This is a genomic window from Methanorbis rubei, from assembly GCF_032714495.1.
Classification (GTDB): Archaea; Halobacteriota; Methanomicrobia; order Methanomicrobiales; family Methanocorpusculaceae; genus Methanocorpusculum; species Methanocorpusculum rubei.
In genome coordinates this window covers 1-57,671 of the sequence record NZ_JAWDKB010000006.1, presented here as the reverse complement: position 1 = coordinate 57,671, position 57,671 = coordinate 1, and the positions used below count along the sequence as shown (strand labels likewise).

At 51.8% G+C, this 57,671-nt stretch carries 53 protein-coding genes (1 of these 53 running past the window's edge); 28 read left to right on the top strand and 25 right to left on the bottom strand.

Translation table 11 applies throughout. The annotated features are described in order from the left end of the window. Both McpCs1_RS07455 and tes read right to left on the bottom strand, forming a co-directional pair. Positions 1-1,604 carry the 5' portion of a Tex family protein gene (locus tag McpCs1_RS07455; RefSeq protein ID WP_338096632.1) on the bottom strand. The gene continues 544 nt to the left of window position 1, outside the view, so the window shows 1,604 of its 2,148 coding nt (coding positions 1-1,604); the start codon lies at positions 1,602-1,604; its stop codon lies off the left edge, out of view. A 357-nt stretch (positions 1,605-1,961) separates the two neighbouring features. Further along, the gene (gene tes / locus McpCs1_RS07450; protein ID WP_338096631.1) at positions 1,962-3,446 is read right to left on the bottom strand and encodes a tetraether lipid synthase Tes; all 1,485 of its coding nucleotides are present in this window, start codon (positions 3,444-3,446) and stop codon (positions 1,962-1,964) included. Between the two features lie 100 nt (positions 3,447-3,546). On the opposite strand from tes, the gene McpCs1_RS07445 reads away from it, so the two are divergent. The 4 genes from McpCs1_RS07445 to argF all read left to right on the top strand — a co-directional run bounded on the left by McpCs1_RS07445 (position 3,547) and on the right by argF (position 7,394). Beyond that, complete coding sequence (locus McpCs1_RS07445) at positions 3,547-4,104, top strand: CDP-2,3-bis-(O-geranylgeranyl)-sn-glycerol synthase (RefSeq protein ID WP_338096630.1); 558 nt, start codon at positions 3,547-3,549, stop codon at positions 4,102-4,104. Between the two features lie 524 nt (positions 4,105-4,628). Continuing rightward, complete coding sequence (gene pyrE, locus McpCs1_RS07440) at positions 4,629-5,141, top strand: orotate phosphoribosyltransferase (RefSeq protein WP_338096629.1); 513 nt, start codon at positions 4,629-4,631, stop codon at positions 5,139-5,141. Between the two features lie 46 nt (positions 5,142-5,187). Beyond that, on the top strand, positions 5,188-6,480 hold the full coding sequence (gene purD / locus McpCs1_RS07435) for a phosphoribosylamine--glycine ligase (RefSeq protein ID WP_338096628.1): 1,293 nt from the start codon (positions 5,188-5,190) through the stop codon (positions 6,478-6,480). Then, positions 6,477-7,394: an ornithine carbamoyltransferase gene (gene argF, locus McpCs1_RS07430; RefSeq protein WP_338096627.1), complete on the top strand. Its 918-nt coding sequence runs from the start codon at positions 6,477-6,479 to the stop codon at positions 7,392-7,394. The genes purD and argF overlap by 4 nt, the downstream gene beginning before the upstream one ends. A 531-nt stretch (positions 7,395-7,925) precedes the next feature. Here argF and McpCs1_RS07425 read toward each other — a convergent pair. Continuing rightward, positions 7,926-9,074, bottom strand: coding sequence for an energy-coupling factor ABC transporter ATP-binding protein (locus McpCs1_RS07425; RefSeq protein ID WP_338096626.1), 1,149 nt, complete (start codon positions 9,072-9,074; stop codon positions 7,926-7,928). After that, positions 9,071-10,876 carry an energy-coupling factor ABC transporter permease gene (locus McpCs1_RS07420; RefSeq protein WP_338096625.1) on the bottom strand — a complete coding sequence of 602 codons (1,806 nt, stop codon included), beginning with the start codon at positions 10,874-10,876 and terminating at the stop codon, positions 9,071-9,073. Before McpCs1_RS07420 ends, McpCs1_RS07425 begins: the two co-directional genes overlap by 4 nt. 140 nt (positions 10,877-11,016) lie before the next feature. Here McpCs1_RS07420 and McpCs1_RS07415 point away from each other — a divergent pair, with 140 nt between their 5' ends. Beyond that, positions 11,017-12,339: a cobyrinic acid a,c-diamide synthase CobB gene (locus McpCs1_RS07415; protein ID WP_338096624.1), complete on the top strand. Its 1,323-nt coding sequence runs from the start codon at positions 11,017-11,019 to the stop codon at positions 12,337-12,339. 262 nt (positions 12,340-12,601) lie between these two features. On the opposite strand, the gene McpCs1_RS07410 is transcribed toward McpCs1_RS07415, so the two are convergent. The 7 genes from McpCs1_RS07410 to McpCs1_RS07380 form a co-directional block, all read right to left on the bottom strand. Next, positions 12,602-14,059, bottom strand: coding sequence for a radical SAM/SPASM domain-containing protein (locus McpCs1_RS07410; RefSeq protein ID WP_338096623.1), 1,458 nt, complete (start codon positions 14,057-14,059; stop codon positions 12,602-12,604). A gap of 781 nt (positions 14,060-14,840) precedes the next feature. Beyond that, complete coding sequence (locus McpCs1_RS07405) at positions 14,841-16,343, bottom strand: glutamine synthetase family protein (RefSeq protein ID WP_338096622.1); 1,503 nt, start codon at positions 16,341-16,343, stop codon at positions 14,841-14,843. A gap of 114 nt (positions 16,344-16,457) precedes the next feature. After that, positions 16,458-18,125 carry a cache domain-containing protein gene (locus tag McpCs1_RS07400; RefSeq protein WP_338096621.1) on the bottom strand — a complete coding sequence of 556 codons (1,668 nt, stop codon included), beginning with the start codon at positions 18,123-18,125 and terminating at the stop codon, positions 16,458-16,460. A 94-nt stretch (positions 18,126-18,219) separates the two neighbouring features. Then, positions 18,220-18,414: a hypothetical protein gene (locus McpCs1_RS07395; protein ID WP_338096620.1), complete on the bottom strand. Its 195-nt coding sequence runs from the start codon at positions 18,412-18,414 to the stop codon at positions 18,220-18,222. A gap of 136 nt (positions 18,415-18,550) precedes the next feature. Next, on the bottom strand, positions 18,551-20,218 hold the full coding sequence (locus McpCs1_RS07390) for a cache domain-containing protein (protein WP_338096619.1): 1,668 nt from the start codon (positions 20,216-20,218) through the stop codon (positions 18,551-18,553). Between the two features lie 93 nt (positions 20,219-20,311). Further along, positions 20,312-21,286, bottom strand: a complete 975-nt coding sequence (gene moaA, locus McpCs1_RS07385; protein ID WP_338096618.1) for a GTP 3',8-cyclase MoaA — start codon at positions 21,284-21,286, stop codon at positions 20,312-20,314. Next, positions 21,258-21,872 (bottom strand): SAM-dependent methyltransferase, encoded by a 615-nt coding sequence (locus McpCs1_RS07380; RefSeq protein ID WP_338096617.1) that lies wholly within the window; start codon positions 21,870-21,872, stop codon positions 21,258-21,260. The genes moaA and McpCs1_RS07380 overlap by 29 nt, the downstream gene beginning before the upstream one ends. A 326-nt stretch (positions 21,873-22,198) precedes the next feature. On the opposite strand from McpCs1_RS07380, the gene McpCs1_RS07375 reads away from it, so the two are divergent. The 8 genes from McpCs1_RS07375 (at position 22,199) to McpCs1_RS07340 (ending at position 30,578) form a co-directional block, all read left to right on the top strand. Next, the gene (locus tag McpCs1_RS07375; RefSeq protein WP_338096616.1) at positions 22,199-22,885 is read left to right on the top strand and encodes an ABC transporter ATP-binding protein; all 687 of its coding nucleotides are present in this window, start codon (positions 22,199-22,201) and stop codon (positions 22,883-22,885) included. A gap of 218 nt (positions 22,886-23,103) precedes the next feature. Then, positions 23,104-23,898, top strand: a complete 795-nt coding sequence (locus McpCs1_RS07370) for a 2-amino-3,7-dideoxy-D-threo-hept-6-ulosonate synthase (protein WP_338096615.1) — start codon at positions 23,104-23,106, stop codon at positions 23,896-23,898. Between the two features lie 5 nt (positions 23,899-23,903). After that, on the top strand, positions 23,904-24,941 hold the full coding sequence (locus tag McpCs1_RS07365) for a 3-dehydroquinate synthase II domain-containing protein (protein WP_338096614.1): 1,038 nt from the start codon (positions 23,904-23,906) through the stop codon (positions 24,939-24,941). Continuing rightward, positions 24,938-26,356 (top strand): shikimate dehydrogenase, encoded by a 1,419-nt coding sequence (aroE, locus tag McpCs1_RS07360; protein WP_338096613.1) that lies wholly within the window; start codon positions 24,938-24,940, stop codon positions 26,354-26,356. Before McpCs1_RS07365 ends, aroE begins: the two co-directional genes overlap by 4 nt. Beyond that, positions 26,353-27,201, top strand: a complete 849-nt coding sequence (locus McpCs1_RS07355; RefSeq protein WP_338096612.1) for a shikimate kinase — start codon at positions 26,353-26,355, stop codon at positions 27,199-27,201. Before aroE ends, McpCs1_RS07355 begins: the two co-directional genes overlap by 4 nt. After that, a complete protein-coding gene (gene aroA, locus McpCs1_RS07350; protein ID WP_338096611.1) occupies positions 27,198-28,466 on the top strand; it encodes a 3-phosphoshikimate 1-carboxyvinyltransferase in 1,269 nt (422 codons plus the stop codon). The genes McpCs1_RS07355 and aroA overlap by 4 nt, the downstream gene beginning before the upstream one ends. Beyond that, positions 28,463-29,533, top strand: a complete 1,071-nt coding sequence (gene aroC, locus McpCs1_RS07345; protein WP_338096610.1) for a chorismate synthase — start codon at positions 28,463-28,465, stop codon at positions 29,531-29,533. Before aroA ends, aroC begins: the two co-directional genes overlap by 4 nt. Then, on the top strand, positions 29,526-30,578 hold the full coding sequence (locus tag McpCs1_RS07340) for a prephenate dehydrogenase/arogenate dehydrogenase family protein (RefSeq protein ID WP_338096609.1): 1,053 nt from the start codon (positions 29,526-29,528) through the stop codon (positions 30,576-30,578). Before aroC ends, McpCs1_RS07340 begins: the two co-directional genes overlap by 8 nt. A gap of 305 nt (positions 30,579-30,883) precedes the next feature. Here the strand turns inward: McpCs1_RS07340 and McpCs1_RS07335 are convergent, their stop codons facing one another. Beyond that, positions 30,884-31,852, bottom strand: a complete 969-nt coding sequence (locus McpCs1_RS07335) for a replication factor C small subunit (protein ID WP_338096608.1) — start codon at positions 31,850-31,852, stop codon at positions 30,884-30,886. A gap of 197 nt (positions 31,853-32,049) precedes the next feature. Between McpCs1_RS07335 and McpCs1_RS07330 the strand changes: the two genes are divergently transcribed. From McpCs1_RS07330 to hisH, 6 genes are all read left to right on the top strand, one after another. Beyond that, on the top strand, positions 32,050-32,772 hold the full coding sequence (locus tag McpCs1_RS07330) for a hypothetical protein (protein ID WP_338096607.1): 723 nt from the start codon (positions 32,050-32,052) through the stop codon (positions 32,770-32,772). A 3-nt stretch (positions 32,773-32,775) separates the two neighbouring features. Beyond that, a complete protein-coding gene (locus McpCs1_RS07325; RefSeq protein ID WP_338096606.1) occupies positions 32,776-33,531 on the top strand; it encodes a metallophosphoesterase in 756 nt (251 codons plus the stop codon). Then, positions 33,528-36,242 carry a DEAD/DEAH box helicase gene (locus McpCs1_RS07320; protein ID WP_338096605.1) on the top strand — a complete coding sequence of 905 codons (2,715 nt, stop codon included), beginning with the start codon at positions 33,528-33,530 and terminating at the stop codon, positions 36,240-36,242. The genes McpCs1_RS07325 and McpCs1_RS07320 overlap by 4 nt, the downstream gene beginning before the upstream one ends. Positions 36,243-36,357: 115 nt before the next feature. Then, positions 36,358-37,065: a hypothetical protein gene (locus McpCs1_RS07315; RefSeq protein ID WP_338096604.1), complete on the top strand. Its 708-nt coding sequence runs from the start codon at positions 36,358-36,360 to the stop codon at positions 37,063-37,065. Positions 37,066-37,131: 66 nt separating this feature from the next. Beyond that, on the top strand, positions 37,132-38,550 hold the full coding sequence (locus tag McpCs1_RS07310) for a phosphoadenosine phosphosulfate reductase domain-containing protein (protein ID WP_338096603.1): 1,419 nt from the start codon (positions 37,132-37,134) through the stop codon (positions 38,548-38,550). Further along, positions 38,534-39,145, top strand: coding sequence for an imidazole glycerol phosphate synthase subunit HisH (gene hisH, locus McpCs1_RS07305; protein WP_338096602.1), 612 nt, complete (start codon positions 38,534-38,536; stop codon positions 39,143-39,145). The genes McpCs1_RS07310 and hisH overlap by 17 nt, the downstream gene beginning before the upstream one ends. 245 nt (positions 39,146-39,390) lie before the next feature. Here the strand turns inward: hisH and McpCs1_RS07300 are convergent, their stop codons facing one another. Further along, a complete protein-coding gene (locus McpCs1_RS07300; protein ID WP_338096601.1) occupies positions 39,391-40,425 on the bottom strand; it encodes an mRNA surveillance protein pelota in 1,035 nt (344 codons plus the stop codon). Next, entirely contained in the window at positions 40,422-42,377 is a 1,956-nt protein-coding gene (gene rqcH / locus McpCs1_RS07295) for a ribosome rescue protein RqcH (RefSeq protein ID WP_338096600.1), read from the bottom strand. The genes McpCs1_RS07300 and rqcH overlap by 4 nt, the downstream gene beginning before the upstream one ends. A 104-nt stretch (positions 42,378-42,481) precedes the next feature. On the opposite strand from rqcH, the gene McpCs1_RS07290 reads away from it, so the two are divergent. Beyond that, positions 42,482-43,159 carry an EMC6-like membrane protein gene (locus tag McpCs1_RS07290; protein WP_338096599.1) on the top strand — a complete coding sequence of 226 codons (678 nt, stop codon included), beginning with the start codon at positions 42,482-42,484 and terminating at the stop codon, positions 43,157-43,159. Positions 43,160-43,163: 4 nt separating this feature from the next. Further along, the gene (locus McpCs1_RS07285; RefSeq protein ID WP_338096598.1) at positions 43,164-44,969 is read left to right on the top strand and encodes a ribosome biogenesis/translation initiation ATPase RLI; all 1,806 of its coding nucleotides are present in this window, start codon (positions 43,164-43,166) and stop codon (positions 44,967-44,969) included. 214 nt (positions 44,970-45,183) lie between these two features. Here McpCs1_RS07285 and McpCs1_RS07280 read toward each other — a convergent pair whose 3' ends face one another. Next, positions 45,184-45,456, bottom strand: a complete 273-nt coding sequence (locus McpCs1_RS07280; RefSeq protein ID WP_338096597.1) for a hypothetical protein — start codon at positions 45,454-45,456, stop codon at positions 45,184-45,186. 309 nt (positions 45,457-45,765) lie between these two features. On the opposite strand from McpCs1_RS07280, the gene dcd reads away from it, so the two are divergent. The 5 genes from dcd (at position 45,766) to McpCs1_RS07255 (ending at position 49,891) form a co-directional block, all read left to right on the top strand. After that, positions 45,766-46,329 (top strand): dCTP deaminase, encoded by a 564-nt coding sequence (gene dcd, locus McpCs1_RS07275; protein ID WP_338096596.1) that lies wholly within the window; start codon positions 45,766-45,768, stop codon positions 46,327-46,329. Between the two features lie 1,150 nt (positions 46,330-47,479). Beyond that, positions 47,480-47,779 carry a hypothetical protein gene (locus McpCs1_RS07270; RefSeq protein WP_338096595.1) on the top strand — a complete coding sequence of 100 codons (300 nt, stop codon included), beginning with the start codon at positions 47,480-47,482 and terminating at the stop codon, positions 47,777-47,779. Positions 47,780-47,930: 151 nt separating this feature from the next. Then, the gene (locus McpCs1_RS07265) at positions 47,931-48,089 is read left to right on the top strand and encodes a hypothetical protein (protein ID WP_338096594.1); all 159 of its coding nucleotides are present in this window, start codon (positions 47,931-47,933) and stop codon (positions 48,087-48,089) included. Then, entirely contained in the window at positions 48,089-48,868 is a 780-nt protein-coding gene (locus tag McpCs1_RS07260; RefSeq protein WP_338096593.1) for a 3'-5' exonuclease, read from the top strand. Before McpCs1_RS07265 ends, McpCs1_RS07260 begins: the two co-directional genes overlap by 1 nt. Positions 48,869-49,477: 609 nt before the next feature. Further along, positions 49,478-49,891, top strand: coding sequence for a hypothetical protein (locus McpCs1_RS07255; protein ID WP_338096592.1), 414 nt, complete (start codon positions 49,478-49,480; stop codon positions 49,889-49,891). A 459-nt stretch (positions 49,892-50,350) separates the two neighbouring features. On the opposite strand, the gene McpCs1_RS07250 is transcribed toward McpCs1_RS07255, so the two are convergent. Further along, positions 50,351-50,989, bottom strand: a complete 639-nt coding sequence (locus McpCs1_RS07250) for a hypothetical protein (RefSeq protein ID WP_338096591.1) — start codon at positions 50,987-50,989, stop codon at positions 50,351-50,353. Between the two features lie 443 nt (positions 50,990-51,432). Between McpCs1_RS07250 and McpCs1_RS07245 the strand changes: the two genes are divergently transcribed. Together McpCs1_RS07245 and McpCs1_RS07240 are read left to right on the top strand one after the other, a co-directional pair. Continuing rightward, on the top strand, positions 51,433-52,428 hold the full coding sequence (locus McpCs1_RS07245) for a tyrosine-type recombinase/integrase (RefSeq protein ID WP_338096590.1): 996 nt from the start codon (positions 51,433-51,435) through the stop codon (positions 52,426-52,428). 3 nt (positions 52,429-52,431) lie between these two features. Next, positions 52,432-52,869, top strand: coding sequence for a PH domain-containing protein (locus McpCs1_RS07240; RefSeq protein WP_338096589.1), 438 nt, complete (start codon positions 52,432-52,434; stop codon positions 52,867-52,869). Positions 52,870-53,030: 161 nt separating this feature from the next. On the opposite strand, the gene McpCs1_RS07235 is transcribed toward McpCs1_RS07240, so the two are convergent. From McpCs1_RS07235 to McpCs1_RS07195, 9 genes are all read right to left on the bottom strand, one after another. Beyond that, entirely contained in the window at positions 53,031-53,348 is a 318-nt protein-coding gene (locus tag McpCs1_RS07235; RefSeq protein ID WP_338096588.1) for a hypothetical protein, read from the bottom strand. Between the two features lie 31 nt (positions 53,349-53,379). Continuing rightward, positions 53,380-54,108, bottom strand: coding sequence for a zonular occludens toxin domain-containing protein (locus McpCs1_RS07230; RefSeq protein WP_338096587.1), 729 nt, complete (start codon positions 54,106-54,108; stop codon positions 53,380-53,382). Between the two features lie 19 nt (positions 54,109-54,127). Further along, entirely contained in the window at positions 54,128-54,337 is a 210-nt protein-coding gene (locus tag McpCs1_RS07225) for a hypothetical protein (protein ID WP_338096586.1), read from the bottom strand. 177 nt (positions 54,338-54,514) lie between these two features. Next, complete coding sequence (locus McpCs1_RS07220) at positions 54,515-54,664, bottom strand: hypothetical protein (protein WP_338096585.1); 150 nt, start codon at positions 54,662-54,664, stop codon at positions 54,515-54,517. A gap of 82 nt (positions 54,665-54,746) precedes the next feature. After that, a complete protein-coding gene (locus tag McpCs1_RS07215; protein WP_338096584.1) occupies positions 54,747-55,016 on the bottom strand; it encodes a hypothetical protein in 270 nt (89 codons plus the stop codon). A 32-nt stretch (positions 55,017-55,048) separates the two neighbouring features. Next, a complete protein-coding gene (locus McpCs1_RS07210; protein WP_338096583.1) occupies positions 55,049-55,252 on the bottom strand; it encodes a hypothetical protein in 204 nt (67 codons plus the stop codon). After that, positions 55,252-55,578, bottom strand: coding sequence for a hypothetical protein (locus tag McpCs1_RS07205; RefSeq protein WP_338096582.1), 327 nt, complete (start codon positions 55,576-55,578; stop codon positions 55,252-55,254). The genes McpCs1_RS07210 and McpCs1_RS07205 overlap by 1 nt, the downstream gene beginning before the upstream one ends. Before the next feature lies 1 nt (position 55,579). Further along, complete coding sequence (locus McpCs1_RS07200) at positions 55,580-56,803, bottom strand: hypothetical protein (RefSeq protein WP_338096581.1); 1,224 nt, start codon at positions 56,801-56,803, stop codon at positions 55,580-55,582. A gap of 3 nt (positions 56,804-56,806) precedes the next feature. Continuing rightward, positions 56,807-57,671 (bottom strand): hypothetical protein (locus McpCs1_RS07195; protein WP_338096580.1); only part of this gene is annotated, 865 nt, incomplete at its 5' end.

The following is a 57,671-nucleotide window of genomic DNA, read 5'->3' as shown; positions in this document are numbered from 1 at the left end:
GGCCCGATCCCAGGAACATTCAGAAGTTCATTCCGGTTTTTGAACGGGCCGTTTGTTGTTCGGTAGACAACAATTTTTTCCGCAAGCGAAGGACCGATGCCTGAGACATAAGAGAGCAGGGAAGCGCTTGCGGTGTTGAGGTTTACGCCGACCGAGTTCACGACCTGTTCCACGATGTCGGCAAGTTTTGCGGCAAGCCGGTTCTGATCAACATCATGCTGGTACTGACCGACGCCCAGGGATTTCGGATCGATCTTGACGAGTTCGGCGAGAGGGTCCTGCACGCGGCGTCCGATAGAGACAGCGCCGCGAAGCGTGATGTCAAGGTCAGGGAACTCACGTCTCGCCTCAGCTGACGCCGAGTAAACAGATGCGCCGCACTCGCTCGTGAGAAGCACAGGCAGCGGCCTGCCGAACGTGATGCCGCGGACGAATTTTTCCGTTTCTCGGCCCGCGGTTCCGTTGCCGACAGCAATGATGTCAACCGCGTGGGTTTTTGAGAGCTGCATCAGCGTGGCTCTGGCGGCTGAAGGGTTGGTCTGCGGATAGATGACGCCGGTCTCAACCACGTTTCCGGTTGCGTCAAGGCAGACGAGTTTACAGCCGGTCCGGTATCCGGGATCAATGGCAAGCACCCGTTTTTCTCCGGCAGGTGCTGCGAGGAGGAGATGGCGGAGGTTATCGGCAAACACAGCGATTGCTTCGGTGTCTGCACGCTCTTTGACGGTGTTGAAGAACTCGCGTTCGAGCGAGGGGAGGATTAACCTTCGGTAGGCATCGGTTGCTGCCGACGCGACCTCGGCTGATGCTTCGCCGCGACCAGTCACCACCTGGGTGTGCAGGGATTTGAGGACGGCATCTTCGGGCGGCGCAAGATGCAGGCGGAGAACGCCTTCGCGTTCTCCGCGCATGACCGCAAGGATGCGGTGTGATGCGGCTCTGGTGACGAGTTCGTCCCAGGCAAAGTATCCGGCATAGACTGAGGCGTCTTCGGCTTTTCCTTTGATGACATCGGACGAAAGGTGTGCGGAGCCTGCAAAGATTCCGCGAATCATGCCGCGGACGTCCGCACTTTCAGAGATCTCTTCGGCAAGGATATCGCGTGCGCCGGCAAGGGCATTTGCTGCGGTCGGCACGGCATCAGAGAGAAATGTTGCGGCAGCAACAGACGGAGAAAGTCGCGGGTCCTGCATTCTGAGGACTGCTGCGAGCGGTTCAAGCCCGCGGTCTCGTGCAACACTTGCACGGGTCTGGCGTTTGGGTCGGAACGGGAGGTAGATATCTTCAATTTCTGCGACGGTATCAGCTGAGAGCAGTTTATTTTGCAGGTCTGCGGTCAGTATTTTTCGTTCACGCAGCGAACTGAGGATGGTGCCGCGGCGGTCATCCACCTGTTTGATGCGAATTAATGCGTCGCGCACTGAAGCGATGGCGACTTCGTCAAGAGAACCGGTTGCCTCTTTTCGATATCTGGCGATGAAAGGAACGGTCGCACCGCCGCCAAAAAGTGATGCAACTGCTGTTACGGACTCTTCAGAAAGTGATAGAGAGTCAGCAACTTTTCGGCAGAGACGAGTTGAACCAGGTCCTGAGGAGAGGATCATATATGGGTATTATTTTGCACAAGGAACGGGATAAAGCTTGACAGCGGGGCAGTTTTGTTCGTAATGCCTGGGTGTTGATCATAAATTCGATTATTGACATATGCTGTTCGATATTGTTCGTTGCTCCGCCCACGGAAAATCGGAGCACACGGAAAACACACAGAAAAAAACATCACGGAGCAGACGTGAACAACACGGAACTCAGATGTAAAATAATAAACGATACTTCCGTGCTGTTCACGTCTGCTCCGTGATGTTTTTCGGTGAAGCTCCGTGTGTTCCGTTTTTCCGTGGGCGGAGCTGATCAATCCCAAACGAATAAAAAAAAGGAACAGCCAGATGGCTGTAGTTATCAGATTATGCCTTCTTTTCCGGCATCGGTTGGGAGTACTTCTTCCAGACCTGCTCGCGGTAGACCGGACCGCTGTTGTAGGTACAGAACGGAATCAGTCTGCCTTCAGGCGTTGCATAGTGGATGCAGCACCGCTCCACACGGTCGGTGTCGTAGTTGAAGCAGTCCATAAAGTGCATAGTTCCAATGAAGAGCGCATTCTTGTGGAACTCACCGATCGAGTCGTAATCGTGCTTGATTAAAGCATCATAAATCATCTTGTTCATATCGATTTTAACGCCGTCAACCTCTTCCTTCTCCACCATTTTGCGCATATTGTTGAGGCCAGAAGCCATCGCAAGATACTTGCCGGTTTTTCCGGTGGTCTTGAACTTCTCAGCCATCGAGCCGACCTCGGTGAGGAACCGATCCACATCGATGAACCGGTTGATCGGAACAAGCTCGTCGTTCTCATTCACAAACCCGTAGGTTGCCGCACCGCAGTGCGGGTGGGCGCAGAACATGATCTGCGGCTGGTTCGTATAGGACTCGATCAGATCACAGACCGCCATCATGGACGGAACCGGATAGAAGTCTGCCTGCTTGATTGCTCCTTTGGTCTGGCTCTCAATGCGTTTTGCCAGGTCAGGAACGGTAACGCGCTCGCGCTCAACATCATCGTTCTTCGCAGCTCCGGTGAATGCAACCGGCTGGAAGTTAATGCCGCGAATAACATCGATATTTTTGGAAGCGAACTTGATGATCTCGCCGACCTCATGATCGTTCTTGCCGTTGATAACGGTTGGAACAAGCACAATGCCGAGATCTGCTTTGCGGCAGTTTTCAATTGCCGGAAGACTGGTCTTCTCCAGAAGCGGATTGGTCTCCTTGGTGACGCCGTCGAAGTGGAGATATACCGTGGACAGTCCTGCGTCGCGAAGCTCTTCGGCAAGCTTCGGGTTCTGGGCAAGCTTGACACCATTGGATGCCATCTGAATCTGCGCAAACCCGAGTTCCTTGGCTTTTCTGATGATATCAGCCAGGTCATCGCGCATGGTCGGCTCGCCGCCTGCAAGCTGAACCGCCGGACAGGGAACCGGCTCCTGACTTCTGAGGAGCTTAAACATGGAAATAATCTGCTCGAACGTCGGCTCATATATATATCCGCAGGCGCGTGCGTTTGCAAAGCAGAACTCGCATTTCAGATTGCACCGGTTGGTGACGTCGACGTTTGCAAGAAGGGTTCCTGATTTGTGGTGAGCGCAGAGTCCGCACCGCTGGGTGCACTCGCCCGGGGTATCGCAGTTCGGATTGTTGACGCCGCGTCCGGAACGGTCATACTGATCGAACCGGTAGTACATCGCCGCGTCTGACCAGTAGAGAGAGCGTGTTTCCCCGTGCTCCGGACAGGTCCGGTGGATCCAGATGGCCCCTTCCTCTTCCGTAACGGTCGCAGGCAGCAGCTTGCCGCAAACAGGACATATGCTTTTTGTTTCTTTGATGATTTTCATAGACCCGCGTATCTCCTTGGGTCTGACGGTTCGTCCGCCAGAATGTAAGTTATTATATCTTTCTGCTTTCTATTAAATAAACTATGGATAGTGTTAACGGATGATTGTGGAGACGGTTCTTGCAATTTTGGCGACGTTTGTCTCTGCGTTCTGGATTATGGTGCCTGCGTATGTGGCAAATGCCGGGGCAGTGCCGTTTGGCGGCGGCACACCGGTTGACTTTGGGAAAAACGCAAAGGACGGGCGCAGATATCTGGGCGACGGAAAGACGTGGCGCGGGCTTATCGGCGGTATTTGTGTTGGTGTGCTGTTTGGTCTTTTGCAGATTTTTCTCGCAACAACATTTCACTGGGACTGGCTGCCGCAGCACACGATTGTGACGATTACAGCCCTTGCAACCGGAGCGCTTCTGGGAGATATGGTGAAGAGTTACTTCAAGCGCAGATCAGGGAAGGGGCGCGGGGAAAAGTGGCCGATCGCAGATATGTATGATCTTGTTGCAGGATCGCTCGTGCTTCTGGCAATCTGCGCATGGCCCTGGGTGATGGAGTACATCACGATCTGGGTCTTTATTGCAATTCTTATCTGGACGCCTCTGCTGCACCGCGGGGCAAACATTATTGGATACCTGATTGGAATCAAACAGGTTCCCTGGTAATTTTTTTGATAGGAATTACGCGGCGGCGAATATTTCGAAACACGAACCACACGAAAAATCACGAAATAGCTAACTCACGAAATATTTCCAAAAACACGAAATTGACTCTTGGATTCAGATTCAATAACTGAATAATTCGTAAGAATTGAAAATAAAGACGATGGTTGGGCATTGTTGTGCCAAAAATCAATTAACAATAATTACTGCATCGAAAATCCTATTTTGTGTTTTTCGTACTATTTTGTGAGTTAGCTATTTCGTGATTTTTCGCGTGGTTCGTGTTTAAAAAATCTCAAAGCGGCATCACATTGAAAAATAACTTTTCTAGGGCTTATGTCACTTGACAGAATCACACCGCGTAAGTTCCCTGACATGGCTTTACCCCAAGCCCGACCAAACCCAAAATTCCACGAACAAAGTTAATGGCTTTTCAGACCAAATGATAAAACTCACACCGTGCAAAACACTGAAGTTATAGCACAACCAACAATACAAGATATTTGATCAGGAGATTTACTGACATCATGGCAAATCCGGTATTAGATCTGTTAATTCAATACAAAGCCGTGGAATTCGGGGATTTTACTCTGGCATCCGGGGCCAAAAGCACATACTACGTTGATGTAAAAACAGCAATCATGCAGCCAGCACTGCTTGGCGAAATTGCAAAAGAGGTCGCAGAACGCTACGAGTTTGAAGTAGTCGCAGGCGTTGCGGTCGGCGGAGTACCGCTTGCAGTCGCAGTCTCTCTTGCAAGTGGAAAATCATGCGCAATTATTCGTGCCGCAGCAAAAGATCACGGCAAAAGCGAGATGGTAATCGGTGACGTCGCAGGAAAACGCGTCCTGTTAATCGAGGATGTAACCACTTCGGGCGGCAGCTCAAAATATGGAGTTGACGAACTGCGTAAAGCAGGAGCAGTAATCGACTCCGTAGTATCGGTTGTCGACCGCGACGGCGGGGCAGCCGCACTGCTTGCAGCTGATGGCGTCGCCCTGCACCCGCTGGTGAAAGCAAGCGAACTGCTGAATCGCTGAAATAAACCCGAAAACATTTTTGGAAGAGATGAGGATGGATATAAAGATGAGAATACTTGTTGTGGGTGGCGGCGGACGGGAACACGCTATTGCTGCTGCACTGTCAAAAAATACGAATACTGAACTCTACTGCGTAATGGCCAAGAAAAATCCAGGGATCGCAAAACTCTGCCGTGAGGTTTTGATCCATGCGGAGACCGACGCCGAAGCAGTCGTAGCATTTGCAAAACAGCACAATATCAGATATGCTGTAATGGGCCCGGAAGCCCCGCTCGCCTCAGGCGTCTCTGACGCGCTGAGAGCTGCCGGCATCGGCTGCGTCGGCCCGTCAAAAAATGCCGCACGCATCGAAACCGATAAAGGATTCTGTCGCAGTCTGATGCAGAAACATAAAATCGACGGATGTCCGGCATACGAACTCTGCCAGACTCCTGAAGAGGCCGCCGAGTACATCAGAGCTTACCCCGGCGACCTCGCCGTAAAACCGACCGGTCTTACCGGCGGCAAAGGCGTGAAAGTCATGGGCGAACAGGTTGACCGCGAAGGAGCGGTCGAGTATGCGATGACCCTCAAAAATCAGACGATCATTCTGGAAGAGCGGCTGCTTGGCGAAGAGTTCACCCTGATGGCATTCGTGGACGGAAAAACTCTCGTTCCGATGCCGCTCGTGCAGGATCACAAACGCGCGTTCGACGGCGACAAAGGCCCCAACACCGGCGGCATGGGTTCCTACACGCTCGCAGACCACAAGTTCCCGTTCGTAACCGATGCAGATTATGCCGCAGCGTTTTCGATCATGCAGGCAACCGTTGACGCGCTCGCCAAGGAGGGATGCCCGTACCAAGGAGTGCTCTACGGCCAGTTCATGAACACAGCATCAGGCCCGAAGGTGATCGAGTACAATGCTCGGTTCGGCGACCCTGAAGCGATGAACGTGCTGACCCTGCTTGAGTCGGACTTTGTAACCATTGCAGAGCACATCATCGCAGGAACGCTCTCGGCAAAGGATGTCTCGTTTGCAAACAAAGCGACGGTCTGCAAGTATATTGTGCCGCAGGATTACCCGGATAACCCGCACGCAGGCGATAAAATCACAGTCGGCGCACATGAGAACACGATTCTCTACTACGCAAATGTGGTTGAAGAGAACGGCGTTCTTAAGACCCAGACCTCGCGAACGATGGCGTTCGTTGGGGTTGGGAGCACACTCGCTGACGCTGAGGCAGCAGCAGAAACTGCATGCAGAAACGTCTCCGGCAACGTCCGTCACCGGACTGATGTTGGAACTGAAGCACTGTTTGCCAAGAGGATCGCACACATGAAGGAGCTGCGTGGATGAAGAAGGATTTTTTATCGATCACAGACCTCTCCCGCGAAGAGTATGATGATATTCTGACGCTTGCAGCCAGGCTGAAGCGCCAGCGGTATGCAGGTGTTCCTCACCCGCTGCTTGCAGGAAAGACGCTGGCGATGATCTTTGAGAAGGCATCAACCAGAACACGAATTTCGTTTGATGTGGGTATGTATGATCTCGGCGGATACGCGCTGTACCTGAACTCGCGGGACACGCAGCTTGGACGCGGTGAAACGATTGCAGATACCGCGCGGGTGATGTCGCGGTATGTGCACGGGGTAATCATGCGGACGTTTCAACATGAGACGATTACGGAGTTTGCGAAGTATTCGTCGGTTCCTGTTATCAATGCGCTTTCCGACAAGGAGCATCCCTGCCAGATTATGGCGGACTCACTGACGCTGAAGGAGAAGTTCGGGGATCTTCAGGATCTGAAGATCGCATGGATTGGTGACGGAAACAATGTCTGCAACTCGCTGATTATGGCGTCGGTTCAGACCGGTATGGAGATTGCCGTGGCAACGCCAAAAGGGTACGAGCCTGATCCACAGGCTGTGCAGTTTGCACGCGATAATGGTGGTAAAATTGTTACCTATGATGATCCAACCAAAGCGGTTGCTGATGCGCACGCGATTTATACGGATACCTGGATCTCGATGGGCGAGGAGGATATCAAGGATATGAAGCTGAAGGATTTCAACGGGTTCTGCCTTGATATGCCGCTCCTGAAGCGGGCTGCACCTGATGCAATTGTGCTCCATTGCCTTCCGGCCCACCGCGGTGAGGAGATTACGGATGAGGTGCTTGATTCGATGCAGAGCGGTGTGTGGGATCAGGCGGAAAACCGTCTGCACGCACAGAAGGCAGTTCTTGTGCGGCTGATGGGACAAAATATCTAATTTTTTTTAACCACAGGACAATCTTTGTCGCTTTGACATTTGTCATTGATGATTTTTCCGATGAGGAGAATATTTTTTTTTGTTTTGTTGATTTTCGACCGCGATGAGTGATATTTATCTGATGAGTTCCAAATATAAACAACATGGGTGCGGAGAGCAGCACATCAGTCAGGATCACGGCTGGTGGCTGCGGAGGGGCTTGACCTGTTTTTTTTAGGATGACAAAGTGACAAATGTCAAACGCCAAATATTCGAGCTTTTGGATATTGGGGGTGTTGTTTATTAACCCCCTGCCCCCCACGGAAAGCACGGAGCAGACAGAAGACGCACAGAAAAAACATCACTGAGAGGCGTGAACATCACAGAATCCAAAAACAATGCATTTCCGTGATGTTCACGTCTGCTCCGTGATGTTTTTCTGTGAAATTTCGTGTTTTCCGCTTTTCCGTGGGCGGAGCTACGATGAACGTTAGTTGTCAATAAACGAATTTATGAACAAAACCACTCTTTTATCACATAAAAATAAAAAAATTACACCCGCACGACCGGAACAGAAATCCCGCTCTCCTCAGCAAACAGCCGTGCCCGCAGCTCCACGCGGTCCAGCATTCCTCCGCAGGTCAGAATCAGCGTATCTTCGCCGGTCATCGCCGCAAGCAGGCACTTATCCACAACACCATAGGTATAATCCGGTGAATGACCCGCATCATGACAGAAACGCTTTGCCCGCGTCCCCATCGCTCCCGTGCGGCAGGAAGAATGCTCAACACACAGCGTATCAAGCCCTTCTTTCGTGAGAACATCAGTATCTGCAACAAACACCGTGCCGAACTTTCGCTCTTTCGGCGGAACTCCCTCAATCAGCTGCGTCATCTCAGGAATTCCCTTCGGTGGCACATCAGCACCCACCAGACTCCTGCGGGAAAGCTCCATATACAAATCCAGCAGAACCGGCGGCGTCAGTCGGGCAGAGCGCATCAGTTCGCGGTCCGTAAACACCGCAGCAGGCGTTCCCTGATGCAGCAGCTCTCCACCGCCCAGCAAAATCACCTCATCAGCCCAGCGGTACGCAAGCTCCACATCATGTGTGGACAACAGAATCGTTGTTCCATCCTCATGCAGCTCATCCAAAAGATCCATGATCTCAGCTGCAGTAGCAGGATCCAGCGACGCCGTCGGCTCATCAGCCACCAAAATCTCCGGCTTCATCGCCAAAATTCCTGCAATCGCCACACGTTTTTTCTCCCCGCCTGACAGATGATGCGGCGCACGCCGCTCATAGCCGGCGAGACCCACCGCAAACAGCGCATCAGAAACCCGCGTCTTGATCTCATCTTCAGGCAGCCGCAGATTCGCCGGCCCGAACGCCACATCCGCATACACACTCGGCGCAAACACCTGCGCATCCGAGTTCTGAAACACCAACCCGACCGCTGTCCTGACACGCCGGAGAGCCGCACGGTCATACTCGACCTCAGCTCCGTCGATTCGCACAGACCCTTTTTCCGGCACAAGCGTCCCGTTGCACATCAGAAGAAGCGTCGTCTTGCCGGCCCCGTTCGGGCCGACAACAGCCACCTTCTTACCGCGTTCAACCGAAAACGAAATCCCCGAAAGCGACGGGGGTCGGGCAGGGTACGAGTACCACACATCATCAAACTCTAAAACATAATCGCTCATACAAACCTCCATTCAAAGATCAACAGCAGAAACGCCGCAGCTAAAAACACCGTGACCGCGAACACGGACGCGGGCGTCGCACGGCTCTCTTCCTCAGGCAGCACCATACACCCGTCATAACAGCGGGAGTCCATCGACAAAAATATCGACTCGCCGCGATCCCAGGTTCTGATAAACAGCATCGAGGCAAGCATCGAAAACGAACTGATCCAGTTCCTGAACGAACCATACCCGCCACGCATCACCTGCGCATTGTGGATGCTGATGGCTTCTCCGATAAACACAAAGATGTACCGGTAAATCAGCATCGCCAGATCCACAAACTCCTGCGGGAACCGCAGACTCTTCAGAACCTCAAACAGCGAGGTCATCGGTGTTGTGAGCGCCAGGAAGTAGAGACAGCACATACCGGCAAACGTTCGCGACAGCACGAGAACCGCAAGTGCAACAGAGTTGGTGGTGATCGAAAGATGCAGGGGACCGATCGTGAAAAGATCCACCAGCGTCTCACCGCCGCCGGTGATGAAAAGAATCACCAGAGCTCCGGTGCCGGCGAATGCAACCGGAATCATCAGAAGAGAGGAGTAGAGGTGCAGACTTACCTTCGCAAGCAGGAAGGATGCGGCGATCATTACCGCGGCAATAAACAGCGGAACATACGGCAGCGGTGACGTCACGGCGATGATAATCGCCGTGATGCACAGCACCAGCTTCAGCCATGCGGGAACATGCCGCAGCGGGCTTGCCATTGCCGCATCGTCAAGAATGTGTTCATCGAAGATGGTGTGTTTCTGCTCGCCGCATCTTCCTTTGCCGCAGTTGGTCCGGTAGCGCAACCAGTACAGGCATGCGATCACAATCACAGTTCCAAGAGCTGCCTGCAAAGCAAACAGCCAGCCGTGCATCTCTTCAGAGAACAGACTGCCTGCTTCAAACCAGGGAACAACACCGGTTCCTTCAAGTGTGCCGGCAACGATGTCATCGGTTCCGGGCTGGGCTCCATACACCGCAAACGAGAATGCGAGAACTGCTGTAATCAGAACAACAAGAATGCCGACCCACACCCATTTGCGGGAGTTGGGCAGTGCGGTCTCGGCATCACAGACGCCGCCGAGAGTTTTGGTTTCCGTGCGGGAAAGAATGCCAAGGCTCACGAAAATTTCCGGCTTTACGGTGATGACCAGCCGCATCAGAAGCACGATGGCAATTCCTTCGACTACGGCGAGCGGAATCTGGGTGATGCCGAATATTCCAATATAGAGGAGAAATGTTGCGAGAATGCCTCCGTCTGCGGCAGGGTAGGCAAGAGCAAGCTGTAGCGAAGTCATCGCGTACGTTGCGAGGTCTGCGGCAGCCGCGGCAGAGAACATGGTTATGGTAAAACCACGCACCGAAAATGCAGGAGTGATCAAGTGGCCGACCCGGAATATCAGGCAGGCGGCGAGCGGTCCAATGACTCCCATCGCAACAATGTTTGCGCCAAGCGTCGTGAGACCTCCGTGCGCAAGAAAGAGTGCCTGAAACACGAGAACGACCGTACAAAAGACAGAGGTGATCGCAGGCCCGAACAATACTGCGCCAAATCCGGTGCCGGTCGGGTGGGAGGACGATCCCAGGGATGGTATTTTAAGTGATGAGAGTATAAACACAAATGCACCGGCGAGTCCGAGAAGAGGAAGAGTTTCGGGACGCTGCCGTACAAGCTTCGTGAAGGCGGCGATGCCTGCAACGACGCAGATTGCGGCAACTATAGTCCAGATTTGCCACCAAGGCCCGGGAAGAAAACCTTCCATGATATGCATAGGTCAAAAACACCAATTTATTTGCCGTAGCAAAATATTACTATAGTAATTTCAGACACAACGATTTAAGGTATGCGATTATGAGGGATGATGCAGGCTCAAGATTTTTGAATACAACAAAGCGTCCGAGGGAAGAAAATATGACCACGATTCCAAGAATTGTGATTGCCGGAACGCACAGCGGATGCGGGAAGACGACGACGGCGTCAGGCATTATGGCAGCGCTCACTGCCCGCGGTCTGGTGGTGCAGCCGTTCAAGGTCGGACCGGATTTCATTGATCCTTCGCATCACACGGTTGTCTGCGGCCGCGAGTCGCGGAATCTTGATCCGTTTATGATTGGAGAGGAGGGAGTCCGTGACTGTTTTGTGCAGGCATGCGAGGGAGCAGACATTGCGGTTATTGAAGGAGTGATGGGGCTGTATGACGGTGTGGACGGGTCAGATTGTTCGAGCACGGCGCATGTGGCGCGGCTGCTTGATGCACAAATAATTCTGGTTGTTGATGTGAAGGGGATGTCACGCAGTGCTGCGGCATTGGTAAAGGGCTACGCTGAGTATGATCCAAAACTGAAATTTGCCGGCGTGATTATGACGAAGGGAGGGTCTGACCGGCATCGTACTATGGCGACGACTCATATCACGCTGCCGCTGCTTGGATGGATGCCGAGGTCGGATGCTCTTCTGGTGGAGAGCCGACATCTTGGTCTGGTGATGGGAGAGGAGGATGCCCGCATGAGATTTGTCGGAGATTTTGTGGAGGAGCGCTGTAATCTTGATGCGATTCTTGCGGCGGCAGAGGAGACGAGCGAGATCTCTTCGCAGGTTCAGAAATTCAGCCGCAAAGACGCGAACATCAAGGTGGCTGTGGCCATGGATGCGGCGTTCTGTTTTTACTACCGCGACAACTTCGATTATCTGCGAGCCGCTGGAGCTGAGCTGAGCTTTTTTTCGCCAGTCAGTGATGCGCTGCCGGAAGCTGATGCGTATTATTTTGGCGGCGGGTATCCTGAGCTTTATGCCGAGGCACTGTCTCGTTCACGGTGCAGAAACGATCTTGTGCGGGCGGCTGATGCAGGCAAACCGATCTTTGGTGAGTGCGGCGGTTTGATGTGGCTGTCCCGTAGTATTACAACAGCGGACGGAGCAGTTCACAAAATGGCAGGGCTGATTGATGCGGACGCGGTGATGGAGAAACGGTTTGTTGCCCTGAACTATGTGGTCGGGAAAACGGTTGCAGGTTCAGCGGTCTTTCCTTCGGATATGTCGTTCCGCGGCCATGAGTTCCATTACTCGCGAACCATACCGGATGCGGACGTGCGGTATCTGTTTGCTCTTGAACGGGGAGCAGGTATTGACGGGCGCGGAAACGACGGGGCGGTAGCGGGAACGACGGTTGCCGGCTACACGCATATGTACTTCGGGAGAGATGGGGCTGAGGCGTTCTGCCGGATGAGATTTTGAAACGCGAATAGTGCGAGTCGCATGCCTACGGCCTGCTCACCGCTTCGCGGAATAAAAAAATCGCCAATGGCGATTTTTCAAAAAAAAAGAAATTTTTGTTTTTTTGCTTCTGAACGAGGAGATGTGTCTAAAAATAAATACTGTTCGTAAATTTCAAAAATCGCCATTGGCGATTTTTTATTCGCGCTATTCGCGTTTTATTACGTGAAGCGGTGAGCAGGCATACCATTCGCGTTCCTTTCCAAAAAAAGAGAGAATGAATTCACCCGCGGTTTACCGGCAAATCCGACACAGGCAGCGTCTGCATCACCCGCAAAGCAGTATAATACTCCATATTGTTCACACAGCCCGGATCCGGGGCGAGATGGTTGCCGAAGTAACCGTAAGCACGGGCACGGCACCCGCCACAGTGATACCGGTACTCGCAGGAACCGCAGCCGCCCTCAACCTTATCCTTGTTTCGCAGATCAGTAAGCAGCGGGTCATGCTTCCAGAGCTCCTCCAAGTTCGCGGTCCGCACATTTCCAATCGATTTCGGGAAAAATACACAAGGATCAATATCCCCGTTCGCACGAATCGCCATATAGAATCTTCCTGCACCGCAGCCGCCCACAAACTCGGTCAGCCCGAACAGAGCACCGTCAACCTCCTGATTGCAGAAGTGCGTCGGAACCATAACTGCCCCTCCGGCACAGGACTGCTGAAGTGCGACGCGGGCAAACTGCGGAGCGGTTGTCAGCACCTGACACTTTGAATTTTTGTTTCGCTCAAACAGCATCTGCAGCATATCCTCGCGTTCATACGGGCTCAGATCCGTATCAATCATATCCTGACCGCGGCCGGTCGGCACAAAATTATAGGCCATCACCCAGTTCACGCCAAGCTCCTCACAGAGATCGATAATGCTTGGAATCTGATCATAGTTGGACTTCGTTGCGGTCGTGGAAATATTGACAAAAAATCCTGCATCAACCGCGTTCCGAACACCGGCAATAGTTCGGTCAAACGCGCCGGAAATTCCGCGGAACTCATCATGGGTTCGTGCATCCGCACCGTCAATACTGATTTGCACATACTCGGCCCCCGCGTCCCGCAGCTCCTTTGCTCGGGCCTCGGTAATCAGCGTACCGTTCGTTGCCAGGGCAACATACATTCCTTTCTTGCGTGCATGGCGAATCAGATCCAAAATATCAGGGCGTGACAGCGGTTCGCCGCCGGAGAATGCGATCACCGCAACACCGAGCCGTGCCAGCCGATCAATCAGATCCAGCGCCTCAGCTGTCGTCAGTTCATCGTCAAGCACTTTTCCGGCGGACGCATAACAGTGTTGGCATCGGAGATTACAGCGATGAGTTACATCCCACACAACCTGAAACGGCGCTCCCGGAACAAACGGGCGGCGGACGCCGAACTCGGCAATGCCTTTCATCACCGACACAAGACCCCTGCGCCAGTAAGCATCCTGAAAGGTCTTTTTCATATCGCCTTCGGTCACGCCAAACTTTCTCGCTCCGGTCTTGATAATAAACGCAGCCTCGCGGGAAGCCCTGCGGCACTTCGGGCAGGCATCATCCCGCAGACCAAGATACTGCTCAAGCGCAATCTCTAGGCGGTTGCCGCCGCACTCCTCGCACTCGCCACTCATTCCGGCAATTATTCTCCTCGACAGAGGATTACCGATCAACACACTCAGGATATTGATGCTGGTCTCGGTTTCCATTTATATCACTAATGGAAAACATCAGTTGTAAAGTAATAAATACCGATGGAAGGTGACAAAATGCAGGAAAACAAAAGTATTAGTAGGATATTTTCTCGTTGACGCACGCCATATCAACATTTCGTAAGTGACAGTGTTGCCTACTTAAGTCCTGCCGCCCACGGAAAAACGGATCGCATGCCTTCCACACACCGTTCCGTCGTGTTTAACTCCTCCTTTCAGGAGTCGTTTCGGCCTGCTTACCGCTTCGCGGGAACACACGGAGCTTCACAGAAAAACATCACTGAGAGGCGTGGACATCACGGGGATAAATATTTTAGAATAGGAGTTACGCGGTGTGATGTCAAGGAAAATTTATCCGTTTTTTTTCTGAAAAATGTTGATCGGGTTAGTGGCGAGTGGGAACTACGAGAAAAAAACCGGCACGGATTCACACAGATGTTTAATTTGCCAATTGCTGTTATCTTGCGTTCGACCGGGACTCCGGCTAATCGCCTGCGTCCTTTTCGACCTCACTGGATAACAGCTGGCAAATTTGGAATCCGTGTGAATCCGTGGCGATTTTTTTCTCGCGAGGCAACACTTCATCACTCAACAGTACACCGCGTAACTCCTATTCTAAAATATTTATCCCCGTGATGTTCACGCCTCTCAGTGATGTTTTTTTCTGTGCGTCTTCCGCTTTTCCGTTTTTCTGTGGGCGGAGCTGATCAACCTCAAACTGTGTTCACCAATAAACGAATTTATGGAAAAAAACCGAAAAAAAAGAAAGGAAAAAAAATCAGGCAACGTGGATGTACTTTGCAACAAGCTCGGCAAACGCCTCGGTGTTGCCAAGCAGCTTGTCAGAAAGTCCCTTGTCATTGAATGCCTTCAGCTTCTTTGCCTGGGAATCAATCACGCCAGCCGGGAAAATGCCGTCCTTCTCAAACAGTGCACGTTTTGCCAGAAGCACGTCCGCAGACTCAGAGCAGGATGCAGGAAGCTGCCTTAAAGTCTTTAAGAAAGCCGCATACTCTTTGTTGAAGATATTGCCGCTTGCATACAGTTTCTGTGCCTGATCAAGCGCGTCAGGCATCGCAAAACCATGCATCGCACCAAGAATCAGACAGGCGACCGTCTCATAGATATCTGCCGAGCCGTCGGCAACACGGTACTCAAACGTCTGCTTGGAGGTCTTGTTCGCCTTGCGGTGGATGCCGTAATTTGCATCAGCTGCCATATCGGTCGAACCGGTCCAGCCGAGCGGCACGCGAACCACCACAGACCGGTTCCGGTCACCCCAGCAGATGTAGGTCGGTGCTTCCTGATGCGGAACAAGTCTCAGGTACGAAGTCGGGATCGGATTGCCAAACGCTGTGACCGCGTCGCCGACATCAAGAATGCCTGCGATCATCTGCTTTGCAATATCTGACAGCACGCCGTCCTTTATCATCATATTTTTGCCGTTCTTTTCGGCAAGCATGTGGAAGTGCAGGCCGGAACCAGCTTTGCCGACGGTGATCTTCGGCGCATACGAGACCTCAACACCATATTTGTAGCCAAGCATGCGAAGCGCCCATTTGGCAACAGCAATCATCTCAACCGCGAGGATTGGATCGGTTGGCAGGAACTCAATCTCATGCTGCTCATAGTAGTAGCCGTCTTTCGTGAAGCAGCCCACTTCCGAGTGACCGTACTTGATTTTGCCGCCGGCACGGGCAACCATCTGCATAGCTTCGGTCCGCATCTCTTCAAATTTGCAAAACGGGCCGGACGCATGGTAGCCTTTCTGATCAAGGCCTGGGTAGAGGGAGTCCTCGGGACAGATAACATAGTACTCAAGCTCGCCGAAACACTTGAAGTCCATGCCGGTATTTTTCTTGAAAGCATCGCGGGCACAGCGGAGGATGTACTCCGGCGACGAGGCAAGCGGTCTGCCTTGGTTATCGTAATAGGAACAGAGGATGTTTAAGGTCGGCATCTCTTCAAACGGGTCCATGAATGCAGTGGCATACCGCGGAACAACGTAGAGGTCAGAGCTTCCCGCTTCGATAAACGGAAAAATATTGCTGCCGTCAACACGCTCTCCATCCGAAAGAATCGTATCCAGATATTCTTTGGATGAGATGACAAAGTTCAGGGTCTTCAGTTTGCCGTCGCCTGCAACATACCGGAAATTCACCATCTCAACGGCCATTTCCTCACAGAAACGGATGATATCTTCTTTGGTAAATTCAGCAGGATCTTTCTTTAGGAACTGTACCAGATCGCTGGGATTCATCAGTATTTCTGAGTCGTTCATTGCGGTAAATATTCGAAGGGACGACATAAATATTCAACCATGCGAAAGTCAGACCAAAGGGAAAAGAAGGCAATTACTGTCGAAAAAAATAATGAGGGACGGGGCGCCCGCACATCAGGACTCAGCGTTTATGGCGATGCCTGATACAAGGAACCAGGTGTCATCGATCGGCAGGACATACATGAGCGTTATCTGATTTTCACCGAGGTCGCGGTTTGGATAATACTCGTACACCATACCACCGCCCGAGTTTGCCATCACCATCAGATCACGACCAAAGGATCCGCCGTAGATATCGGTAGCGCTCGCAATATTGTTGCCGATAAGCTCAGGGTCGTAGGGACGGGCAAGCACGATGCCTGTAGAGTCAACCGCAACGAGCTTGATGTTATCATCGAAAAATTGGCCGTTCGGGGTATTCAATGCCGCAATCGTCGCATCTTTGCCGTTAACAGCAGCATACTGGGCAACATGGCGGGTATACTCAATCATGGCATTATTAAGTTCAGGGTCCACGTACTTTGCTTTTTCGTCCATATAGCTGCCGGCGGAAACGAACCAGGTGTCGTCAATCGGCACGACATAGGAAAGTTTTACCTCAATCTCCTGATTTTGCATATGGCTGGGGCAGAGATACATTCCATAACCTCCTCCCTGCTTGGCACGCTGAACCAGAGTCCGAATGGTTGGAACGCCGTTTGCATCCTTATTAGCGATCAGGTTCACGCCGAGATCGCCAGGCATCATCGCGCTTGCAAGGATGGTGCCGTTGAAATCAATTGCGGTGATGGCGTACTCCTGAGTGACAAACTGGCCGTTCGGATCATTGATGGCAGCGAGTGTCGCGTCTTTACCGTTTTTGACCGCATACAAATATGCGGACTGGACAAATTCTTCGAGTGTTTTGTCGGTGTTTGATGTGGGACTTGGAACAAGCTGCTGTTGAGCAGTTTGTGTACCGACCACAACGGTAAGGGGGCCGGTTTTTGTTTCAAGTGTATCCCATGCCGCGGCAAGGGTGATGTACCTCATACTGCCATAGCTGTAGGTGGAGTAGACTGTAGTACCGTTTTTGGTGGAGATCATTTTCTCAAGTGCGGCAGCCGTTTCATACTGACCGAATGCACGTGCAGCCGAAATTGCATTCTGTCCAATGTTTTTGGAATCATCAGAGTAGAGAACGACACCATTCTCATCCAGAATCATGGCAAGAACTTCGTCACGCGGCAACTCTGAACGTGCCGGAATGACGAGTATTTTAGACATAGGGTCAAGGTAATACCAGAGGAAACCATCGTAGGCCCCATTTCTGGTGTAGACTGGAACAATGACTGACATCTGGAATTCACCAGTGTCTCTCTGGCAAATATCCTGGTATGCCAGAGTTGAGAAATTTTGCGGATCAAATTCCAGTGAGGGTATCTGATAGCCTACCGGGAACATTGCAGTTTTGGGAGCAGCGGCAGCCACGACGTTGTCAGCAGTGATCCGGTACACGGACAGGGAACTGGGATTATGTACATACAAGTCACTGAGGCTGGCGGAGACTTCAGGACTGTCAGGGGCAAAGTCAGACTGATACTCTGCTGCAGCAAAAAGGGAGTTCCCAAGCTCGGATGTACTATTGCCGACGCTTTGAGTAAATATGTGCACGAGCTTTATCTGCTCAATATAATCGCCGGATTCGTCAGACTGATCTGACGGCAAAGGAAGAATGCAACCTGCTATGCAGACTGACATTACCACAAAGATGCCAAGTGCCAGACATACCAGATATTTCATGCCGTTATTTTACCCCCAATGATAATACTCATTACATTAGTTGTGTATCTATATAGAAATTGGCACCAGGTACTTCTGAATGAAAAAATAACGGTTATGATTTTTGGATGAAATAGAGTGAGTGGTGCTTCACTGCTTTGGCAATAGCCACCTTCGGTTTGTCGTCACCTGCAACATACCGGAAATTCACCATCTCAATGGCCATTTCCTCACAGAAACTGATGATATCTTCTTTGATAAATTCAGCAGGATCTTTCTTCAGGAACTGTACCAGATCACTTAGATTCATCAATATTTCTGAGTCGTTCATTGCGGTAAAATATTCGAAGGAACAACACAAATATTCAACCATGTGATAGTCGGATCGATCATAAAAAAAAGGCAGTTGCTGTCGAAAAAATGGGGAGGGATGGAAATCGCCCACGTCAGGGACATGCAGTCATGGTAATGCCTGAGGAAAGGAACCAAGTGTTGTCAACCGGTAGGACATAGATGAGCGTCATCTCATTTTCATTGGTGTACCTGTTGGGATAATACTGATATATCATACCACCACCGGAGTTTGCCATCACCGTCAGGTCGCGGCCAAGCGATACGCCGTAGATATCGGTAACGTTCTGAAGGTTGGTACCGATAAGTTCAGGATTGAAAGGACGGGCAAAAACGGTACCGTTTGAGTCAGTCGCAACGAGCCGAATGTCCTCGCGGTAAAACTGACCGTGTGGTGTATTCAGCGCCGTAATTGCCGCATCTTTACCGTTGATCGCGGCATACTGGGCAACCTGACGGGTGTACTCGATCATGGTATTGCGAAGCAGCGGATCCACATACTTTGCTTTATTATCCGTATAGTTGCCGGCAACAATGAACCAGGTGTCGTCAACCGGCATGACATACGAGAGTTTTACTTTTATCTCCTCATTCTGCATATGGTCAGGATACAGATACATGGCGTAACCTCCACCCTGTTTTGCCCGCTGGACCAGTGTCTTAACGGTTGGAACACCGTTTGCGTCGGTGTCTGTGATCAAGTTCACGCCGACGTCACCGGGAAGCATCGCGTTTGCAAGAATGGTTCCGTTGATATCGACCGCAGTGATGGTGTACTCCTGCGTGACAAACAGGCTTTCAGGATCATTGAAGGCGGCGACTGCCGCGTCTTTGCCGTTTTTGACTGCATACAGGTACGCGGCCCGGGCAAACTCTTCGAGGGTTTTGTCGGTGCTCGAGGAAGGGCGCGGAACGAGTTGCTGTTCAGAAGTTTTTTTGCCGACCACAAAGGTGAGGGGACCGATTCTCGTTTCAAGCGTGTCCCATGCCACTGCAAGGGTGACATATTTCATACTGCCGAAGCTGTAAGTGGAGTAGGATGCAGTACCGTTAGTGGTTGAGATCATTCTCTCGAGGACAGCTACCGTTTCATCCTGACCTGACACATTTGCCAGTTGAATGGCATTTTGTCCGATGTGTTTGGTTTCGTCAGAGTACAGAACATTTCCATTCTCATCCAGAATCATGACGGTGAATCCTTCACGCGGTAGTTCCGGCCGTGATGGGCTGACGAATGTCTTGGTTTTCGGATCAAGGATAAGGCAGAGGAGACCATCATAGGTTCCGTTTCCGGTGTATATCGGAACCAGAATGGACACCCGGGTTTCGCCAGTGTTCTCTCTGTGGTAAAGACCCATGTATGCCGGACTGGAGAGGTTGTGCGGATCAAAGTCCAGTGCAGGTATATGGTACCCTATCCGGGGCGCCGCAGACTCGGGAACTGCGGCAACCACGACATTGTCGGCATTTATCCGGTAAATGGATGAAGAACCGGGGTTGTCCACGTACAAATCACTCAGACTTGCGATGACCTCAGGGCTGTCGGCAGCAAAATCAGACTGGTACTCTGCTGCGGCAAAGAGTGAGTCGCCAAGATCAGTGATCTGATTGTCGATGCTGAGAACAAGTTTGTGCGCAAATTCTATCTGTTCATCATAGTTGCCAGACAGGTCAGGCTGATCCTGCGGCAGAAAGACGCAGCCTGCCGTGCAGACTGACATCACCATGCAGATGCCAAGTATCAGACATATGAGATATTTCATGCCGTTATTACCACCACAATGCTAATATTTACTCTGTTAGCTGTGTTTCTATATAGAAATTGTCAAGAAATATTTGAAAGAAAAAAATAACGGTTATGATTTTTGGGTGAAATAGGGTGAGCGGTGCTGCACTGCTTTGGCAATAGCTGCCTTCAGCTCATCGCCGTGCAGACCGCGGACGTCCACTTCATTGTCGGAACGGAGCAGGCAGGGTTTGAGTTTGCCGTCCGAGGTCACGCGAAGCCGGTTGCAGTTCGCACAAAACTCAAGATTGTGCATCGGACGCACCACTTCAACCTCGGCACCGTCAAGGCAGTATTTTCTGCGGTGATGCATTCTCCGCGTGATAATCTGGGTGGATTTTTCAGCGATGCTTTTTTCCAAGTCACCGACAATTTCTGCGTCACCTCTGATGACCTCGTCGATGTGATCGATGTGGTCAGCCCAGCCGTTGACATCCATGAGCTCAATTATCTGGAGGATGAGTCCTTTCCGGTCTCTGACATAGGAGAGAAAGTCCTCGATTTCATCGTCATTGATGCCTTTCAGAATGACCATGTTGAGTTTTACCGGAGTGAGACCGACTTCAACTGCTGTATCAATTCCTGCGAGGACTTCGGGCAGCAGGTCGCGGCCGGTGATCTTCTGATACCGGTCGCGGTGCAGGGTGTCAAGGCTGACATTGACCCTTGAGAGTCCGGCGGCTTTGAGATCCTTTGCCATTTTTGCAAGCAGGGTGCCGTTGGTGGTCATGGAGGACTCAACGCCCGGAGGGATGGATCTGATGATGTCAAGGAGGTCGGGTCTGAGGGTCGGTTCGCCGCCGGTGAGTTTGAGGGTGGTGACCCCAAGCTCGGTGAAGATGCCGATGAGTTCAGCGATCTCCTCTTTGGTCATCTGGGCACGGCTGTTGTCTACCGTGCAGCCGTTGATCTCTTCGCCCTCATGGTGGCAGTAGATGCATCTGAGGTTGCAGGCGTTGGTGAGTGCTATCCTGACGTTGGAGATGGTTCTGCCATAGGTGTCGGTGAGGATTTCGTCATTCAGAGATTTGTTTTCGGTCGTCATCGGCATCTCCAATGAAGTTCTTTGCAATGATGTAGCACTCGGTGCTTCCGCGGCGGGTGGCGGTAGCCCGGATTACGCGGACTGAGTAGAAGCGCTCTTTGACGAGGTCAACGAGTTCGTTGAAGTCAACGCCCTGAAAGGATTTCATGACAAAGTTGCCGCCCTGTTTGAGAAGTTTTTCGGTGAACCGAAGGGCGTCTTCGTTGAGTGCCATGACGCGTGCCTGGTCGTAGGCTTTGGCGCCGGAGAGGTGGGGGGAGGCGTCGCAGACGACGACGTTGACGAGCGGCATGAGTTCGAGAATTTTCTGCTGAATGTCAGGGGCAGTGAAGTCGCCGGTGACGGTGATGACGTTTTCCATGGGGACGATGGGGTTGAGGTCGACGCCAAGCAGCTGGCCTTCGGTCATGGTGCGAAGAACCTGAAGCCAGCTGCCGGGAGCGGCCCCGAGGTCAACGACGTTGTCGGAGCGTCTGACGATGTTGAACCGCTCGTTGATGTCGATGAGTTTGTAGGCGGAGCGGGCACGATACCCGTCACGCACAGATTTTTTGTATATCTTATCTTTTGTCCACTGCGACCCCATTACGGCTGCCTCCGTTTGTGTATTATTATAGAGTATTGAAGAAATATAATGTAGCCGGTTCTGCCGAGTTTTCATCTTTATTCATGAGCCGCCCACGGAAAATCGGAGTACACGGAAAAACGCACGGAAAAAACATTACCGAGAGGCGTGAACATCACGGAATCCTAAAATAATCTACTTCCGTGATGTTCACGTTTGCTCCGTGATGTTTTTTCCGTGCATTTTTCCGTGTACTCCGGTTTTCCGTGGACGGAGCTGTGCAACCCCCCGACATGTCACCAAAACTTGACAATATGTTAAATACATTGAGCACACACGAGTATTCTATGACGGTTCAGGAGACCCCGGTCGTGGAGCTGCGGGATGTCTATAAAATATATCATATGCCTGCGGGCGATGTCCATGCACTGAACGGCGTGACGTTTTCGGTGATGAAAGGGGAGTTTGTGGCGATCATGGGGCCGTCGGGCTCCGGCAAGTCGACGCTGATGAATATGATCGGCTGCCTTGATGTGCCGACAACCGGCGAGATGTACATCGACGGCCGGAGTGTAAAGGAACTGACCGATGATGAGCTGACCGAGCACCGGCGTGACCGGATCGGATTTATTTTTCAGAAGTTCAACCTGATCGGCCTCTTAACGGCGTATGAGAATGTGGAGTATCCAATGATTCTCAAGTACGGCAAGCGCGATGACACGGGGAGACCAAAAGAGCTTTTAGCCCAGGTGGGTATTGATGAACAGAAGATGACCCACACGCCGTTTGAACTCTCCGGCGGTCAACAGCAGCGTGTGGCTATTGCTCGGGCGCTTGCCAACGACCCTGCACTTCTTCTTTGTGATGAGCCGACAGGAAATCTGGATTCGAAGATGAGTGAACAAATTATGTCGCTGTTGCGTGATCTGAACACGAAGGGACGGACGATTATTATGGTGACGCATGATCCGATCACGGCAGAGTATGCGGACCGGAGAATTGTTATCCGTGACGGCGAGATTGTGAACGAGTGATGATTAAGAAATAATTTTTGTTTTTGTGAATTTGCTTGGAGTAACCATGATTCGCATGCGAATCGTGGTTACTCTAAACGAGACCAAGGACAAAAATCCCCGTCTCCTTACGAAAACCACATACAGAAAACCCCAACTGCAAATACAGCCGCACATCGCAGGAAAAAACCGACCAAACACAAAGCTTAATGTGCGCCCCGTGCTAACACTTAGCACACATGTTCGGAAAGCAAGTCCGTTTAGAAAGAGTCATAGACCGCAACTCAGGAAGAGTTGTCGTTGTCCCACTGGATCATGGAATCTCCATGGGACCAATCCCCGGTCTCGTTGACATGCGTGACACCATCAATAAAATCTCCCTCGGCGGCGCAACCGCTGTTCTGATGCACAAAGGAATGGTCCCCTACGGCCACCGCACCTCAGGAAAAGACATCGGACTCATCGTCCACCTCTCCGCAGGCACCGGCCTTGGCTGCGACCCAAACTCCAGAGTTATCGTCACAACCGTTGAAGAAGCCCTCACCCTTGGAGCAGACGCAGTCTCCATTCACATCAACCTCGGTGCCGACACCGAACCTGAAATGATTCGCTCTGCCGGAGAAATTTCCCGCAAATGCCAGCAGTGGGGAATGCCGCTGCTTGCAATGGTCTACCCGCGCGGCAAAAACATCAAAGATCCCTTCGACGTTGACGCACTCAAAACCTGTGCCCGCGTTGCCGCTGAACTTGGAGCAGACGTTGTTAAAACCAGCTACACCGGCGACATCGAAACCTTCAAAGAAGTCGTGGCAGGGGCCCAGATTCCTGTCGTCATCGCAGGCGGACCAAAGATGAGCTCTGACCTTGAAATGCTTCAGATGGTTCGCGACTCGCTGGACGCAGGAGGCAGAGGAGTCTCCATTGGAAGAAACATCTTCCAGCACAAAGACATCGTCGGCATCACCTCCGCAGTCTCCGACATCGTCCTCAAAGACGTCTCGGTCGAAGAAGCAGCCAAACATCTCAAGAAGTGAATAGAATGTCAGTAACCCTCCCTCCGGTTCTCATCCGTGCCGACCGTGCACAAGAGTACAGCGACCGAAAAACAATCGTCGCCGCAGCGCTCGAAGCAGGCTACACCAATATCATACTCAAGGAAGAAGACACCGCCCTCACCCAGCTTGGCAGATATGCTGCAATCACCTCCGACGGAAAATATCTGTCAGTTGCGGGCCAGCGGATCGGCGCAGACCTCACCCTCAAAGGGGCCGAGGACATGGAGGAAGCATACAGCATCAAAGACACCCTTCCCTATCTGATAATAACCCCCTCGGACTGGAAGGTAATTCCTCTCGAAAATCTCATCTCCAGATTCCAAAATTCCGCGACCTCGGTCTACATCAGTGTGAAAACGCCGGACGAAGCAAAGCTCGCGTTTGAGACCATGGAAGTTGGCGCTGACGGCGTGGTCATCACCCCTGACCATCCAGCTGACATCGCAGGATTTTCTCGCACTCTTGGCAGCGAGTTCCCTGATGTGAACTTGCAGACCGCAGTCGTGACTAAAATTGAACCGCTCTCCCTTGGCGACCGTGTCTGCATCGACACCTGTTCGCTTCTCGCGCCAGGCGAAGGAATGCTGATAGGCTCGCAGTCCTCCTGTTTGTTCCTTGTCTGTTCAGAAAGTTTTGAGAGCGAGTACGTGAATGCACGACCGTTCCGCGTCAACGCGGGAGCCGTTCACTCCTACCTCCTCTGCCCTGACAAAACGACACGCTACCTCTCTGAGATCGCCGCAGGCTCCTCAGTCCTCGCAAGAAAACCGGACGGAACCCTGCGGTCGGTGAGTGTGGGCCGCGTAAAAATTGAGGTCAGGCCCATGCTCTTAATCGAAGCAGAAGCAGACGGTAAAACCTACTCAGTGGTTTTACAGAACGCCGAGACGATTCGTCTTGGAACGCCGTCCGGCGCTGTATCAGTGTCGGCCCTCATGCTCGGCGACGAAGTCATGGTCAGACTGGAAAGCGGAGGCCGCCACTTCGGTCACGCAATGGCGGAGACCATCTGCGAGAAATGACCCGTATTTGTGCTGTAATCGCTGCCGCATCAGCTGATGTAGCAAAAACCATGGCAGCAAACGCAGTAGCCAAAGGTGCTGAGGCACTGGAGTTCAGGCTTGACGCCCTTGCCAACATCCCTGAAGATCTTTCGTTTGTCTCCGGCGAAAAATTTTCAATTGTAACGTTCCGGTCCGAGAAGGATGCGGAGCGAAAGGATATTTTTTCCCGCGCTCTTGCATGCGGTGCAAGCTATGTGGACATCGAGTCAGACTCGGTCCTGCGAAACGAGTTTCCAAGAGATCGTGTGATCTGTTCATATCATGATTTCGAAAAAACACCTGCGACCTTTGAAATTCTGAAGATCTTCAAAGACCTTGAAGACTCAGGCATCCCCAAAGCCGCGTTCATGGTGCAGGGGCCCGCCGACCTTCTTGAGATCTGGAAGGCGTCTCTTGTCCTCAGACAAACCGAAAGGCCGTTCATCCTCATCGGAATGGGTGCCGCAGGCGAGGTAACCCGTATCCGTGCAGCAGAAATCGGATCCATGCTGACCTACTGCGCAGTAACACCGGAGCTCGCCTCAGCCCCGGGACAGATAACTGTCGATGACGCGGTCCGGCTCGGCAAAAGTCCGGTCGTAACCGCAATCACCGGCTGGCCGCTCACCCACACCCGCTCGCCAAAGATGCACAACGCCGCATTCCATGATGCAGGAATCAAAGGAAGATATGTAAAAATTCCGTCGAGCACGGACGAACTCCCCCTGATTCCAGAAGTCATCCGCTGCTACAGCATCGCAGGCATGAATGTGACCATTCCCCATAAACAGGCGGTCATACCACTCCTCGCAGAGGTGTCGAAAACCGCCCGAGGCGCCGGAGCGGTTAACACAATCTGCAACAGAAACGGAAAACTCAGCGGCACTAACACCGACATCGCAGGAATCGCAGCAACCGTTACCGGCCTCGGCATCGTGCCGAGAAATGCGAAAATTCTCATCATCGGTGCGGGCGGCGCCGCCCGGGGGGCAGCAGCCTATCTCAGCTCAGCCGGCGCAGAGATACATATCACCAACCGCACCGAAGCAAAAGCCAAGGAGCTGGCTGAAGAGTTCGGCGGAGCAGTGGTTCCCGCAGCAGACCTCGCGCCAACGTACGATCTCATCATCAACGCAACGCCTGCCGGTATGAGCGGATTTGCTGACACCCTGCCGGTGCCAACATCTGTCCTCTCTTCGAAAACAGCCGTGTTTGACATGGTGTATGAGCCGGAGAACACGCCTCTGCTTGCAGCAGCGTGTGCCCTTGGCGTGCGTAAAACCGCTGGCGGAAAACAGATGCTCATCGAACAGGCAAAAGCCTCCTTTGCCCTCTGGACCGGTGTCATTCCGAACACCGCTGTCATGACAGCAGCTTTTGAGGAGCAAACATGATTGGACGCGGCATATCATACGGCGCTCTTTCGGTCATCAACGCCATCGCAACCGGTAAAGGAGCAGCGTTCGGCATCGATCTCAAGACCGAAGCGACCGTTGAGTTCACCAAAGAGCCGGGATTTTTCGTAACAATCGACGGCCACACAACCGAAAACACCCTGCTTGCCGAACTCTGTGCACAGGAGATGCTGAAACGGTGCCCGGACTCAGAAATGAAAGGGGCAGTGATCAAAACGGTCTCAGACATCCCGATCTCAATGGGACTGAAAAGCAGCAGTGCCGCAGCAAACGCCATGCTTGCAGCAGCTGCCGACGCGCTCGACATTGCAGCAAGCCCGCTTGAAATCAGCAGACTTGGAACAAATGTCTCCATTGCCGCAGGTGTCAGCATCACCGGAGCGTTTGACGATGCCTGTGCCTGCATGCTCGGCGGGCTCGTCTTCACCGACAACTTTGCAAAAACACTATTGCACCGCGTCCCGATGCCGGAAACCTGTACCGCAGTCATTCATCTCCCGGAGTTTCAGATCAGAAAAACCGCATTCCCCAAAGAAAAAATGCGGAAAATGGCGGACACCGTCGCCAAAGCCTACGACCGGGCACTCGCAGGCGACGTCTACTCTGCCATGTACATAAACGGCAGTTGTACCTGTCGGGCGCTTGGAATAACGCCTGAAACCGCAGATCGCGCCCTCGCCTGCGGCGCCGTTGCCGCCGGACTCTCCGGTACCGGCCCTGCGACAGGAATTCTTGTTCCAACCGATTCCCTGAACGAATTTCTCGACGCTTTCGGGCGAGAAAATATCCTAATCGCAAACATCAGAAACGGAAACTTTGCATGAAATTGATCGTATCCCACTCACAATTGCGCGGAATCACCGCAGCCCCGCCGTCCAAGAGTCACACGCACCGCGCCTTCATCCTCGCAGCGCTCGCCGACGGAACGTCGGTGGTCTCCTCCCCGCTGTTTGGCGAAGACACCAATGCAACGCTTGACGCGGTGGAAGCGCTCGGCGCAGAAGTTTCCCGCACCCCAGAGAACGACACGGTCACCATTCGCGGCGGAAAACTTCGGCCCTCCGCAAAAATCATCGACTGCAAAAACTCAGGCACCTCGATACGGATTTTAGCCGGAGTTGCCGCACAGCTTGCGGGGACGACCAGCCTCACTGGCGATGCGTCGCTGTGCTCGCGGCCCATGAAACCGCTGCTTGACGCATTTACTGAACTCGGTGTCACGGTCACGTCAAGAGACGGCTGCGCACCGTTCAGCGTAACAGGTCCCGTATCGGGAGCCGCGGTGCATATCAGAGGCGATATCAGCTCGCAGTTTATTTCGGCACTCCTGATTGGAGCACCCTTAAGCAAAAATGAGCTGTCAGTTCACCTCACAACGCTCCTCACCTCGCGGCCGTATGTCGAGATGACGATTGCCGCAATGAAGGAGCACGGCGTTTCTGTCGTAACAACCGAGGACGGATTTTTCGTTCCGAAAAATCAAAAATACTCTCCGGCTGACGCACGGGTTGGCGGCGACTACTCCTCGGCCGCGTTTTTGTTTGCCGCAGGAGCACTCACCGGCGATGTCATCGTGACCAACCTGTATCCAAAGGATCCGCAGGGCGACAAAATGTTCATCGATCTTTTGGAGAGCCTTGGTGCTGGCGTCAACCGCACCAGTTCAGGCGAAGTCCGCGTGACCAAAGGGCCGATGCATGGAGCAGACGTAAACCTTGCTGACGCTCCCGACCTCTTCCCGATCGCAGCGGTGCTTGCAACCCAGTGCGAGGGAACGACCCGCCTGTTCGGCGCTGCTCATCTGCGGTTTAAGGAGAGCGACCGGATTAAATCGACCGCGATGTTTCTGCAAAGCATGGGTGCCGACATCACGGAAACCGAGGATGGATGTATTGTCAACGGGCCGTGTGCACTTTCGGGCACAAATGTTACGACCTTTGGCGACCACCGGATAATGATGGCAGCAGCAGTTGCAGGACTTATTGCAGACGGCGATACGGTTATCGATGACGCCGAGTGCTGTGCGGTGTCGTATCCGAACTTTGTTGCGGCAATGCAGGCGCTCGGCGCACATATGAGGTTTGCATGAACACGATCGGGTCAGCGGTGCGGCTCACGCTGTTCGGGGCAAGTCATGACAGCCGGATCGGCTGTGTGATCGACGGCATTCCTGCCGGAGTGTTGGTGGACACGAACCGAATCGAAGCGGACCTCGCACTCCGCAAACCGGCTCCGGGGATTGGGACGCCGCGGGTGGAGGCTGACGCTCCTGAGATATCAGGAGTGGTAAACGGACACACCACCGGCGCTCCGCTGGTGATTACGTTTGCGAACACGAACACAAAGAGTTCGGATTATGAGGAACTGCGGCGGATACCCAGGCCCGGGCATGCCGATTATCCGGCAGTCTGCAAGTACGGTGTGGACCACGATATCCGTGGCGGCGGAATGTTCTCAGGGCGGATGACTACGCCGCTGGTTGCAGCGGGCGCGGTTGCACGGGGAATGCTTGACCCGCTCGGTATTACCGTAGGCTCGTATGTTTCCCGGATCGGAAGAGTTGCGGACACTGCTGAGTACGAACCGGCGACGCTCGCCGCGTCCCGGACAAATCCTCTGCGTGCGATGAGCGAGGAGCTTGAGGCCCTGATGCGCGAAGAGATTCTGGCAGCGAAAGCTGACGGCGACAGCGTCGGCGGTGTTGTCCGGTGTATGGCAACCAATTTGCCGGTTGGTCTTGGCGAGCCGTTCTTTGACACACTGGACGGCGAGGTTGCAAAAGCTGTGTTCGCAATTCCGGGCGTGAAAGGAGTGATGTTCGGCAGCGGATTCGCCGCTGCCGCTGTCCGCGGTTCAGAGAACAATGATTTTTACCGGATGAAAGACGATGTGGTCCAGACGCTGACGAACCATGCAGGCGGTGTCCTCGGCGGGATGGCGAGCGGTCAGACGCTGGACTTTTCGGTTGCGTTCAAGCCGACGCCGTCGATTGCACAAACCCAGCAGACGGTGAATCTGGAAGAGAGGAGTGATGCGGAATTGTCCGTTCACGGCCGCCACGACCCCTGCATTGCGAACCGCGGTGCGATTGTGGTCGAGGCAATGACTGCACTGGTGATTGCAGATCTTTTGATCCGGGGAGGCTACTATGGCTGAGCTGGACGCACTGCGGATGCAGCTTGCAGACATTGATCGCGGGATTATGGAGTTAGTCGGAAAACGGAACGCGATTGCAAAAATAATCGGCGAGCGAAAGGCTGCGGCGAATGAGGAGGTGGTGGTGCCGTCGGTGGAGACGGTAGTGGTGAAGCGGTATGTGGATGCAGGCGCCGCCGCGGGCGTGAGTGCGGCGGCGGCGACCCGCATTGCGCGTGCGGTGATCGATGAGTCGGTTGAGGTGCAGGGGCGTGTGCCGCGGCATGCTGAACCGAAGAGTATCTGTATTGTCGGCGGCAACGGTGCAATGGGGCGCTGGCTGTCAGCGTTTTTTGCAGACCGCGGCCATGCGGTTTCTGTTGCGGTGCTGGACCCCGCGAACGCGCTGTATCCGGTGATGACGGTTGCCGAGGCTTGTAAAAATGCTGAGGTGATTGTAGTCTCTACGCCGGTGACGAGCGCGGCCGCCGTGCTGGCTGAGATTTTTGCGTCAAAGACGTCAGCACTGGTGTTTGATATTTTGTCGGTGAAGTCGCCGGTCGAGAGTGTTCTGCGGCAAATGGTTGATGCAGGGATGTTTGTCTGTTCGGTGCATCCGATGTTCGGGCCGTCAGCGCCCTCGGTTGCCGGAAGAAACATTGTTGCTGCCGACTGCGGTTGTGCGGCGGCGGTGGAGGAGGCAGCGGTGCTTTTCAGCGGAGGAACGGTTCTGCGGATGCCGCTTGAGGAGCATGATGCGGCGGTCGCTTATGTCCTCGGAATTTCGCATGCGGTGAACCTCGCATTTTCGGAGGCTCTTGTGCGCAGCGGGTTTTCTGCTGAGACACTGAATGCGGTCTCGTCCACGACGTTCCGAAAACAGACCGCGGTGTCGCGGGAGGTTTCCAGGGAAAATGCTGCGCTGTACTATGCGATTCAGCGGGAAAATCCCTATAATGATGCGGCGGTCGGGCATCTGGCGGACGCGGTCTCTGAACTGCGAACTCTTGGGAAAGAGGAGTTCTGCGAACGGATGACTGCGGGTGCTGCGTGGTATCAGGCGTGAGAAGAGAAGACAAGAAAAATAGAGTTGAGAAAAGATGGATGATCATGAATCATAAATCATGAATTGATCACGGTTTCAGGGAGAAGACAGTCCCTCTATATTTTATTTTTTTATTTTTTTTATTTTTCAATCAGGAAATTATGCAGGTTTATTATAAATTAGTTCTATAAATAAACAACAAGACAGCGGGAGTTCGTCACTCCTCGGGCGAGGAGGAGACGCGGGCTGCCAGTCAGATTTTTTTTATTGGGTGATCAATTCATGATCTATGATTCATGATTCGTGATCTATGATCATCTGCTGGATTATTTAGAAGACAGTCCTGTTTTTACAAACCGTGCGAGGAGTGCGTCCATCTGAATGTCTGCGTCCGCTCCTTCGCTTAAGCGGAAGTCGGTCTCCCCAAGATGATCGATTAGCTGGACCTTCAGTTTCCGATCGATGTTCTGGGAAGACGAGAGCGTCCGGTAAATCTGGTTCAGCAGCTCGTTTGGTGCGATGCCGCGGTCATACATGAGGGTGCGGAGCATGCGTTCCGCGGTTTCAAAGTCGCCGGAGAGTGCGACTTCAACCAGCTCATCGATCTCTTCAGGTTTTGCGTTGGAGGTGATGGCATAGACGTTCTCGGCGGTCACCGTAGGCGACACGATGGCCGCACCCTGGAGTGCGTTGATTGCTTTTCGCATGTCGCCCTGCGACACGTAGGCAATCGCATCATAGGCGTTTTCCTGAATCTTCAGCCCTTCAACTGTAGCAATGCGACTCATTTCGTCACGGATGGCGGCATCGTCCAGCGGACGGAACCGGTAAATGGCACACCGGCTCTGGATAGGATCGATGATTTTTGATGAGTAATTGCAGGAGAGGATGAAGCGGCAGGTTTCTGCGTAATTCTCCATCGTTCTGCGAAGAGCTGCCTGCGCATCCTGCGTCAGTGCGTCAGCTTCGTCCAGAAATAAAATTTTGAACGTCGCGTCTCCAAGGGGTGATGTCCGGGCAAACTGTTTGATCTGATTGCGGACCACGTCGATACCGCGCTCGTCGGATGCGTTGAGTTCGCGGAAGTTCATGCTCCAGGTGTCGCCGAACATCTCGCGGGCAAGCGCGATCGCGCACGTTGTTTTTCCGACGCCTGCTGAGCCGGTGAACAACAGATGAGGGAGCGCTTTGCTTTTTACGTACGACTGCAGCCGCTCAACAATCTCCCGCTGCCCTGCAACTTCTGACAGATTGCGCGGACGGTATTTTTCGATCCAGATGCCGGGTGACTCCATAGTAGGCTACTTGTTGGAGTTGTAAGAGAATAATTTCTTGTATTCTTGGGGTGGGTCTGTACTCATGAGCCGCCCACTCACCGCTTCGTAGCTCCGCCCACGATTCACAGGCCAAAGGCATGCGAATCGTGGACGGAACAAAAACCCGCACACGCCAAAAACTATCCATACCCAAAAAACCCATATAACTACCAACAATGGATACGTTGCCGCCCTCCGGCCTTCAGGCCGCCGCATGCCTATTCGCCTGGGAGTTTGCCAAAGCCTCAGCCAAAGCAGACGGAGGCTTCAAAACCCCGTACGGCACTTTCAGCGACACCATATTTCTCTGCGGCACGCTGACCGAAAAAATATCGAAATATGAAAAAATATCCTCGCTCAGAGTCAGCGACCCAACCGGCGTCTTCACCATAACAACAGCCCGCACCGAACCAAAACTCGCTGAAACAATCGAACAGCTTGAGTCGCCTGCGTTCATCCTCGTAACCGGAACCGTAAAATTCCGCACTTATGCAAACAAAACCTACTCAGAAATCATCCCCGACATAATCATCCCCTGTGACCGAAAAACCCGCGACACATGGCTCTGCGGCGCTGTCGCCGCAGCCGCAGCGCGGCTTGAACAGCTGCCGCCCTCGTCCGACAAAAGTGAGTTTGCAAAAATTCTCCAAAAAGCCCTCGACAATGTCCGGGGTGATCACGTAGCAGCAGCACCTGCTGCTGCCGCGGCAGTAACTGACGAACAACTTCTCGCACTCATCACTGAACTCTCCGGCAAAAAAGGAGCACCGATAGCAGACGTTATCACCAGCGCGGCAAAACTCGGACTCGGAGAAAAAGACACCAAAGCAGCGCTCGCACGGCTCATGGAAGAGGGAGAATGCTACACCCCGACCACCGAACTCATCAAGGTCGCCTGATTCATGAACCCCGAATTCTACGCAGACGGGCCAGCCGTCCTCATCGAACGAAACTCACGCACCCTCGTCATCGCTGATCCACACTTCGGCGTCGAAACCGACCTCCACCGCCGCGGCCTCCACTTCCAGAGCGCGACCCAGTCACGGCTCACGCGGCTGCTTGCAATCATCGAAAAAAGCGAGCCTGACTACCTCGTCGTCTTAGGCGACCTCAAACACATGATCCCCTACGTCACCTATCAGGAAAAAAACGAAGTCCCAAAAGTCCTCGAAAAAATCCGGGAACAGACCGAGTTCAGGCTCGCGCCCGGAAATCATGACACCGGCCTTGAACAGTATCTCGAAAAGGACGAACTCCTCCCAATGACCGGCGCCGTTATCGACGGCGTCGGCTACATGCACGGCCACACCATCCCATCCCCCGACCTCGCCGGAAAACTCATCCTTTGCGGCCACCACCACCCAGTCGTCAACATCTATGACGAAGTCGGCTGCTCACTCCGCGGAACGCCCGGCTATCTCTTAGCAGAGCTTGAAAACTCAGCACTCGGACTGCCGGCTGCGGGCACCCCGACACGTGCACTCCTCGTCCCCGCATTCTACGAACTCGCCGGTGGCATGGACGTCAGATTAATTCCCGGCAACAAAATATCGCCGGTCGCAAAAGCAATCATCACAAAAACCGCCGAAGTATTCCTCAAAGACGGCACCTATGTCGATACCTGGGAACATCTCGCACCAAATCCGGAGGAGTCATGACCACAGCCATTGAAGAACTGCGTGCGAACCTGCATCCCAAAATCCGCGACGCACTTGACAAACGCGGATTTGACGAGTTCTCCGAGATTCAGATGCGTGCGGTGCCAAAACTCATCACAGGAGAAAACGCCGTCCTTATCGCACCGACCGGCACCGGAAAAACCGAAAGCGCACTCCTGCCGTTGTTCCACCGCATGCTCACCGAAACGCACCCGCCAGGATTCACCGTCCTCTACATCACGCCGCTCCGTTCCCTCAACCGCGACATGATGAACCGGCTTGAGTGGTGGGGACACGAACTCGGGCTTCGCATCTCGGTCAGGCACGGGGACACCACCGCAAACGACCGCCGCAAACAGGCGACGCATCCGCCCGACATCCTCATCACCACGCCCGAAAGTTTGCAGGCGATGATGATGGGAAAAGTCCTCCGCAAAAATCTCGAAGGCACCCGCTATGTGGTCATCGACGAAATCCATGAGCTCGCGAGCGGCAAACGGGGAGCACAGCTGTCCATCGGCCTTGAACGGCTGGTAGAGATGTCAGGCGAAGTGCAGCGGATCGGAATTTCCGCGACTGTGGGAAACCCTGAGATCATCGGTCAGTTCCTCTGCGGGAAGAGGCCCTACACCATTGTGCAGGTACCGGTCGCAAAAACACTTGACCTCACCGTCCGGTTCGCGGGCGAGGCATTTGCGGATCAGGTAAAACTGATCGAGCAGTGCATCGACTCCCACACCTCGACGCTCGTCTTCACCAACACCCGAAGCGTGGCAGAGGCCATCGGCCATGCTTTGCGCGAACGCGGCGACATCGACGTGCATCACGGCTCGCTTTCCCGCGAGATGCGAATCGATGCCGAGGACCGGTTTCGCGCCGGTGGAACCAAAGGTATGATCTGTACCTCCTCGATGGAGCTCGGTATCGACATCGGTCAGATTGATCATGTCGTTCAGTTCAACTCGCCGCGCGAGGTCGCCCGCCTTATCCAGAGAACCGGACGAGCCGGCCACCAGCTGAACGCGACCTCGAAGGGAACGGTGCTTGCAACCGGTTTTGATGACTGCATCGAGTCGATGATTATTGTTCGAAAAGCGATGCAGAACGAGCCTGAGAATGTGAGGCCGCACATCAATGCAGCAGATGTTATCGCAAATCAGGTTGCGGCAATAGCGGTTGAGCGCGGAGAGATATCGATCCAAAAAATTGAGGAGATAATCTCCCGCAGCTACTGTTTTGCAGAAGCCGGCCCTCTCATCCGCGAGGTGATTGCTCAGATGGAGAAGCATTATCTGATTCGAACCGAGGGCGATATGCTGATTACAAAAACCCGGGCACGCCGGTACCTTTCGATGAATCTGTCGATGATTGCTGATGAGAAGAAGAGCGTCGTGTTTGATGTGGTGTCGCGAAAACCGGTCGGTACCCTTGACGAGTCGTTTGTGATCAGCTGGATTTCTTCAGGAGCGGTGTTTGTGGCTCGCGGTAAAATGTGGCGTGTGCTCGATATCGATGAGGATCGGATCATGGTTGAGCCTGCGAAGAATGCAAAAGGCGAGCTGCCGTCGTGGGAGGGTGAACAGATTCCGGTGCCGTTCACGGTTGCGATGGAGGCAGGGCGACTCCGCCGTCTCCAAAACTTTGGTGAGTATCATGCGGATACGCGGTCAGTGGCATTCTCGGAAAAGATTCTTTCCGAGATGAAAAAAAACCGTTCGATCACGGCGACTGATAAGGTGATTGTGCTGGAGGATGCGGATGACGGGGTGGTGGTGAATCTCTGCGGCGGCCACAAGGTGAATGAGGCGCTTGGTCGCGTGCTTTCGATTCTCTTGTCAGCCCGCTACGGGACTTCGGTCGGGATTGAGACGAATGCGTACCGAATTTTACTGAGACTGCCGAAGTTTCTGCGTGCGCCTGATGTGGATGAGGTGCTCTGTTCGCTCGAGCCGGATCATGTCGAGGCAATTCTGATGCTTGCTTTGAAAAAGACGGCTCTTTACAAGTGGAAGCTGGTGCAGATTGCGAAAAAGTTCGGAGCGATTGATGCTGATGCTGATTATGAGAAGATCAGTATCAACCGGCTGATGGAGCTGTTCGATAACACGGTTATCGAAAAAGAGGCGTTTCGCGAGCTGTTCTTTTCGAACATGGATGTTTTGCATGCAAGGGAGGTTGTTCAAAGCCTCAAGGACCATGGAATGGAAACTGCGACAAGCAGGCTTTCGATCATCGGGGCTGAGGGACTTTTCACGGGACGCGACGTGATTGTGCCGCCGGGGGAAGATCAGGCGATCATTGAGAGTGTGAAGCACCGCATTGATGAGCAGGATATTATTCTCGCCTGTATGCACTGCAAGTCCTGGAAAAGCAAAACAAAGGTTGGGCGTGCGCCTGATAATCCCCAGTGTCCGCTCTGCGGAGCGCGGCTGGTGGCGGTTCTCAAGCCGTACGATGAGAAGCTGTATGCGGCGATGAAGAAAAAAAATAAGACGACTGAGGAGAAGGAGGCTGAGGCGCGGATGATGCGCAATGCGAATATGGTGCTTTCGAGCGGCAGGAAAGCGATTATTGCTCTTGCGGGACGCGGGGTGGGCCCTGAGTCTGCGGCGCGGATTTTGAATACGTTTGCGTCCGGGGATAATTTTTACCGCGAGATTCTGAAGGCTGAGAGGAAGTTTGTTCAGACGCACCGGTTCTGGTCGGATTGATTGACGAATGCCTAAGGAGATGGGAGTATTTGTCCTGGGTCTCGCTTGGAATAACCACGGAGCACAACCGTCACCACCTATAGCTATAAAGCAAGTCACTACAAAACTACCAAATATGAACCGAAGACATCTCCTGATAGCAGCCGCAGCGATATTCTGTCTGCTGTGTGCGGTTGCAGCCGGCTGTGTATCGCCCAATGCAGTGGATCCTCTTCCAACACCAACACCTTCAGCGACACCCGCAGGCGAATGGGAAGGAGTGCTGGCAAACGCTGACGGAACACAAACCGAGTACAAACTCGACTGTGAAAAGGGCGGCTCGGCAAAGCTTGAGATCGACACCACAGGACCAAAAGGGAGCGATCACACCTACCGCGGCACCTGGATTGAGAATGTCAAAGACTCCTACACGTTGTCTTTTGGAGCGAACACCTACCTGTTTGTAATCAACAGCGACGGAACCGGCCAGCTGACCACACCCGACGGCATCACCGTTACCATGCGGCCGGACGACGGCAACTCTGCCGCGTACGATCCGGTCTCCGGGGATTGGAAAGGAACCGCAGTCAAAGGAGACACGCGAACCGAATACGATCTCACACTCGACCGAACCGGAAGCGCCGAAATAGACGTTGACACCAGTTCACCTCTCTCGTACGAAAAGGAGATGTCATACTACGGCACTTGGACAAAAACGTCCGAAAGCGTCTACACCATCTCGGTAGTCGGAGCCGGCGACTACACCCTGACCCTCTCCTCAAACAATGCCGGAGTTTTGTCCACTCCTGACAACGGCGAAGTCAAGGTTGTCCGGGACTACTGAAAACCAAAAAAACATCAGCGGAATTATCCGCTGTGTTCATTATTTTTCACGCCAAACACATGTAGAATGAAGTCCTCCCCGTTTCTTGTACCAGTCCCCTTCTACTGGTGCGACAACTGCCACGTGCCGGTTATGGGTAAACTCTGCGCCTGCGGCGGGAAAACAAGGCCCGTGTCCGTCACTCCGCCCGGCGACGTCCGGCCTGCATTTGACCGCGACCGAAATCTCGTCAACCGCCTCTTCGAAGAACAGTTTGGCGTCCCCTTAATTCCGGACGACCACATCGCGCTCCTCAACAAAGTCCCGGACGAAGACCGGATGGAGGAGATTATCCTCGGCGGAGCAGTAGTCTGCGCAATCCGTTTTATCCCGTCAGAAAATCGTTGGGAAGTACTGCCGCGCGAGTCTGCGGCAAAGCTGACTCAGCCGACAAAACGCGTGATTCGCGTGACCGAAGAGGCCGCATCCTACATCAAGGACGGCAACAGCGTTCTGATGCCGGGCGTCGTCTTTGTGTCTCCGGAAATTTTGGTCGGCGACAGTGTGTTTGTGATGTCAGAGAGCGGTGAGTGCGTTGCGGTCGGCAGGGCAAAGATGTCGTATGCAGACACAGTAGGGGCAACCCGCGGTCAGCTGGTGCGGACCCGCAGAACGCAGAAATCGGTGATTGATCCTGCCCCGTCAACCTGGGAGGACGCAATTGCTGCGAACAAGGGGGTGCTTGATCTCTACGAGTCAAAGTCGATTGAGTTCATCAGAGATGTCATCTCCAAAAATCCCGGGCTGAAGCCGACGGTCTCCTACTCAGGCGGAAAAGACAGTCTGGTAACGCTTTTAATAACGCTGAAGGCGGTTGGAAAGCTTCCGATCATCTTCGCAAATACCGGCCTTGAGTTTCCTGAGACGATTGAGAACGTGCATATTGTGCAGGAAAAATACGGGCTTGAACTGATCGAGCGGTCCGGCAAGGAGGGATTCTGGGATGGGTTTGAGGCAAACGGCCCGCCTGCGGTGGACTTCCGCTGGTGCTGCAAGGCATGCAAGCTGGAGCCTGTGAAGCGTCTTATCGAGGAAACCTGGGGCGAGGCGCTGTCGCTGATCGGTCAGCGGAAGTATGAGTCTGCGAAACGGATGATGAGTCCGCGGGTGTGGCGGAACAAAAATGTGATGTGCCAGCTCTCAGCAGCACCGATTCAGCACTGGACGGCGATGCATGACTGGTTGTATTTGTTCCGCGAACAGGCGCCGTACAATCCTCTCTATGAGTTAGGTCTCGACCGCATCGGGTGTTTCATGTGTCCATCGTCAGATATCGCCTGTATGAAGGATATCGAGGCGATGTATCCTGAGCTGTGGGCGATGTGGGAGGAGAAGCTTTCCGGATGGGGAAGCCGCAACGGTAAGACGCCCGAGTGGGCGGCGAAGGGTCTGTGGAGAGTCCGCGAGTCTGCGGAGGGAGACACGGATAATGACAGCAACTTCTAAGATTGCAGTGGTCGACTACGGTCTTGGCAATCTGCGAAGTGTTGTGCGGGGACTTGAGGCTGCGGGATGTCAGCCTGTGATCACGGCAGAGCCTGAGCTGATTGCGTCAGCCGATGGAATTGTGCTGCCCGGAGTCGGGGCGTTTGCAGAAGGTATGGAGAAGCTTGCGCCGATCCGAAAAATTGTGGAGGATGCGGTCCAGGAAAAACCGCTGCTTGGCATCTGTCTTGGGATGCAGATGCTGCTTGAGGAGAGCGAGGAGCATGGTCTGCATCAGGGACTTGGGTTTGTGCCAGGCTCAGTGCGGCGTTTTGCAAAAATTGCAGGAATGAAGGTCCCACAGATGGGATGGAATACGATTACACCGACGACACATCCGCTGTTTGCTGACATTCCGGCGGAGACGTATGTGTATTTTGTTCACTCCTATTATGCGGATACGACACCGGAGTTTACCATTGCGACAACCGAGTACATTGTTTCGTATGCCTCAGCGGTCGCGAATAAAAATGCGATCGGGGTGCAGTTCCATCCTGAGAAGAGCGGGCCTGCGGGTCTTGCAATTCTCAGGAATTTTGTGGCGATGACTGAGTGAATATTTTGTGAAAATATTTTAAACGCAAATAGCACGAATAGCGCGAATAAAAAATCGCCAATGGCGATTTTCAAAGAGAATAAAAATGGTTTGTGTTTCGTGGAAAGATGTCGTCCAATAATCAGTCAACGCTATTAAATTTTTAAAAATCGCCATTGGAGATTTTTTATTCGCGCTATTCCGCGAAGCGGTGAGCAGGTCGAAGGCATGCGATTCGCGTTTAAAAAAAATAATCAATTCGCGTTTCACGCAGCGATCTTGTACCGCAGCAGCGCCGCAACACCGCCAAGGCCGATCAGTCTTTTCCCGGGTTCAAACTCGGTGGACAGCACCACAACGCCTGCACCGAGCCGTTCGGCTGCTTCAATCATGCGTGAGGTCCTGCTCTGCCGGATCTCGGTATCAGCGACCACAATAGTCTCTGCAGCGCCGTAATCAATAGAAGTCTGCACCTCAGCAGCCCCGTAAGCCACAGCCCCGTTCTGGCCGATGCGGAGAAACACCTCATCCATCACCTGCACCTCTTTTGCCAGCTGGAGATCCTCGGCAACCCTTGAGAGAACACCGTTTCCGATCGCCTCCTGCGCAGCACCGTATCCCGAGCGGCGCGTATCCTCCAGAAGCATCCGGGCCGCAGTATCCGAAGCCTTCGTTTTCGCGAACTTGACGAAGTCCTCTTTTACAAACCCGGGGCCGGCGACAACAATCGGTCCCGTCACCTTGTCAAGCGCCTTCAGCAGCTCCTCAAACAGACTCTGACGCGAGTCCAGCTCCGCAGTCTTCCCGCTTCCGATCGTCAGCGTTGTCACGCGTTCCGGACCGTACTGGCGAATGCGGTAGAGCTCGGCCTCGCCGTCCTCGATCGCCACAATATGCACAACACCGTGTACTGACGACGAAACCGCGCGATCCAGCCGCTCAAGATCCACTGTTCGCCACTCGCGCACCACCGAAATCTCATATCCCGGCTCAATATTCAGCGCATGGTGCTGACCGGTGTCGGGTCCAAACACAATCACGCCAAACACCCGCAGCCGATTCGCCGTCGGCGTGAACTCAACTTTCTCGCACTTCACGCCAATGCGGACTGGCCGTTTTTCCAGCTTTTCGGCACGCAGCTTATCGTTCGGGCCGTCCACCGTTCGCATCGTAACTGCGAACACCGTGTTGCCGTAAGAGATCAGGTGTGAAAGATGCCAGAGATCGTCCAGACTCTCAGGCATCAGCTTGTACTCGCCAAATCCGTCGCGCCTCAAAGGCTCGGCAGCGGCAGCCTTCATGACTCCACCAGATCCGATCCGCCCGGGGGCACGAACGCTGCGACCGCTTCGGTGTTCAGAACAGCCTTCAGCATCTTCTGATCAGACTCAGGGATCGCCTCTTTGAGTTTCCGAAGAACCTTCTTCGCAACATCATTGCCCTCAAAAGTCCCGGGGTGCAGCCGGGCCGAGATTGTACACCGCGGCTCAACTGCTGCGGGCGTTCCTCCGAGCACCGCAAGTGAAGGCTCCATCTGAATACCGATCGCGACCTCCATCGGAACGTTGCGGAAGTACGTGCGCTCGCCGCGAATCACAAACGAACCATGAGCCACGAACTCGCCGGACTCAGCAGTCTTACTCACCTGCGACGGAGCAGCAGCAATCACATCGCCCGCAGCAGAACCTGAGCTCCACATACGCGAGTACGATGCCGCAAACTGCACAGCCTCGTCCATTTTTTCCGTCTTCCCTTTCACAATCACCACAGACGCACCAAACACATCGGCATGCAGGAACGTATCCCCGCCCTCCATGTATTTTTTCACCAGCTCCTCGTTCTGATCCGCGTTTCGTCCGCCGATAACCAAAACTCCGTCCGAGGTTTCCATCCATCTGAACCGGTGATACCATTTCGGCTTCATCTTGCCGGGGCCAGCTGCCTTTCGCTTCTCAGGATGCACAATCGCCCGTTCCATTGCGCGAAGAGCTCCTTCTTTTTTATTGCGGAACTTTTTCGCGGTGTCATAGTAATGCCCGACATTTGCCTCAAGGCTCTCGTGCACAAAAACCGTCACCTTGTGTTTCTCACCGAGATCCAAGAGAACGGACGCGTCCGCAGGATTCACCGACACAATTCGTTTCGCGGATGGCGAGTCCGCGCCCTTCAGAACTTTGGCGATGTCCTGCCAGGACATTTTTGCGCTTGCCGCGGCAAGGACACCAATTGTTTCCTGCACCTCGCCATAATGCGAGTAAATTATCTCGGAACACTCGGTGGCCTCGATAATTTTTTTCTCAAACTTAACAAGAGCCTCCTCCTGCTGTTTGCGGATTCGCTCCTCACGCGAAAGTTTTACCTTCGCCTCAACCACTGCCTCGGCCACAAGTTTTGGATAGAACGCCTCAAGTGCCGCAGAAAATGTCGGATAGTGAGCTTTGGGCTCGCGTATCAGTGAAGGAAGCGGGAACGCTCCTTTGTCATCGATGACCGGATCAAGAGAGGTCTTCAGCCTCGCAAGGTACGCGATCATCGCCTCATAGACTGGCCTGAGCTGTGCCTCGGTTGAAAATTTCGAAGGCATCGATTTTGAAACGCCGGCAATTGCACAGACCTCTTCAGATGTCGGCCCCCCAAGCTGCATGCGGGTTGCAAGCGCACGCACGATATCAGCCTCGTCCTCGGCAATCTGGGCCGCGAACTCTTCGTAGGAGAGGTTCGCAGGATCCTGTCCTTCCATCGAGTAGACGGCTCCGCCCACAATCTCACGGTCGCGAAACCGCTTTTGCGCGAGTGCATTGACAATCACATAGTTACTGTCAGTGAGAATCAGATTTCCCTCATCGAACAGCTCGATGATGAGCCTGAACTCCTGCGGCCTATCGCATGCAGCTTCGCTGCCTGCTTTGTCATCCTGCCGTGCAGGACGACCTTTTCCAATCGTCAGGATCAGCACGCGCTCGACGGTTTTCTGCTCGATTCCGAGAACCCTTCCTCCTTCAATGAACTTGCGGAGGTACATCGAAAATCCTGACGGATTTTTCGGCGCGTCCGGAAGTGTACTCACCAGATGAGCACGCACCCCTTTCACAATATAGAGGAGATGGCGCGCCTTCTCCTCCCCATTTAAGCGAATCCCGAACGTCGCGTTATCGTATTGATATATTTTCCCAATCCAGAGCGGCAGAAGAGATGACAGCTCGGCGGTCATTGCTGTCACATCAGTCCCGCTCATTCCCGGTGTGGTTGCCATTGATAATACCAAGAATAGATAAGACCTGAAAGCTAAAAAATTAAAGCATCCATGCTGCGCGGAAAAATCGCTCAGCAGAATTCCAGCTCCGGAGAATACAAAATATGCAGGTAGCACGAGTCAAAAAAGAAAAATGCAGTACAGCAGACTGCAACCGTTGTATTCGGTTCTGTCCTGTTTCGCGCAAGGACCAGCCGGTGATCTACATCGGGAGAAACAAAAAAGCAACCGTGAACGAGGAACTCTGTAACGGCTGTGCAAAATGTGTCCGCATCTGTCCGGAAAAAGCAATCGAGATGATTACTATCCCTGATCCGGTAGAAGAGACCGCGGTCGCGGTTGAAGAGACCAACGCTGTTGTGACTGCGGCTGAGGACGGCGCGGTTGCGGCAGCTCCCGCCGCAGCAGCAGAAACTGCCAAACAGACTGCCCCGCCAAAGAAGAAGGAAACACCGGAAGAGAAAATCGACCGGAAAAAATACGAGCACAGCGAGCGCGTGATTCGGACACTGATTGCAAGTGTGCTCGGTCTGGCTGCTGGTATTGCCTCCTACTTCCTTGCAGGAACTCCGAGTCTGGAGAACGGCATTCAGCCTGAACCAGTCCTTGGTATTCTGATTCTTCTGATTGCCATCATCATTCAGAGAACCATCTTCCTCTTAATCAAGATTGACACCAAAAAACTTGGCAAGAAAGACTGGTTCTATCAGGCATTCATTACGTTTGCCCTCTGGTACCTCACCTGGACCATCATCCTGAGCACATCGCTCTTATCCGAGTAATATCATGAGGATTGCCATCGTTCACAAAGACCGGTGTCATTCCCGGAAATGCGGACAGGAATGCATTGCCTACTGTCCGCGGGTACGGACCGGTGACGAAACCATTCAGATCGGTGAAAATGGCCGCGCGGAAATTTCCGAGGAGCTGTGCGTCGGCTGCGGTATCTGTGTGAAGAAATGCCCGTTCGAGGCTCTGGATATTATCCAGCTTCCAGAGGAACTCGACGCACCGATTCACCGCTACGGCCCGAACTCGTTCGTGCTCTACGGGCTTCCCCAGCCGGTCGCAGGAAAAGTGACCGGCGTTCTCGGACCAAACGGTATCGGTAAGTCAACAGCTGTCAAAATTTTATCAGGACAGGTGAAACCGAACCTTGGAATCTTTGAACGCGAGGTTACGTGGGATGAAATTCTCAAGTTCTACTCAGGAACCGAACTGCTGAGCTATCTGCAGCAGGTCGCAAAAAAGACCATCCGGGCATCGATTAAACCGCAGTACATCGATTTCATTCCAAAAGTTTTCAAGGGAACGGTAGGCGAGCTGCTCCGCTCAAACGATGAGCGAAAGATGCTCGACTACTATGCAAAGGAGCTGACCCTTGATACGATTCTCGATAAGGACCTCGCAACGCTTTCCGGCGGAGAGCTGCAGCGTGTGGCCCTCACGGTTGCTCTTTCAAAGGAAGCAGACTTCTACTTCCTTGATGAGGTGACACCGTTCCTTGATATTTATCAGAGAATGATTGCGGCGAAGCTGATCCGCGAACTCGCTGACGAGCATCCGGTGATTCTTGTTGAGCACGATATCGCGATTCTCGACATGGTTGCTGAGACCGTTCACATCGCGTACGGTAAGCCTGCGGCGTTTGGTATCATCACCCGCCCGAAAGGCGTGCGTATTGGTGTGAATCAGTATCTGGAAGGATTCGTTGCCGAGGAGAATGTTCGTATCCGTGATTATCCGGTGGTGTTTGAGACCCGCGGTCATGAGAGTGATGTGGAGCGCGAGATTCTGATGCAGATTCCGGAGATGACGAAGTCGTTCCCAGGCTTTACGCTGAAGGTTGCGGGAGGCGAGGTTAGGCGCGGCGAGGTACTTGGTATTGTCGGTGCGAATGGTATCGGCAAGTCGACGTTTGCGAAGCTGCTTGCAGGTGTTGAGATTCCTGACGGTGGAAAGAGATTTGATACGGTTACGGTTTCGTATAAGCCGCAGTATGTGACTGCGGCGACGTCTGATACGGTGGAATTCCTGCTGCGTCAGGCAACCAAACGGTTTGATTCGTCATACTATCAGCATGAAATTCTTGAGCCGCTGGGCCTTATGCCGCTTTTACAGTCTGAGGCGAAGAATCTCTCGGGTGGAGAGTTACAGAGAGTCGCAATTGCTCTTTGTCTTTCGCGCGATGCTGACCTGTATATTCTTGATGAGCCGAGTGCGCATCTGGATGTTGAGCAGCGGCTGGTTACAACGAAGGTCATCAAGCGTGCGGCTGAGGATAAGGGCGCAGGCATCATGGTCATCGACCATGACATGTACACGATCGATATGATCAGTGAGCGGCTGCTGGTGTTCGATGGAGCCCCTGGAGCAAACGGTCTTGCTACCGGCCCCTTTGAGATGAAGGATGGCATGAATAAGTTCCTTGGGCTCCTCGGGATTACGTTCCGCCGTGATAAGACGGGCCGGCCGAGGATCAATAAGCCGGATTCATACCTCGACCGCGAGCAGAAAGCCGCGGGCGAGTATTATTACTATAATGTTGATGCAGTGGCCCTTGCGGCGGCTGCGAAGGAAGACGGGGAGTAAAACCCTTTCATTTTTTTTGGTTGCTCCGGCCACGGAAAAGCGGAAAAGACTGAACATCACGGAAATAGATTTTTTTTAATTAGGATAGGAGTTACGCGGTGGTGAATATTTTGTATTATGAAAAATGTTGACTGGATTAGTGGTGGATGGGTATGATGAGAAAAACCAACCGCAGATTCACCCGGTTACAATTTTCAGAAAAAAACAGACTAAATTATTTTTGACACCGTGAAGCTCCGTGCATTCCATTTTCCCGTGGGAGGCCAGGAATTAACAGATCAACATCCATTTTTTTGCCGCAGAAGTTGCGGACATGCTTCCAGACCACAATCCGCAATCCGCAATCCGCAATCCGCAGTCCGCAAACCACTGCGAACAACAGTTCAACCAAAGCATCAAAAACAGAGTCCGGCGCAGCAGTCCCGCTATACTTGCGGAACTCTACTGCTTCGCACAGTCCTGTTGTAGATTTATCTCTTTCTTTCATAATAAAACTGAGTAATTGCAGTACCAAAAAAAAAGCAAACATCAACCTGACGACATCCCCCTCGGGACCCTTGAGAGAAAAAAAACCTGTCGACTGCGGATTGTAGATTGCGGACTGCGGACTGCAGATCATCAATCGCACTCCGCAACCAAAATCCCGGAGAAACAAGGAAACTCCCATACAGCAGAATTTCAAAACCGCACCTACTTACATCACCGCCCTTCCCCCATACAACCATCTCCGGCACCGCATAAACTCCCCACAAGCCCAAAGATACAAGTTATTACCCTACAGTTCGTATAGTTAGGTATGATTCTGGTAGACTGGGAAATTGCAGATCACATAAAACGCGGGTTTATTGGTGTGGACCCGTACGATCCTGCACTTGTACAGCCGAATTCTCTGGACATCCGTCTTGGCAACCACTTTGTCTGGTATGACGCCTGCGATGACGTGATCGACCCCTACAAAAAAGAGACCATCTTTTCCCACACAAACGAGCGCAAAGGATCCTATTTTGACATTATGCCTGGCCAGTTCGTGCTCGCAGAAACTCTTGAGACCATCACGCTTCCTGACAACGTCGTCTCCTCAATCGAAGGAAAAAGCAGTGTTGCCCGCCTTGGTATCGAGCTTCACCAGACTGGCGGATGGATTGATGCAGGATTTTCCGGCACCATTACGCTTGAGATGTGCAATGTAAACTGCCGGCCCGTCCGCGTGTATGCAGGAATGCCGATCGGCCAGCTCGTATTCTATGTCACCAAACGCTGTCTCTGCCCGTACGACAAAAAACCGGATGCAAAGTACCAGAACCAGAAAAATGCGACCATCTCGCGGTACGACAAAAACACCCTGAACAATATCGAATAATTTTCACTTTTTTTATGCGTTGGCGCTTCGTAGCTCCGCCCACGATTCGCATGCCTTCGGCCTGCTCACTGCTTCGCAGGAAAAACGGAACACACGGAAATTTCACAGAAAAACAACACGGAGCAGACGTGAACAACACGGAAATATTTTCTGAATAAATCATGAGCAAGCATCTCGTGTTTCAAAATGTTCACCATCGCGCAATTTCTGAAAATAATATAAATAGGAGTTAGGCGATGATGAATTTCATTGTTTGGGATTTTCTGTAGGGGGTCTCGCTTGGAGTAACCACGGAACACACTGAGTACACGGAGTCGTCAGATGGATGAGTGCACGCAAAAGAAAACCCGTGGATTCTCTTTGAAATTCGCGTTGCGCTCTTTTTTACCCAGTTTGTGTAACAGGCAGGGCAGGTAACCCGACTACAGTTAGACGTCATCGGTTCAGCATAGCCGCAGGAGGGACATTTGCGCCACCCGACCACATCAGTACAGGATGGATACGCTTCACCTTCACCTGGCAGCATCATCATAAGCAGTAGTTGTCACCGAACAAATATAACCGTTACCCAAAAACGCAAGTTTCGGGATACCGAAAGGTGATGGTCTGAGAAGCATGTCAAACCCTTGGGAGGGACAATTGGACATATAGCAGGATACAGTTATGCCGAGCATGGTTTCAATCGTAAAGGAGCAGTAAGGAGGTCAGGGAAGGACACCAGCTGGTGCCTTCCCCGACACCTCATCCGCCCGAGAGCAAACTGGAGGGGACAGAAACAGGACACCAAGCCTGAGGTCACTTACCCTCATCAACCACCGTGCGCATCTTCGCCTTCGCTCAGATCAACACGGCGGTCTCTTCAACCGTTCCCAGGCTTGGCTTCATGATAAACACAGGGACTTAATTCTGCAAACATCGCGGCAAGCCGCCATGCACAGCATACCACTCTTCGCGGAGCCTTCGGCATCGCTCATCGCTTGCGAGAATGGCACAAGTCCCCGAAAGCACCCAGAACCCAGACCTAAATATTCACTCATCCGCCAAGACCGCATAAACCCCCGCCCGCCTACGACGGGACAAGGGTTTATGGGGTCGGCGGACTTTCCGGCCGCAATCGCAGTTTTGCAAGATCAAGACTGTAGGTTGAAAAATGAACATAGAAACCAGAGTAAAGACGATCGTAGAGTTACGAAAAGAAAACAACCGCATCCCATTGGAAAAAATCGAAAAGGCCATCAAAGAAACAATTCACTGTGAGTTTGATGAAACATGGTTTGCAGCGGTTCTCGATGATATTTCTGCAATCAATGATCTCAAACAGCACATACCCTGTGACAACAAGAATTCATGCATCAAAACAAACAACCTGATTCTCGACGCACTTCTCAGGGGTATTGAGATCATCGAGAACCAGAACAAGGAAATGGGAGTTCAAGAGGTCGATGCATGACTCCGCCCACCCACTTTTGTAAGACATGCAACGCATGGAATCCGAGCAAATCAAAGAAGATAAAACCCGGAATTTGTAAGAAGAATCTCTCAGAGAAACACTGCCTCATGACCACGCACGATTATTCATGCGAATTGTGGGAGGAGAAGCAATGACAATTGCAGAGGACATCTGCGCAAAATGCGAATATGCGCACAAACTCTACACTCACCACTGTGGACTCAATGTCATCGAGGACTATGTGTATTGCGAGGTTGACGGCACAGTGAAGCATTCAAGCGAATGCACGTGCCTTGAGGAGGAAGAATAATGCACAATTTCTTTCCCAATTTCGATAACATCATCTTCTTCGATGTCGAAACGACCGGTCTGAATCCGATGAAAGATCAGATAATTGAGTTTGCCGCAATGAAATTCACCAAGGAAGGTGCATGTGACGAGACACACTTCTACATCCAACTGGAAAACGGAAGAACATTACCCGAAGAGATCACCGAACTGACCGGAATTTACACAGAATGGTTGGAAAAACGAGGTATCTGCATGGAAGAAGCAATGACCAAGATCAAGCAGGTTTTATTCGGCCCAGGAACAACAAACCTACTGATTGCTCACAACGCCAACTTTGACATGCGTTTCGTCCTGAAAATGATGTCAGATGCAGGTTTTGACAAATTATGCACCAAATCCCATGTTCTCGACTCGCTCACCGTCGCACGCGACCGGAAAGAGCATCCGTGCAAGCTGAAGGACATGATCACGCATTACCACATCACTGGTGTAGAGAACAGTCATCGAGCTATCGATGATGTTTTCGCCCTCGCAAAAGTAGTTCATGCAATGGGGACGGAATGCAATGATCTCGACCTCTACGTGAACCTATTCGGTATGTATCCAAGGTTTCCAACCCCAGAAGCAGAGAAAATACTTGGCATCACCTACGTGATACAGAACTATGAGGGAGGGAAAAACCGTAGACTCTACTTAATCGAAAGGGAAAAAGGAATAAAACCGCATGGAACACCGGAAGAGGAAGTGTATGGGGATATCGAGGATGAGTATCTCGCACGATGTGAAGGAAGAATATGACACTGCCAAACACTACGAAGAAACTTCCTAAAAGGGAACTCGACCGTGATCAAATCGTCAGACGCTGTGCGGCAGCATTCACAATAAGCGCAAATGCATCTAAACAGAGAATGATGATAAACAAGCACATTTTTTGCAATTACATCGGAATAACAGATACAAAAACATGCGATGAATGCATAAGAGACGATTGCCATTATCCCCCTGGACAATATTACAGGAATCTGGAAAAGAAAAATAATTACAGACCAGAACAATAACGTCCGGCTTCCCACATATCCCCTCTCTCTTTTTACGAAATCCGGCTTCCGGAACTCACCGCAGCAGCACTGACAGTATAACACAGGCGGCAGCGATGCAACGAGATCACGTGATACCACAAGTCCGCGAGAATGCAAATGCGCCCGCCGGCATCTGAGTGTCTCTCTGAGTGAATCTCGAACTACGCCAAAGGCCGGGAAATGTGAACTTGGTTCCGGACGGAAACCCTCAGGTTCTTCTCCCCCATGAGCATCTGTTTTTCGCTACATGACCTCAACCACCGGCGACCTTAAACCCTCCCTGCTGAGGCAGAGGAGGGATTAAGCGCCGGTAGTTGCAGAGACGGTCATGCGAAAAACCGAAGATGCTGTGTGGGAGGGGAGAATCTCCTCAGAGGGTTACATCCTCAAAGTAGAACTCAAGTATCACACGGCCAGGAATGGCTACGTGATCGCCGAGGTCATCAAGACACTGCACACCGGCAGAGGTCGTGTAATGAAGTGGACGGACTTCGGAGGGAACAAGAGTTACGCACCCTACGAAGAGAACCCGCCTGTCTGGATGGCAGAGGAACACTTCAAAGGATACGTAGCGGAAGCCAAAAAGATCGGCTTCCAAACTATGATTTCCGGAAAGCCGGAGGTAAGAGTTCATCAGAAATGGATTCCAAAGTATCAGACCGAAGTGCGGCAGCGGAGAAGCGCGGAAGCATGGAGAGATGAGCGCAGCAATGCGTATGCAGGAATGGAGGTTGAGGCATGATTCCAAACGATTGTTGTGGTATTTGTGCAAAATGCAAGAACGTCAATTGTCCGGAACGGTGTTATGGAATTTGTGAGGAGTGCAAGGATATCTATTGTCCGGCACGCCTTGACACTCATGGAAAGGAACCTGAGGAAGAACGATGTTGTACAAAGTAAGTTGAGAGAAACGGAATAACTACCTTTTTTGTCTAAGTTTTTTGTATTTTTTTGATTGTGGCAGAAGGTTATGCTGAGGAAGGGGTAAGTGGCAGCTGTTTTTTTTGTCGTAAGGAGATGAGATGATGGGTAGGGGAGCCGGAGCAGAGCGGGGCCGACTGACCGGCTGATGGGTTGGGGGAGGAAGGGAACGGGAACGCACAGACACACGATAAAGAGAGAAAGGAGATGAGGGAAAGAAGAAGGGGAAAGAGGAAGAGCGAATCACGCACGGAAAGGAGAATGAGTATTGAGGAATGAATTAGGAGGTATGGGAAAGAGTGAGGGAAATGTGATTACCGGAAATGGTGATGGTGTAAGGTTCTGGAGAGCGAAGAATTACTTTGCTGATAAGTTCTGAAGAATATTTACCGGCAAAGCCCATAGAATCAATCACTCGCCCAGACTGATCAGAGATCACAATCTCGGCCCGGGACTGAGGAGAGTAAACAGTGCGAACAACTTCCTTCCAGGTTTTGGAGAAGGAATCAGTGTAACCCTTGGTGTAAGTTTCTGTGGGAGGATGGTATGTTGCCTGGAGAGTGGCAGGGACGGAGTCAGGGGTTATGTGCAGCGTGTAATGTTTGTCTGTTCCTGAGGCAAAGCTGTAATATTCAGATTGAGATTCAGGTTTTTTTATCGAAGAGGTTCCCCCAGAGATTTGTGTTTTCGGGAGAGTATTTTCGGTTCCGGAATTTTGTTCAGGATGATCAGAAGATGACTGTTGAGTAAATTCGTCGAACCGGTTGCGCAGGTCAGCAGTAATATCCTGGATGGTTCCGGAAGTTTCAGAAGTCGTTGTTGGTGCTGATGCTGTTGTTTCGTCAGGGGAAGAAACAAAGAAGGAAAAAGCGAGAAGAGCGATGAGAACAACAGCTCCAATAATAAGGAGCTTGCTCATGTGAGATGTGTTTTGTATGGAAATTATTTATGGGTTCTCTCCGGTAGGTGGACGTTGCCCCCGCGGCTGGCGCCGGTGTCCCGGAGGGACACCTCAATGGGATACCCCCTCCCTACGGTGGGCAAGCCTCACCTTCGGTCAGGGGACACCGTGATAAAAGAACTGCCAGGCGTGATGACATAAAACAGATCACAATTAGTACTAATAATTTACATATGGTGAAAATAAATCATTTCTTGCAATAGGTGTATTGTGAACGAACGGCCAAGACTGCATAAACCCCCGCCCGCCTACGACGGGACAAGGGTTTATGGAGTCGGCCATTTTGGTGTGGAATCATCACGATTGTGGTAATCGTGAGAGTGGTGTGTGTTCACGCGGGAACCGCGCCGGAGGCGCGGGTTCCCGCAGCCCTTGAGCACACACATGCAAAGGTGAAATGTATGATACCGAATACGAGAATTTACGAACGAAAGGACTTGAAATCGTTTTTGTCCGAGTATAACGATAAGAAGACCGGTAAAAATTACCGTGTGGGGATTGGGATGTTTTTGCGAGAAATTTATCCGGAATCCGGAGGGAACGAGTTGGAGGTGACGAATCCGCTGTCTGTTCGATACCTGAATGAGATAGAAGCCGGCAGAGACTACATTGCAGATCTCCGGAGAGTGGGAGACAGCTATTGTGACGGTAGGTATGCACCGATTTCAGCAAGGAAGAATTTGCAGATTGTTATTATCTGGTTGCAGGCAAACGGAGCGGTTATTCAGTATTGGGAGCGGCGGAAGATTTTTGCGAAAATGCCGATTGGTCGTCCGGTTTCCGCTGAGTATGAGTTGAAGCGAAAGATGATCAGGAATGTGGTCGAGACATTACCGGAATGGGGAAGAGTGTTGACATTGGTATTGGCGGGTTCCGGGATGCGGATTGGGGAAACGATGAAGCTCCGGAAGCAGGATGTGGACTGGTCACAGAGACCTGTGAAAGTGTCTGTTCGGGCCGAGTACACGAAAGGTAAGATTCCCAGGGTAACGATGCTGACGGCGGAGGCAGCAGAAGCGTTGCAGCAGTACTTATCCGGAAGAACGGATGCTGATGACCGGCTGTTTCCGTATGCAAAGGAAAGTTTTGAATGGCATTGGCGCAGGGGAGTTGATGCAATGGGATATGGCGAACGAGACCCGATCACCGGCCACCGGCTGATGCATATTCACATGCTGAGGAAGTGGTTCATTTCTCGTTTTTCTTTGGTTGCCAGGAAGGAGGTTGCTGAGTTTCTTGCAGGGCATACGGGTTATTTGTCGATGTCTTACACGAGATTCACGCACAAGCAGCTTGCCAAGCAGTTCCTGAAAGCGGAAAAGAAGATCAGTATTTTGTCAGGAGATACCGAGTTGCCATATGAAGAAAGAATCATGAAAACAAGTGCAGAGGTGTAAAAAATGGAAAACGAAACTACTTATTATGTAAATCCGGAAAAGAAAGAAGAAACATTCGAATTAAGCCAGAAATTTGTATTAAGACCGGTTATTTATCTGATAATAGGGTTTTTTGCCCTATTTATCATAATAGGAATACTAATAATACCCGTTGCCATGTTCATGCTTATCAGCAGGACTTGGAGGTATATATACACGAAAATTACCATTTCCCCCTCAGTGGTTGCGATTACTGAAGGATATTCCCCGAGAACACAGGAAATAATGATTGACAAGATTGAAAAAGTCGAAGTAAACCAGGGAATCATGGACAAAATGATGAACACCGGAACCGTCATTATCAGTGCGGCAGGTCATAACATCACAATGAGGAAAATGGATGACCCCTTTGTAATAAAAGACAAAATCGTGCGTCATATCGAAGCCGGAAAAGAACATTAACTTTTTTATGGAATCCCTGCTCGGAATTGAACCGGAGGGCAGGGATAAAAAAATTCCCAGTGTGGTGAGCTGGGAAGGGATTGTCTTACCTGTGGATTAATGTATGATGTGTGATGTTGCTGTGTGTGGTAAAGCAATGTTCAAAGACTATACAGGGGATTTTAGAGGGTAACGTCGCAGCAATGAGTGATAATTTTGTAATTACGCCCATTTTTGGCGGTAAGCTCGCCTAAGGTGAACTCCTTGGGAACTGCGTATGGCATGGCACTCCCAATCTTTTCCAGGAGCCGCGAGAATCCATCGACGACGGCTTTGCCGGAGAAGAGAATTCTTTTTCCCTCCGGAGTAATACCGATGACGGCGGTGTAGGGTTCACCGTCGTTACCGACGAGATCTGCGGTTGTGTGAGAGGCGATAACGTAGGTCTTATCGACTTCTGCGACTTCATCAAATCTGGTGTTCAGTTCGTACTCAGTCACACTCAATTATTGGTCTTAATGATACTTAAAGTTATACTTCTGTATTAGTTTCTGGTTCAAGATGTGTCTTTTTGTAATGATATTCAAGCCACGTTTCGGGGGTAATGGGAGGCTTTGTGCTGCGGAAGTAGTGAGTGTCATATGCCCGCGCAATACGACTGCGGAAGAGGACAAAACGCTTCTTGACGGCAAGGTATGGGTCGGGTGTCATGCGGGACATTTCGTCAAGGTCGTGGTAAATGTAAGTAATGAAGAAGAGCGGACGTTCGGTGAAAGGAATGCTGATTTTACGGACGTAATAGAGTTCGTTGCACATTTCCCGAATGATCACGTCAACACGTGCGGCATTCTGAGCAATGATGTAAATGTCATTGTTGTTGTGGCCGTTCATGGCGAAGAAGGCCTGCATGTCTTTCGTGAATTCTTTGTAGTTTCTACTGCTGTAGTCCTGCCAGGCTTCGTCAATGATGATGGTTGCGTCCTGGATGTTTTCTTTCGCGTAGGAGCTGAGCCAGCGATACGTACTAAGGCCGGTTTTTGGATCAACTACAGGGTAATTGGTAAAAGTAAGGTTTGGGTCTTCCAGCGTGACAGCCCCGCTCTTGATTTTTGCAAAAAGGGATTTGATTAGACTTTTTTGAGGAATGAGATTTTCTATGGCAATTTTCGTTGCATAGTATGTTTTGCCGGAGCGAGGAGGTGCTACGATAATGTAGATCATGGATAGGTATTGCACGGTTCCGGTCTGACCCGAAACCATGCCGTGTGTTCAGATAGCTTTACCGGCGACCTTTGCGGCCTTTACGGCCAATGCCGAGGACTCCGAAAGCCCAACCGGCAATTGCGAGAAGGAAACCGAAACCGACCCAGACAAGCAGCGGGCCGGAGAGAATCATGTCGATGATGATAACCCAAATCTGGATGAGGGATTCAATCGTGGTGGTGATTCCCGTGAGTACTACATCGAGTGTGGTGTTGAATGCGGGCATGGTATGCTCCAAGGTTTGCGATGACACTTTAACGAGTGAACTTAAAGAGACACATTGCGAATTCGAAGAAAAGGAGGACGAAAAGTATCAATACAATTGTTGTTCCTATACAATTTAATACTACCGTTAATATGCCGATGTCCGGAAGACCAAGCATGTCGGTTACGAGTTGGTAAATCATTCGGCTGACCTCCTCAGTCTGATGAGTTTTTGTACAATGATACCGATTATTCCAAAGGAAAGGAAGCAAAGGACGCCATAACAGAAACCCGCCCAGAAGCAGGTTTCCGCAGTGGCTCCGAAGATCATTACGGGAAGTTCATTCATGGATATCTCTCAAAATGAAATGTTCGTTTCATGCGGCGGAAGAGGAGCCAGGCGTAAATGCGGTAGATGAGAGTTTTGAAAATCATGCAAATCCCACCCCCAGGCGGCGGCACATAACGTAATACGCGAGCAAAATCGCAATGATGTACATCGGGATAATGAGGAGGAGAAGCAGGATGTGTATGGTTTGTACTGCTTCGACAAGGTCGGTCATGCCGACAGGGTAAACACTTCCCCAGACAGTAGTGACATTGCCGAGGTCAAGTGAAGAAGAGAGGTCAGAAGGAAGAGGAGTCAGATCGGTAACGGGGATACCATTCAGGGACGTGAGGTTGGAATAATCCACGTCCATGCATGTATTGTTGGTTGCACTACGGGATATTTTTATGTGTCAATCCTGCCACGGAAAATCCACCAGAGGATGGAAATTACTTCGAGGATGATCATGCTTTGGAAGAAGTTGAAGAGGGTATAGTAACCAAGGGAACCGAGGTCGATGAGGTTTATTTGGTCAAGGGCATCAAAGAATCCGGTAAACCAGATGACAAAGTAATCGAGGGTTATTTGTAACGAGGAGATGGTAAACATTAGCCAATCACCGGAATGAGTTTTTTGATAGCAAACCAGACGCCAATGACAAGACGAACGGTGAGCACGGTCAAACAGACAAGGAAACAGGGAATGATGATAAGGCCTGCACCCCAGCTGAAGCTGAGTTCAAAGAAGGTTTGCATGAAGCTCATGAAGTCAATGACTGAGTTCCAGATGAGAGAGACAGGATGCCAAAGAATGTTATCAAAGATACCGAAGATGATCTCAGGGATAGAAAGCAGAGTGTAGTAGAGGCAGGCGATGCTGTAGGGAATTATCTGGAGAATTGCGTCAAAGATATTCAGGATGGTTATTTCAGCCATGTTATTCATTCACCTGCCTATTGAGTTCGGGAATTGCCCAGCGGAGGAACATGAGGAAAGCGTCAAGGAGAATGAGGAGAGCGGCAATGTTAATTATGAAGGGGGGAATTATGCGGAAGATTGCACCAAGGAACATGCCAGGAACGTAGAGGTAGGGAGAGAATCCGGCAAGGAGACGGGTTATCCACGTGAGAAACTGGACAAGGATGTCGGCAAGGGAGTAAATCGGCGTGAGGACTATTTTGAAAACGCCGGAAACGAGTTCGATCATGAAGTCACAGTAGCCATCAATGGTGTCACAGAAGCTTTGGTAGGAATCGTTGTAAAGGGGAAAAAGAGAAGTGGAAGAATTTCTGGCATTGTCTTTCAGGGACTTGATTGCATCAAGCCCCGGTAGATGGCCTGGTAGTCGCAAATTATCCCAATCAGGGCCGGTATAACCGAAATTTATCGGTTTATCGAGGTCTACGGCGGTGGTGTTGTTGATATCAGGGGGGATTGTAGGGGTTGGGGTAGGAGTGGGGGTTACGGAACCGCCCCAGCTGACAGACTGCATTTCGCCGTCGATGGTAACTTCAAGGGTATAAGGGCCAAAAAATGAATCGACCCAAAAGGTATAATCACCGGAACCACTCTGTGTTCTATCAGTAATTCCGCCAACAAGCCTTGCATCGGAATAAACACCATTCCTTTCTAATATAACCTCATACTGTAAACCAAGCCAATCCTGATTTACAGTGACATGCTGAGTAATCGGGTTAACAGGAATCATGTAAGAAACATATTCAGTAGACGTATCACCATGTTCCACACCCCTCCCATAATCATAACCAACTGAATGGGATATACGAGCAACTAAACCCGAGGAAGCACCTGTATACCAGGCAGGAACTGTATAATAATCAGTCCATGCCCCACTTATTACATGAGTCTGAGGACCAATGTCATACCCCGAGACGTTCGGATTAACAGAATATCCATTTTGACTAATGTAACCATAATCCATGACAGAATAACTATAAACCGATGTAATATCCTGGGCTGGTGAATAGTGTTCGCCGGTAAGCGCTAAAGACCGAGTACTACTATACGAACCTACAAACTCACCACTGTCCCAAGTAAGATCTTCATCAACGATAACTGCGGCAGCCACTGGCAAACAGCACATACTCACCAAGAATGTGAGAAATAGAGTCAAACAGATTAATTTTACATCAAATTTCACGATTTACACTTCCTTTTTATGTCGATTATCAGTCATAAGCATTGCCGAGACACCAAAACACGGACGAGGTTTCCGAGGCTCGGGAGCATGCAGAATGTAGTTGGGTATTTTGGTTACCACCCGGACTTCACAGGGTTCATCAACGCCATCGATGTAGTCGTGATGCAGCATGGGGTTGTCGTCGATGTCATAAAGAAGCAGGTGCGTTTTTTCAGACTTTTCAAGGCATTTTGGGCAGAGGAGGAAGGAGGAGAGGTAAATACATTCGCCCGTGCCCAGACGGAAGTATCGCGGTGACATGAGGCCGAAGGCACGATGTGTTTTGACTGCTTTTCCGCTTTCGTTGAGTTCAATACCGCAATGTGTGAGGAGGTATGCAGCGACGGCCTCGACGTCATTGGCATGAGAGCCGTCTTCTCTGATTTCAATTTTCAGGGAAACGGAACGGATGTTTTTGTACACCCAGCCTCCGGTATCGAGGAAATACTCATCGGCACGTGGGAAGTAGCCGAAACAAAGAAGATGGAAATGTGGAGAAAAAACACGGTATGCAGAGAGAGAACCAAGATTCAGGACATCATCATGTGCAAGTTTCCAGAACCCGCCGGAACTGTAGGAGGGTTCATTGAGTTCCTGATCTTTGCAGTACTGGATTAGGCGAGCGCGCACATCCTCACGTAAACGGTAGGGATGAAATATGATCTCGCCGGCATGAACATCAGGGAAGAATTTCTTCAGATGTTTCACACAAATGTCAAAGCACTTTGACATTTTCTTGTCTTCTGTAATTACTCCCTCAACCGGAGATATCGTTAAATGGCGGCAGTTGCTACCGATTTTTTTGAGACGCCTTTCTGACATTCCGTGT

Coding starts and splice junctions, on each gene's coding strand:
- tes (WP_338096631.1), bottom strand. CDS start 3,446: ATGAAAATCATCAAAGAAACAAAAAGCATATGTCCTGTTTGCGGCAAG.
- McpCs1_RS07445 (WP_338096630.1), top strand. CDS start 3,547: ATGATTGTGGAGACGGTTCTTGCAATTTTGGCGACGTTTGTCTCTGCG.
- pyrE (WP_338096629.1), top strand. CDS start 4,629: ATGGCAAATCCGGTATTAGATCTGTTAATTCAATACAAAGCCGTGGAA.
- purD (WP_338096628.1), top strand. CDS start 5,188: ATGAGAATACTTGTTGTGGGTGGCGGCGGACGGGAACACGCTATTGCT.
- argF (WP_338096627.1), top strand. CDS start 6,477: ATGAAGAAGGATTTTTTATCGATCACAGACCTCTCCCGCGAAGAGTAT.
- McpCs1_RS07425 (WP_338096626.1), bottom strand. CDS start 9,074: ATGAGCGATTATGTTTTAGAGTTTGATGATGTGTGGTACTCGTACCCT.
- McpCs1_RS07420 (WP_338096625.1), bottom strand. CDS start 10,876: ATGCATATCATGGAAGGTTTTCTTCCCGGGCCTTGGTGGCAAATCTGG.
- McpCs1_RS07415 (WP_338096624.1), top strand. CDS start 11,017: ATGACCACGATTCCAAGAATTGTGATTGCCGGAACGCACAGCGGATGC.
- McpCs1_RS07410 (WP_338096623.1), bottom strand. CDS start 14,059: ATGGAAACCGAGACCAGCATCAATATCCTGAGTGTGTTGATCGGTAAT.
- McpCs1_RS07405 (WP_338096622.1), bottom strand. CDS start 16,343: ATGAACGACTCAGAAATACTGATGAATCCCAGCGATCTGGTACAGTTC.
- McpCs1_RS07400 (WP_338096621.1), bottom strand. CDS start 18,125: ATGAAATATCTGGTATGTCTGGCACTTGGCATCTTTGTGGTAATGTCA.
- McpCs1_RS07395 (WP_338096620.1), bottom strand. CDS start 18,414: ATGAATCTAAGTGATCTGGTACAGTTCCTGAAGAAAGATCCTGCTGAA.
- McpCs1_RS07390 (WP_338096619.1), bottom strand. CDS start 20,218: ATGAAATATCTCATATGTCTGATACTTGGCATCTGCATGGTGATGTCA.
- moaA (WP_338096618.1), bottom strand. CDS start 21,286: ATGACGACCGAAAACAAATCTCTGAATGACGAAATCCTCACCGACACC.
- McpCs1_RS07380 (WP_338096617.1), bottom strand. CDS start 21,872: ATGGGGTCGCAGTGGACAAAAGATAAGATATACAAAAAATCTGTGCGT.
- McpCs1_RS07375 (WP_338096616.1), top strand. CDS start 22,199: ATGACGGTTCAGGAGACCCCGGTCGTGGAGCTGCGGGATGTCTATAAA.
- McpCs1_RS07370 (WP_338096615.1), top strand. CDS start 23,104: ATGTTCGGAAAGCAAGTCCGTTTAGAAAGAGTCATAGACCGCAACTCA.
- McpCs1_RS07365 (WP_338096614.1), top strand. CDS start 23,904: ATGTCAGTAACCCTCCCTCCGGTTCTCATCCGTGCCGACCGTGCACAA.
- aroE (WP_338096613.1), top strand. CDS start 24,938: ATGACCCGTATTTGTGCTGTAATCGCTGCCGCATCAGCTGATGTAGCA.
- McpCs1_RS07355 (WP_338096612.1), top strand. CDS start 26,353: ATGATTGGACGCGGCATATCATACGGCGCTCTTTCGGTCATCAACGCC.
- aroA (WP_338096611.1), top strand. CDS start 27,198: ATGAAATTGATCGTATCCCACTCACAATTGCGCGGAATCACCGCAGCC.
- aroC (WP_338096610.1), top strand. CDS start 28,463: ATGAACACGATCGGGTCAGCGGTGCGGCTCACGCTGTTCGGGGCAAGT.
- McpCs1_RS07340 (WP_338096609.1), top strand. CDS start 29,526: ATGGCTGAGCTGGACGCACTGCGGATGCAGCTTGCAGACATTGATCGC.
- McpCs1_RS07335 (WP_338096608.1), bottom strand. CDS start 31,852: ATGGAGTCACCCGGCATCTGGATCGAAAAATACCGTCCGCGCAATCTG.
- McpCs1_RS07330 (WP_338096607.1), top strand. CDS start 32,050: ATGGATACGTTGCCGCCCTCCGGCCTTCAGGCCGCCGCATGCCTATTC.
- McpCs1_RS07325 (WP_338096606.1), top strand. CDS start 32,776: ATGAACCCCGAATTCTACGCAGACGGGCCAGCCGTCCTCATCGAACGA.
- McpCs1_RS07320 (WP_338096605.1), top strand. CDS start 33,528: ATGACCACAGCCATTGAAGAACTGCGTGCGAACCTGCATCCCAAAATC.
- McpCs1_RS07315 (WP_338096604.1), top strand. CDS start 36,358: ATGAACCGAAGACATCTCCTGATAGCAGCCGCAGCGATATTCTGTCTG.
- McpCs1_RS07310 (WP_338096603.1), top strand. CDS start 37,132: ATGAAGTCCTCCCCGTTTCTTGTACCAGTCCCCTTCTACTGGTGCGAC.
- hisH (WP_338096602.1), top strand. CDS start 38,534: ATGACAGCAACTTCTAAGATTGCAGTGGTCGACTACGGTCTTGGCAAT.
- McpCs1_RS07300 (WP_338096601.1), bottom strand. CDS start 40,425: ATGAAGGCTGCCGCTGCCGAGCCTTTGAGGCGCGACGGATTTGGCGAG.
- rqcH (WP_338096600.1), bottom strand. CDS start 42,377: ATGGCAACCACACCGGGAATGAGCGGGACTGATGTGACAGCAATGACC.
- McpCs1_RS07290 (WP_338096599.1), top strand. CDS start 42,482: ATGCAGGTAGCACGAGTCAAAAAAGAAAAATGCAGTACAGCAGACTGC.
- McpCs1_RS07285 (WP_338096598.1), top strand. CDS start 43,164: ATGAGGATTGCCATCGTTCACAAAGACCGGTGTCATTCCCGGAAATGC.
- McpCs1_RS07280 (WP_338096597.1), bottom strand. CDS start 45,456: ATGAAAGAAAGAGATAAATCTACAACAGGACTGTGCGAAGCAGTAGAG.
- dcd (WP_338096596.1), top strand. CDS start 45,766: ATGATTCTGGTAGACTGGGAAATTGCAGATCACATAAAACGCGGGTTT.
- McpCs1_RS07270 (WP_338096595.1), top strand. CDS start 47,480: ATGAACATAGAAACCAGAGTAAAGACGATCGTAGAGTTACGAAAAGAA.
- McpCs1_RS07265 (WP_338096594.1), top strand. CDS start 47,931: ATGACAATTGCAGAGGACATCTGCGCAAAATGCGAATATGCGCACAAA.
- McpCs1_RS07260 (WP_338096593.1), top strand. CDS start 48,089: ATGCACAATTTCTTTCCCAATTTCGATAACATCATCTTCTTCGATGTC.
- McpCs1_RS07255 (WP_338096592.1), top strand. CDS start 49,478: ATGCGAAAAACCGAAGATGCTGTGTGGGAGGGGAGAATCTCCTCAGAG.
- McpCs1_RS07250 (WP_338096591.1), bottom strand. CDS start 50,989: ATGAGCAAGCTCCTTATTATTGGAGCTGTTGTTCTCATCGCTCTTCTC.
- McpCs1_RS07245 (WP_338096590.1), top strand. CDS start 51,433: ATGATACCGAATACGAGAATTTACGAACGAAAGGACTTGAAATCGTTT.
- McpCs1_RS07240 (WP_338096589.1), top strand. CDS start 52,432: ATGGAAAACGAAACTACTTATTATGTAAATCCGGAAAAGAAAGAAGAA.
- McpCs1_RS07230 (WP_338096587.1), bottom strand. CDS start 54,108: ATGGTTTCGGGTCAGACCGGAACCGTGCAATACCTATCCATGATCTAC.
- McpCs1_RS07225 (WP_338096586.1), bottom strand. CDS start 54,337: ATGCCCGCATTCAACACCACACTCGATGTAGTACTCACGGGAATCACC.
- McpCs1_RS07220 (WP_338096585.1), bottom strand. CDS start 54,664: ATGAATGAACTTCCCGTAATGATCTTCGGAGCCACTGCGGAAACCTGC.
- McpCs1_RS07215 (WP_338096584.1), bottom strand. CDS start 55,016: ATGGACGTGGATTATTCCAACCTCACGTCCCTGAATGGTATCCCCGTT.
- McpCs1_RS07210 (WP_338096583.1), bottom strand. CDS start 55,252: ATGTTTACCATCTCCTCGTTACAAATAACCCTCGATTACTTTGTCATC.
- McpCs1_RS07205 (WP_338096582.1), bottom strand. CDS start 55,578: ATGGCTGAAATAACCATCCTGAATATCTTTGACGCAATTCTCCAGATA.